Below are 56,213 nucleotides of genomic sequence, written 5' to 3'. Positions count from 1 at the left end.
GCGCGTAGAGCCCGAGCCCGATCACGACCGTCGCCGCGGAGAGGCCGGTGAACGGCACCAGCAGCGGCAGCAGCGCCAACGACGGCACGGTGTAGACACCGGTGCTGAAGCCGAGCACGAGGGACTCCAGCCGCGGGATCCGCCGGGCGAGCAGCGCCAGCGGGACCGCGATGACGATGCCGAGCACGAGGGCGGCCAGCGTGATGCCGATGTGCTCGACGAGGGCGTCGGTGATCTGCACGTGGCGGTCCTCGACGTACTGCCAGCAGAACCACTCGTTGACGAACCGGCTGTAGCAGGTCGGCCCGGAATCGGCTGCCCCCAGTATGGTCACCGCATGGACGCTACACGGGGCGACGAGCCGATGATCCGGCTCCAGGGCGTCGGCAAGACCTACCCCGACGGGACCGTTGCCGTCCACGAGCTGGACCTCGACGTCTCGCGCGGCGAGATGGTCTGCCTCGTCGGCCCGTCCGGGTGCGGCAAGTCGACGACGCTGAAGATGATCAACCGGCTGATCGAGCCGACCACCGGCCGGATCTGGCTCGACGGCCAGGACGTCACCGACGTCGACCCGGTCGAGCTGCGCCGCGGCATCGGCTACGTCATCCAGCAGATCGGGCTGTTCCCGCACCAGCGCATCGAGCAGAACGTGATGACGGTGCCGCTGCTCTACGGCGAGTCCAAGACCACCGCGCGCGAGCGGGCCCACGAGCTCCTCGAGACCGTGGGACTCGAGCCGGCGCAGTACGCCCGGAAGTACCCGCACGAGCTGTCCGGCGGTCAGCGGCAGCGCGTCGGCGTCGCTCGCGCGCTGGCGGCCAACCCCCCGGTGCTGCTGATGGACGAGCCCTTCGGTGCCGTCGACCCGGTCGTGCGCGGCCGCCTGCAGGACGAGTTCCGCCGGCTGCAGGACGAGCTCGGCAAGACCGTGGTGCTGGTGACCCACGACATCGACGAGGCGATCCGGATGGGCGACCGCGTCGCCGTCTTCGCCACGGGCGGCCGGCTCGCGCAGTACGCCACCCCCGGTGAGCTGCTCGCCCACCCCGCCGACGAGCAGGTGGCCGACTTCGTGGGCTCCGGCGGCCTCCGCACCCTCACCGTGACCCGGCTCCGCGAGGAGCACCTCGAGCCGCTCGACGGCGTCGCCACCGGCGACCTCGGCTCGGCGATCGACATCGACTCCTCGCTCGAGGACGCCCTCGCCGCGATGCTCCGCGACGACAAGCCGATGGTCGGCGTACGACGCGGGCCGACGTTCCTCGGCGTGCTCACGCCCGCCGGCGTGCACCGCGCGCTGCGGCGCTCGCTGAGCTGAGCCCTACGTGACCGTCACGTCCTTGTGCCAGGACTCCGTGACGTACTTCGTGCCCCAGCCCATCGCCGTGTAGAGGCCGTCCGCGCCGGTCGGTGAGTCGGCGTCCACCTCCAGGCCGACGCGGTCGCGACCACGGGACGCGGCGTCGGCGATGATCGTGCGGAGCAGGCCGGTGGCGACCCCGCGGCCGCGCGCGGACTCGAGCACGCCGAGGTAGGCGACGTACGACCCGTCGGGCCCGGTGCCGCTTTCGCTCACCGTGCCGACCAGGGCACCGGCCGGCTCCGGCTCGCCACCCTCACCGTCGACGATCTCGGCCAGCCACCAGTGGTCCCAGCGGTGGCCCGGGTCCTCGCGGAGCCGGTGGATGAACTCGTCGAAGGTCTCCTCCGTCGAGTTGAAGTGGTCGGTGAACGCACCCTCGAGCACGTCGTGCACCGCGCGCAGGTCGCCCTCGTCGGGCATGCCGTCGGAGTCCTGGCCGCCCTGCCGCTCGACGAGGCGGAAGACGACGCCCTTGCGCTCCCAGCGCGCCGGGTCGGGCACGAGCTCGGCCTCCGCGGCCTCCACCGAGCGGCTCATCTGCCACCAGGTCCGCACCCGCTCGAAGCCGGCGTCGGACAGCCAGCCGTGCTGCCGCTCGTCGTCGGCGAAGGAGCCGGTGTCGATCTGCTGCTCGGCCAGGCCGCGCGCCGCGCCGACCGCCCGCGCCTGCGCCTCGGCCCAGTCGAACAGCACCTCGCTGCAGCGGTCCGCCACCCGCTCGTCGACCTCGCGGCCGACGATGTGGACGAAGAGCATCCGGCCCTCGGCGCGGTCGTGGACGCTGCCCCAGGCCTGGATCCTGCCCTCGGGGTCGCGTACGACGAGGTTCTCGCGCATGGCCACGCCGCGCTCCGACACCTCGACCCGGACCTCGTCCTCGCCCGAGCCGGGCCAGCCGCGTCCGGCCCGCTCGTGGTCGCGCAGCAGCTCGGCCAGTCGCTCGACCGTCGCCGCGTCGTCACCGTCGGGCGTCTCGGCCACCCAGCCCGCTGGGAGTCCCGGGTCCTCGGGCAGCGCGTCGACGGGGTCGCTCTCGAACCGGTTGTCCTCGGGGATCACGAGCGGCCATTGTTCCGTACGCGCTCCCGGGCGGTGCGTCAGCCACCTTTCCGGCGTACGGAGGTGTCAGGAACGTGGCTGGGCCACCGCTCAGGTCGTGGAGCCTCAGGCGCTCCTGTGGTCGCGGCGCGCGGCGGCGGCGCGGAGGGAGTCGAGCTCCGCGCGGAGGACGTCGATCTCGGCCTCGAGCTCGGCGACGATCACGATCGCCTCGGCGGCACGGCCCTCGGCGTCGTCGCGGCCACTCTGCGCCTCGTCCCGGCCGCGCTCGGCGGCGTCGGCACGGCGGGCCTCCTGGCCACGCTTGAGGGTCTGCTCGGCCGCGTTCTTCTGGGCGTTGGAGAGGGCCCGCTCGAGGACGTCGATGGCCTCCTCGCGCTCGTTGATCTTGCGGCGCATGTCGGCGGCGAAGGCCGCGGACTCGGCCGTACGGCGCTCCGTCAGGGTGCGGTACTCCTGCGCCTGCACGGCGCGGTCGCGCGCGGCGTCGCGACGGGCCTGCATGAGCTCGGAGTGGGTGATGCGGGTGGCGGCTGCTCCGGCGAGCACGGCCACGACGGCAGCGACAGCGGTCAGTCCGGCCGACGAGGACGCGAGCGCGCCGATCACGAGCGCCGCGCCGACGGCGAGGAGCGTGACGGCCACGGCCAGGCGCGTGCTGCGCTGGCGGCGACGAGCAGGCGTACGAGACACCTGTGACTGCTGTGACTCCTGGGAAGGCATGGCGCCAGACTAGGCGCGCGGCAGCCCGCCGTCCGTGCGACACGCACGCTCCAGGGCCAGCGAGGCGAGGGTCACCCCCGCCGCACCGGCGGCGGCGACCAGCGAGCGGAGGATCCACCGGTCGGCGTAGTGCGACTCGTCGCCGAGCCAGCTGACGGCGTAGCCGACGTAGCCGGCGGTCACCGCGGCGCCGGCGAGGGCGCACGCCCGGGCCAGGACGAGGCGGTTGACCGCCTGGTGCGGCTCGAGCCGTTGACCCCTCACCTGAACGGTCTGCCACGTGTGCCAGGCGAGGAAGCCCATGATCGCGGCGACCATCACCAGCACGAGGGCCTGCGCCCACGACACCAGCGGTGGCCGGCCGGCCACGGAGGTCATCACGGGGTGGATCGCCCAGCCGATCGCCAGTCCGACGACGATGGACGCCGTCAGGGCGCGCGCAGAGGTGGGACGGAGCGTCCCGCGCGGCTCGTCAGGGTCCTCGTCGGGCGCGTCCGGGCCGGACTCGGTCACTCGGGGTCCCCGCGTCCTGTGGAGGAGCGCAGCGGAGCAGCAGGAGGTCGCGGGGTGGTCACTCGACCTCGAGGGTGAGGTCCTCACGCCTCTTCACACCCGAGGAGTCGGACGCGTCGAGCAGCTCGGCGATCGGGCCACGGTCGGGGAAGACCGCGTCGGGCTCGAGGTCGTGCCACGGCTGGAGGACGAAGGCGCGCTCGTGGGCGCGTGGGTGCGGCAGCCGCAGGAAGTCCTCGTTGGAGCGGCGGTCACCGACGACGATCAGGTCGACGTCGAGCGTGCGCGGGGCGTTGCGGATGTCGCTGCGCTCGCGGTCGAAGGCGTCCTCGATGGCCAGCGCACGCTCCATCAGCCGGGCGGCGGGGAGCGTGGTGTCGGCGAGCAGGACGGCGTTCAGGTAGGGGCGCGAGCCCTCCGGCGCGTCGACCGGCTCCGTCTCGTAGACCGGCGAGACGCCCGTGACGAAGAAGTCCGGGGTGTCCGCGAGCGCGTTGACCGCGCCCTGCAGGGAGCCCAGACGTTCGCCGAGGTTGGAGCCCAGGCCGAGCACCACCCGGCGGATCGGGTGCATCTCCCCCGTGAGGGAGTCGGCGTCCACGATGTGGGGGTTGGGAGTCTCAGTCATGAGCGTTGCCTCGCGTTCTGGTGATCGTCAGCGCGACGTCCGAGTACGTCGCGTCGATGGGCGCATCAGGTTTGTGGAGCGTGACTCGCGCCCATTCAACACGAGTGTCCAACAGGCACACGTCCGTGATGCGTTGAGCGACGGTTTCTATCAGGTCGACGGGGTCGCGCTCGACGGCAGCCTTCACGTCCGCCACCAGCGTGCCGTAGTTGACCGTGTCCACCAGGTCGTCGGAGGCAGCCGCAGGCCGGGTGTCGATGCCCAGCACGAGGTCGACGACGAAGACCTGGCCCTCGCGCCGCTCGAAGTCGAAGACACCGTGGTGGGCGAAGCACTCGATGCCCGTCACGGACAGCTCGTCGGTCATGCGGGGTCCCCTCGGCGTTGTTCGGGGGAGCGCGGCGGCGGAGAAGAACGTCGTGGGGTGCTCATGCCTTGCCTCCATCCATCGCTGCCACGACCGCGAGTGCGTCCCGCGTGGCTCGTACGTCGTGCACGCGCAGGAGGTCGACCCCGCGGACGGCCAGCAGGGCGACCAGGGCGGCGTGCGCGTGCTCGCGCTCGTCGACCGGCCGCGGCACGCCGTCGGCCGCCAGCAGGGAGCCGAGGAACGACTTGCGGCTGGCACCCACGAGCAGCGGGCAACCCAGCGCGCGCAGGCCGTCGAGCGCGGCGAGCAGCTCCCAGTTGTGGCCGGGCTTCTTGGCGAAGCCCAGCCCCGGGTCGAGGACGACCCGCTCACGCGGGACGCCGGCGGCGAGGACCGCGTCGAGCCGCTCGCCCAGCTCACGGCGTACGGACTCCACGACGCCGTCGGGCGAGTAGTCGGTGAAGTCGCGCATCCGGTCGGCGTGGGCGCGCCAGTGCATCGCGACGTAGGACGCGTCGCTGTCGGCGACGACGTCGAGGATCCGCGGGTCGGCGAGGCCGCCGGAGACGTCGTTGACGATCCCCGCGCCGGCATCGATGGCCGCCGCGGCCACCTCGGCGCGCATCGTGTCGACCGACACCACGACGCCGTCGGCCGCCAGCTCACGGATGACCGGGACGACGCGGCCGAGCTCCTCGGCGACCAGTGGGCGGGTCGCGCCCGGCCGGGTCGACTCACCCCCGATGTCGAGCACGTCGGCCCCCTGCACCACGAGGTGTCGGCCGTGGGCGACGGCTGCCTCGGTGGTGTCCCACCGGCCGCCGTCGGAGAACGAGTCGGGCGTGACGTTGACGATCCCCATCACCCGGGTCGACCGGTCAGCGGGGGACGCCCCCTCGCTCACCTGGTGCCTGAGTGGATGAGCGCCATCGCCTCGGCGCGAGTGGCCTGCTGGGTCAGGAACATGCCGCGCACCGCAGACGTGATCGTGCGGGCGCCGGCCTTCTTGACCCCGCGCATCGTCATGCAGAGGTGCTCGGCCTCGATGACCACGATGACGCCGCGCGCCTCGAGGATCTCCATCAGCGAGTCGGCGACCTGCGTGGTGAGCCGCTCCTGGACCTGCGGGCGCTTGGCGTAGACGTCGACGAGCCGCGCGAGCTTGGACAGGCCGGTGATCTTGCCGGTCTCGGCCGGGATGTAGCCGACGTGGGCCACCCCGGTGAATGGCACCAGATGGTGCTCGCACATCGACCAGAGCTCGATGTCACGCACCAGCACCATCTCCTCGTGACCGAGGTCGAAGGTGGTGGTCAGCACGTCCAGCGGGCTCTGGCGCAGGCCCTGGGTGAGCTCGGCGTAGGCGCGGGCGACCCGCGCCGGGGTCTCGTGCAGCCCCTCGCGCTCGGGGTCCTCGCCGATCGCGTAGAGCAGCTCGCGCACGGCGGCCTCGGCCCTGGCCTGGTCGAAGGCGGGCACGTCCTCCGGCGCGACCTGCGGCACGGTGACCGGGTCCGTCACGGCGCGTCCGGGCTGGGCGGGGTGGGGGTGTCCGGGTGGACGCCCGGGACGCCGTGGACGTCTCCACCCGCGCCGGGCGGCGTGAGGATCGCGCCGCTGGTCTCCGACTGCTGGGAGGCGATGTCGGCGTTGACCCGGTCACGGATCTCCTGCGGGATGTCGACCGGCGGGATCGTCGACGGCACGCGCTCGGGCGAGCCGGTCCACGCCGGACGCGTCGGCCGCCGGTTCAACGGCTCGAAGATCGCCGCGATCTCACCCTTGTCGAGGGTCTCCTTGTCGAGCAGCGCGAGCACCAGCGCGTCGAGGACGTCGCGGTTCTCGTGGAGGATCTCGAAGGCCTCCTGGTGGGCGTGGCCCAGCAGCGTCTTGATCTCCCCGTCCACCGCCGCGGCGGTCTCCTCGGAGTAGTTGCGCGTGTGGCCCATGTCGCGGCCCAGGAAGGGCTCGGAGTTGCTGTCGCCCAGCTTGACCGCACCGAGGCGCTCGGTCATGCCGTACTGGGTGACCATCGCCCGCGCGAGACCCGTCGCCTTCTCGATGTCGTTGCCGGCACCGGAGGTGACGTCGTGGAAGATCAGCGCCTCCGCGGCCATGCCGCCGAGCATGTAGGCGAGGGAGTCGAGCATCTCGCTGCGCGTCTGGGAGTACTTGTCACGGTCCGGCAGCACCATCGTGTACCCGAGCGCACGACCACGCGGCAGGATCGTCACCTTGTGCACCGGGTCGGTGCCGGGCAGGGCCGCGGCGACCAGGGCGTGGCCGCCCTCGTGGTAGGCGGTGATGAGCTTCTCGCGCTCGCTCATCAGGCGCGTACGACGCTGCGGACCGGCGATGACGCGATCGATCGCCTCGTCGAGGGACTCGTCGGTGATCATCTTGGCGTTGCTGCGCGCGGTCAGCAGCGCCGCCTCGTTGAGCACGTTGGCCAGGTCGGCACCGGTGAAGCCGGGCGTGCGGCGGGCGATGCTGAGCAGGTCGATGTCCTGCGCGATCGGCTTGCCGCGCGAGTGGACCTTCAGGATCTGGTGGCGGCCGTTGAGGTCGGGGGCGTCGACCTGCACCTGGCGGTCGAAGCGGCCCGGGCGCAGCAGCGCGGGGTCGAGCACGTCGGGACGGTTGGTGGCGGCGATGAGGATGACCCCACCACGCACGTCGAAGCCGTCCATCTCGACGAGCAGCTGGTTGAGCGTCTGCTCGCGCTCGTCGTGGCCGCCGCCCATCCCGGCGCCGCGGTGGCGGCCGACGGCGTCGATCTCGTCGATGAAGACGATGGCCGGCGGGTTCTCCTTGGCCTGCTCGAAGAGGTCGCGGACGCGGCTCGCGCCCACACCCACGAACATCTCGACGAAGTCGGAGCCGGAGATGGAGTAGAACGGCACGCCCGCCTCGCCCGCGACCGCGCGCGCGAGGAGGGTCTTGCCGGTTCCGGGCGGGCCGTAGAGCAGCACGCCCTTGGGGATCTTGGCACCGACGGCCTGGAACTTGGCCGGGTCGGTGAGGAACTCCTTGATCTCGCCGAGCTCCTCGATCGCCTCCTCGCAGCCGGCGACGTCGCTGAACGTCGTCTTCGGCATGTCCTTGGTGATCAGCTTGGCCTTGGACTTGCCGAACTGCATGACGCCACGTCCGCCGCCGCCCTGGGCCTGGTTCATCAGGAAGATGAACAGCAGGATGATCAGCGCGAAGGGCAGCAGGGTGGCGAGCAGCGAGCCGAGGAAGCTCGGCTGCGGGACGGTCGAGTTGGCCTTGTCGATCGTCCCCGCGGCGACCTGCTCGTCGACGGCCGCGAGCAAGGTCTCCTGCTGCCCGTCGATGTACTGCGCGACGACCTTGTCGCCGTCCTCGCGCGTGCCCTTGTCGAGCGTCGCCTGGATCTCGAAGTCGGCGCCGTTGAACTCGATCTCGTCGACCTTGCCGTCGTCGATGTAGGAGGCCAGGGTCGAGGTGTCGACCTCGTCGTAGCCGTCGCTGGGTGCGAGGAACTGGATCGCCAGGAGGACCGCGAAGGCGGACAGGACGATCCACAGCCAGGGACCCTTGAATATGCGCTTCACAGGCAACTTTCAGCGGTTTCGGAGGTGAGGAGGCGACGCTACACGCCGCCGGGGCCCTTATTCTTTCAGGCGGGGTGAAGCGGGGCGACCCGTTCGAGGTCAGTGGCGCGCCCGGGCACGCTCGCTCAGGAGTAGACGTGGGGCGCGAGGGTGCCGATGTCGCGCAGGTTGCGGTAGCGCTCGCGGTAGTCGAGGCCGTAGCCGACGACGAACTCGTTGGGGATGTCCCAGCCGATGTACTTCGGCTCCACGGGCATCGACAGCGCCTCGGGCTTGCGCAGGAGCGTGGCGATCTCGACGCTCGCGGGGCTGCGGCTCGAGAGGTTGTTGACCAGCCAGCTCAGGGTCAGGCCGGTGTCGATGATCTCGTCGACGATCAGCACGTGGCGGCCGCTGATGTCGGTGTCGAGGTCCTTGAGGATGCGGACCACGCCGCTGGACTTGGTGCCCGACCCGTAGGAGCTGACGGCCATCCAGTCCATCTCCAGGTGCCGCGGCATCGACCGCGCGAGGTCGGCCATCACCATCACCGCCCCCCGCAGGACGCCGACGACGAGCAGGTCGCGTCCCTCGTAGTCCTCGGTGATCTGGAGGGCCATCTCGGCCAGCCGCTGCTGGATCTGCTCCTCGGTGAAGAGGATGTTGACCAGGTCGTTCTCCACGTGGGACGAGTCCATGGGCGTCAGCCTAGGGGGCGACGGAGGACACCGTGCAGGCAGTTCGGCCCGGCGCCGGTCACAGGTGGGCGTGCCCGCGGTGGCTGGTGCCGCGAACTGCCGTCACGGTGCCTCGATGAGCAGGAGTCCGTCGCGGCGAAGGGCGCGGAGCGGGCCGGGCAGGTCGATCCACTTCTGGCCCCGCCACCCGACGAGCAGCTCGTCGACGGCGAGGACGTGGTCGCGGGTCAGCTCGGACGGCGGTGACCCGGCGTCGAGGGCGGCGCGGTGGAGGACGCGGTGCCGGATCGACGGCTGCTCGCCGGTCAGGGTCTCGACGTCGAGGCCGCCGTCGCGGCGGGCGCGGGCGAGCGCCCGGTCGGCGAGGTCGTCGAGCAGCGCGGTGTCCTCGCGCAGCTGGTCGGCGGTGCGGGCCAGGGCGGCGGCGATCCCGGGTCCGAGCTCGGCCTCGAGGACCGGCAGCACCCGGTCGCGTACGCGCACCCGGGTGTGGACCGGGTCGGAGTTGTGGGGGTCGTCCCAGGCCTCGAGCCGCTCCACCAGGCAGGCGGTGACGGTGTCGTCACGGCGTACGCCGAGCAGCGGGCGTGCGAACACCCCGAAGGACGGCCGCATGCCCTGCAGGGACCGGCCGCCCGAGCCACGGGTGAGGCCGAGCAGCACCGTCTCGGCCTGGTCGTCGAGGGTGTGGCCGAGCAGCACGAGCCGTGCCTCGAGGTGCTCGGCGACCTGCTCCAGGACGGCATACCTCGCCTCGCGCGCGGCGGCCTCCAGCCCCATCCCCGACGCGGCGTCGACATCCACGCGCGCGGTGAGCGTCTCGTCGACGCCCATCGCGGCGAGCTGGGCGACGACACGGTCGGCCTGCTCCGCGGAGCCGGCCTGCAGGCCGTGGTCGACGGTCACGCCGACCACGCGCAGCCCGAGCTTGTGTCCCTCGAAGACGACCGCCGAGGCGAGGGCGAGGGAGTCCGCACCGCCGCTGCACGCCACGGCGACGGTCGCGCGCCCACCGTCTCGAGCCTCGAGGCGGGACAGCATCCGGCGCACCGGCAGCCGGACCGCCGCGACCGAGGGGTGGAGCGTCACAGCACGCGGGCGATCCAGGCGTCGGGGTCGCTGATCTCGGCCTTGGAGGGCAGGGTCTCGGGGCCGGTCCACACCGCGTTGAACTCCTCCATGCCGACCTTGTCGACGACGTGGCGAACGAAGACGGCCCCGTCGCGGTACTGCGCCATCTTGGCGTCGAGGCCGAGCAGTCGCCGCAGCAGCTTGTCGACGCCGCCGACGCCCTTGCGACGCTGGTTGAACTTCCGGCGGATCTCCGCCACCGACGGGATGACGGTCGGGCCGACGCCGTCCATCACGACGTCGGCGTGGCCCTCGAGCAGCGACATCACGCCGGTGACCCGGTCGAGGATCTCCTTCTGCTCGGGCGAGGAGACGAGGTCGATGATGCTGCCGTTGCCGCCGCGGAGCACGTCGGCGCCGCGGCGGAGCCCGTCGAGCACCGCGCTCGGCTCGAGGGTGTCGGCGACCGCGTGCATCTGGGTCATCAGGTGCTGGCCGAGCCACGGGTTGGCCGTGAACTGCACCCGGTGGGTCTCCTCGTGCAGGCACACCCACAGCCGGAAGTCGGTCGGGTCGGCGCCGATCTCGCGCTCGACGTGGACGATGTTGGGGGCCACGAGCAGCAGCCGGCCGTACGGCTCGTGGAACGGGTCGAACTGCCCCAGCACCTTGCTGCTGAGGAAGCCGAGCATCAGGCCGACCTCGGCACCGGTGACCCGGGTGCCGACGGCCTCGGCGAACGCCGACGGGGGGCCCTTCTTCTCGATGAGCTTGTCCACGACCGGGCTCAGGAGCTTGGCGAAGCCGTCGGCGTTGGCCCGGAGCCAGCCGCTGCGGTCCACGACCAGCACCGGCGCGGTGCCGGCCTCGGTGTGCAGCCCGGTGAACTCACGGACCAGCGGGGTCGAGCGGGTCGCACCCTCGCGGAGCTCGACGACCGCGGCGGCCGCCTCGTCGGGCGACACGTCCGGCCCCGGCCCGGCCACCCGGGTTCCCACGCTGACGGCGAAGTCCCAGTCCACGAGGTTCATATCGTGACCCTAGCCGGGAGCGAAGAATGAGCCCCCGGCGTGGGGAAGGAGGTCGAGTGGCCCCACGACCGAGCCTGCGAGGTCGTGACGGGGCGTATCGAGACCCGTGGACGGTGTCCGGGCAACAAAGGGATGTGGGTCTCGATACGGACGCTCGCCGGGGCTCGCGACCTACTCGACCGACGAGGCGGCGGGCGAGCTGCATCTGCAGGAGGCGAGGGAGGCGGCCGCGCGGTCGAGGGCCTCCTGCGAGTCGTAGCGCTCGATCGGCGGGGACTTGTCCGCGCCGAAGACGAAGGCGAGCGGCTGCCCTTCGCGGTCGACGGCGATGCCGGCGAGGGCGTGCACGCCGGTGAGGGTGCCGGTCTTGGCGCGCACGAGGCCGCGGGCGACGGCGGGGCCCTCGGCGAAGCGGTAGGTGAGCGACCCGGTGAACCCGGCGACGGGCATGCCGGTGACCAGGCTGCGCATGCCTTCGCCGTCCGGGCCGGCGGCGTGCTGGATCAGGTCGATGAGCAGGGAGGTCGAGACCCGGTTGCGCCGCGACAGGCCGGAGCCGTCGTACACCTCGGCGCCGGCGACGTCGATCCCGAGCCCGCCGAGGGTGTCGAGCACGCCGGCCGCGCCCGCCTCGAACGACCCGGTGCCGGAGGTGGCGAGGCCGACCTGGTGGCCCACCACCTCGGCGCCCTCGTTGTCGCTGACGTCGAGGATCCTCTCCGCGACCTGCGACAGCGGCGCGCTCTCGACGGAGGCGAGCTCCTCTGCGCCGGCGGACGCGACGACCCGCTGCGGCTGCCCGTTCACGCGCAGCCCCGCGGCGCGGAGGCCGTCGGCGAAGACCTGGGCGGCCGCCAGCGACGGCTCGTCGGACTTGAGGTCGCTGTCGGGCTCGTCGCCCCCGTCGACCATGAGCGCGGTGATCGGGCTGACGATGTCGTCGGGGACGTAGTCGCGGCGCCAGGCCGGGTTGTCGGTCGGGCCGGTGAACAGGCTGTCGTCGAAGCGGACCCGGACGCGTCCCTGGCCGCCGAGCGCCTCCGCGACCTGCAGGGCGAGGGTCGTCACGTCGGCGCGGGCGGGGTACGTCGACTCGGCCTCGGCGACCGTGAGCGACCTGCTGGCCAGCAGCGGGTCTCCCCCGCCGACCAGCACGACGTCGCGCGGACCGGCGCCGCGCACGACCCGCGTGGTGAAGGTGTGGTCAGGCCCGAGCACGTCCAGTGCGGCCCCCAGCGTGAGCAGCTTCGTGGTCGAGGCCGGCAGGTAACGCCCGTCCCCGGTGGTCCACTCGGCCGAGCCGGGGGCCAGGGGCGCGACCGCCCCCACGACGTGCTTGCCCAGGTCGGGGTCGGAGAGGTCGTCGGAGACGGCCGTGGCGACCCGGTCCGGGTCGAGGGCACCCGCGGTGTCGAGGGCGACGGCGTCGTCGGCCGGCGGCGTCCACTCGGGCAGGTCGAGGCCGGCGGGCGCGAGCACCTGCTCCGGCTCGGTCTGCGGGTCGGCGGCCAGTCCCGGCAGGTAGCGCTGGCCCCACTCGAAGCGGTAGGCGCCCACTCCGGCCGCCAGCAGGGCGAGGACGAGGACCGTCGGCAGCCAGTGCCACACCGACCACCGGCGTCGCCGCGGGCCCGAGTGGCGTAGGTCACGTCCCACCCTTTTCGACCCTCTCGCTTCGCGCATCGGGGCCATTGTGCGCGACACTGCCCCCGTACCCATGCGTCGGGCCGTGCCCGGCGCAGCTGAGCGGCCCGATGGCGTGCCGGAGAAGGTGAGGAAGACGTGCTCGAGTTCGACGTGCTGGTGGAGATCCCCAAGGGTGAGCGCAACAAGTACGAGGTCGACCACGAGAGCGGGCGCCTGCGCCTCGACCGGATGCTCTTCACCTCGACCGCCTACCCGGCGGACTACGGCTTCATCGAGAACACCCTCGGCCAGGACGGCGACCCGCTCGACGCACTCGTGATCCTGCAGGCGCCGACGTTCCCGGGCTGCCTCATCGCCTGCCGCGCGATCGGCATGTTCCGGATGACCGACGAGGCCGGCGGCGACGACAAGGTGCTGTGCGTGCCTGCGCACGACCCGCGCCTGGAGCACCTGCGCGACATCAACCACGTCTCCAAGTACGACCGGCTCGAGATCCAGCACTTCTTCGAGGTCTACAAGGACCTCGAGCCCGGCAAGTCCGTCGAGGGCGCTGACTGGGTCGGCCGCGTCGAGGCCGAGGCCGAGGTCCAGGCCTCGTTCGAGCGCTTCAAGACCGAGGGCCACGGCAACGACCTCGACAACATCGCCGACGAGAGCCTGGGCGAGGACGCCTGAGGCTGTCGCCGGCGTTGCAGCTGCTCAGGCGGCCGCGTCCGTCGCGCCGAGCGACGAGGCCACAGGCTCGAGGGCCTCGGCCAGGATCTCGGTCACCCGCCCGACCGGACGCACGTCGAGCTCGCTGAGCAGCTCGGCGGGTACGTCGTCGAGGTCGGCGCGGTTGCGCTCCGGGACGTAGACCGTCGCCAGACCGGCCCGCTGGGCGGCGAGCAGCTTCTGCTTCACGCCACCGATCGGCAGCACCCGCCCCGAGAGCGTGACCTCGCCGGTCATGCCGACGTCGGAGCGGACGGGTCGTCCGGTGAGCAGCGAGACGAGGGCGGTCACCATCGTCACGCCTGCGGACGGGCCGTCCTTGGGGATCGAGCCGGCCGGGAAGTGCACGTGGATCGACTGCTCGAACACGTCCGGGTCGATCCCGAGCTCGTCCGCGTGCGCGCGCACCCAGGACAGCGCGATCGAGGCCGACTCCTTCATCACGTCGCCGAGCTGGCCGGTGACGGTGAGCCCCGCCTTGCCGGCTGACACGGACGTCTCGACGTAGAGCACGTCGCCGCCGAGGCCGGTCACGGCGAGGCCGGTGGCGACACCGGGCACGTCGGTCCGCTCGTGGCTGTCGGGCGTGAAGCGCGGCCGCCCGACCAGGTCCACGAGCTCGTCGCGGTCGATGTCGAGCCGCTCGACGTCGCCGGTCGCGAGCCGGGTGGCGGCCTTGCGGAACGCCTTGGCCAGCAGCCGCTCGAGCTGGCGTACGCCGGCCTCGCGGGTGTAGTTGGCCGCGAGCTCGCCGAGGGCGTCGTCGGAGACGGTGACCTCGTCGGGGGTCAGCGCCGCCCGCTCCAGCTGGCGCGGGATCAGGAAGTCGCGCGCGATGGCGACCTTGTCGTCCTCGGTGTAGCCGTCGATGGTGACGAGCTCCATGCGGTCCAGCAGGGCCGACGGGATCTGCTCGACCACGTTGGCGGTGGCGATGAAGAGCACGTCGGACAGGTCGAGGTCGAGCTCGAGGTAGTGGTCGCGGAACGTGTGGTTCTGCGCCGGGTCGAGCACCTCGAGCAGCGCCGCGGCGGGGTCGCCGCGGTAGTCCGCGCCGACCTTATCGACCTCGTCGAGCAGGACGACCGGGTTCATCGAGCCGGCCTCCTTGATCGCCCGCACGATGCGGCCGGGCAGGGCGCCGACGTACGTGCGCCGGTGGCCGCGGATCTCGGCCTCGTCACGCACGCCGCCGAGGGCGACGCGGACGAAGGTGCGGCCCAGTGCCCGGGCGACGGACTCGCCGAGCGAGGTCTTGCCGACACCGGGAGGACCGGCGAGCAGCACCACGGCGCCGGAGCCGCGACCGCCGATCACCTCGAGGCCGCGCTCGGCGCGACGAGCACGCACGGCGAGGTACTCGGTGATGCGGTCCTTGACCTCGTCGAGGCCGTGGTGGTCGGCGTCGAGCACCGCTCGGGCGGCTGCGACGTCTGCACTGTCCTCGGTGCGCTCGTTCCACGGCAGCTCGAGGACCGTGTCGAGCCAGGTGCGGATCCAGCCGGCCTCCGGGGCCTGCTCGCTGGAGCGCTCGAGCTTGTCGACCTCGCGCAGCGCGGCCTCGCGGACCGCGTCGGGCAGGTCGGCTGCCTCGACCCGGGCGCGGTAGTCGTCCGAGCCGTCGGGCTCGCCCTCGCCGAGCTCCTTGCGGATGGCGGCGAGCTGCTGGCGCAGCAGGAACTCGCGCTGGTTCTTCTCCAGGCCCTCGCGGACGTCCTGGCTGATCTTGTCGTTGACCTCGTCCTCGGCGTCGTAGGCCCGCGTCCACTCGATGAGCAGGCGCAGCCGGTCGCCCAGGTCGGGGGTCTCCAGCACCTGGCGCTTCTGGTCGTCGGAGAGGTACGGCGCGTAGCCGGAGGTGTCGGCGAGCGCGTCGGGGTCGGCGAGGTGTCGTACGGTCTCGATCACCTGCCACGCCTCGCGGCGCTCCAGGATCGAGACGACGAGGGTGCGGTAGTCCTCGGCGAGCGTGCGGAGCTCGTCGGTGACGACTGCCTCGGGCACGGGCTCGGCCTCGACCCAGAGGGCCGCACCGGGCCCGGTCACGCCGGCGCCGATGGCGACGCGGCGCTCGGCACGCAGCACCGCGGCGGGCCTGCCGCCGGCGAAGCGGCCGACCCGGTCGACCACGGCCACCACGCCGTGGGTGGCGTAGCGGTCCTCGAGCCGCGGGGCGACGAGGACGCGGGTGGGCTCGTTGTCGGCGGTGTCCGACTTCTGGGAGGCGTCGTGGGCGAGGCGGGCGGCGTCGATGGCCGCGCGGGCCTGGTCGTCGAGCTCGATGGGCACGACCATGCCGGGAAGCACGACCGTGTCGTGGAGGAACACCACCGGGAGGGAGATGGGAAGCGAAACGTTCTGCGTCATGTCCCTCCCAACGCACGGGATCGCGAGGTCGATGCCCGGACGGGTTTCGCCCACCGCGAACGGCCGGCGGCCGCTGTCACGAGCGGGAGAGCGGCACCTCGCCGGCCACCGAGCCGAGCTTGTCGGGGTTGCGGACCAGGAACAGCTGCGTCACCACGCCGTCCTCGACGAGCATCGTGCCGACGCCGTCGCGGTGCCCGGCGACCACGAACTGGATCGCCGGCGACCCGTTGAGCCAGACCGGCTCGAGCTCGAGCGCCTCCGGGGCGACGGCGGTGAGGAAGCGGAAGACCTTCTCGCGCCCGAAGATGGGGTTGAGCGCCGCCTTCACCTTGCCGCCGCCGTCGGTCATCAGCACGACGTCGGGGGCGAGCACGTCCATCAGGCCCTGCAGGTCGCCCGTCTCGGTGGCCGCACGGAACCGCTCGATCACCGCGTCGCGCTCGGCCGCGCTGACGGACGCGCGCGGGCGCTTGTCGGCGACGTGGGCCCGCGCGCGGCTGGCGATCTGACGCACCGCGGGCTCGGACTTCTCGACCGCCTCCGCGATCTCGGCGTACGGCACGTCGAAGACCTCGCGCAGCACGAAGACCGCCCGCTCGGTGGGCGGCAGCGTCTCCAGCACGAGCAGCATCGCGGTCGAGACGCTGTCGGCGAGCTCCACGTCCTGCGCCACGTCGGGCGCGGTGAGCACCGGCTCGGGCAGCCAGGTGCCGACGTAGTCCTCGCGACGCCGGGCGAGGGTCCGCAGCCGGTTGAGCGAGAGCCGGGTGGTCATTCGCACCAGGTAGGCCCGCGGGTCGCGCACCTCCTCAACCACGACGTCCGCCCAGCGCAGCCAGACCTCCTGCAGCACGTCCTCGGCGTCGGTGGCCGAGCCGAGCATCTCGTAGGAGACGGTGAAGAGCAGGTTGCGGTGGGCGGTGAAGTGATCGGTCGCGCTCACCTGCTGATCGTCCCAGCCTCCGCGAGCGGCAGCTCGCAGACGTCGCTGAAGCCCTGCGAGGCCAGGCCCATCGCCGAGTTGAAGCGCGAGCGCTGGTTCTCCACGGCGACCATCATCGTCAGCTCGACCATGGCGGCGTGGCCGAGCTGCCGGTCCAGGTCGGTGACCATCTCGTCGGTGACCTCCGGCGGCGTCACGGTCATCGCCTCGGCGTACGCCATCACGTCGCGCTCGAGGTCGGTGAAGACGTCCGACTCGCGCCAGCGCGGCACCTCGCGCACCTTGGCCTCGTCGAGGCCGTTGGTGTGGGCGAGGAAGTAGCCGAAGTCCAGGCACCACGAGCAACCGATCACTCCGGCGCTGGCCATCTCGGCGTACGTCTTGAGGTGGGGGTCCAGCGCGGACCACGTGCCGACCTTCTGCTCGAAGCCGAAGACCGCCTTGAGGACCGGCTTGTTGTGCCAGAGCACGTAGGCGTTGTCGGGGACCTTGCCCCACATGCGGCGGGCGACGCGGGTCATGATCGCGCCGTAGGCGCCGTCGATGGTCGCCTTCGGCAGTCTCATTCTCTGGGGCGGGAACTGGCTGGGCATGTCATCACTCCGTCTGGTGGGGGTCTCGATGACATGGAGACACCGGCCGGTTCAGGCCTGTGACACGTCCCCCGGGAGGTCGGTCAGGAAGGCCTCGACCGCTCGCGCGACCTCGAGGTGGATCTCGGCGGTGCGGACCACGTCGGCGGTGCCCATGCTGTGGTCGGCGTCCGCCACCTCCAGCACCTCGCAGCCGGCGTCGGCGAGCTCGCGCGCGACGGAGACGTCCCACAGCTCGTCGGCGACACCGCCGACCAGCAGCTGCCGCCCCGGGTTGGCGGCGATCCCCTCGGCGACGACCGGGTCGACGAGGAGCGGCGTGAACCAGATCGCGTCGAGACCGCGCTCGGCGGCGTACGACGCTGCGCGGGTGCCGAGCGACTTGCCGACGACGAGCACGTGGTCGGCGTCCTCGCTGGCGTGCGCTGCGGCCACGTGACGGCGTACCCACGCCTCGGGGTCCTCGTCGCCGCGGGCGGTCGAGTCCCACCAGATCTGCTGGACGGTGACGTCGTGCTGCAGGAGCGCGAGCCGGGCGAGCTCGAGCAGCGGCGCGGCCGGCGAGTACGCGCGGCCGGGAGCAACGAGCGCGACGCCGCGGCTGCGGCCCGCCGGCTCGAAGCGGGTGGGCAGTCCTCCGAAGGTCATCCGCGGTCCTCCTGCTTGGTCGCGTGGAAGTAGCCGAGCCCGCCGTGGAGGGTGAGCTCGACGTCGCGGCAGCCGTAGTCCCGCAGCCAGGTGACCGCCTCGGTCGAGGTGCACATCGGCCCGAGGATGCCGGCCCGCGTGCCGACGCGGCGCAGCAGCTCGTAGCGCGGGCCGGTGTCGGTGAACAGCGAGCTCCCCGTCAGCGCGGCGCCGGGGGCGAGCACGCGCACCATCTCGGCGATGGCACGGCGCGGGTCGGGGAAGCAGTGGATGCCGGTCAGGGAGATGACCAGGTCGAACGACGCATCGGCGAACGGGAGGGCGCCCACGTCGGCCGGGACGGTGGTGACCTGGTCGGTGACGCCGAGCCGGGTCGCGGCCGCGCGCGCCCGGCCGAGCATCGTCGGCGAGATGTCGGCGGCGACGTAGTCGATCCCCTGACCGGGACGCAGGCCGCGGAGGGCGACACCCGACCCGGTCGGCACGTCGAGGACCCGGGCACCGCGCGGGAGGGTGCCGATCTCGTCGGCCGTCTCGCGCAGGAGGGCCAGGTCGCTGCCGGTGCCGGCCCGCCAGGCCGCGCCGCCGACGCGGTCGTGCTCCACGAGCCACGGGTAGACGTAGGACCACAGCGGGTCCTCGTGCCAGCCTCCCAGCCCGGGGAGCCGCACGTCAGTCGTCCGATCCGATGGGCCAGCCGAGGAGCTCGGGGCTGCGCAGCATCTGCTCCGGCACGCCGAACGCGTCGACGAGGTCCACCGCGAGCGGCCTGACCTTGCGGCACAGCGCGTTGATCTCGCGGCTGATCGCCTTGGAGCGGGCGCTGGAGAGTCGGCCGTGCTCCATGAACCAGGCCCGGTCGGCCTCGATCGTGGCGAGGGCGTGGAGGTCGCACAGCAGGTTGAGGGYGACCTTGAGGTCACCGTCGGGCAGGGCCGCGGTCTTCGAGACGAACGCCTCGAGCACGAGCCGCTCGGTGTGGGCGCGGGCGGCGGCGATGACGTGGTCCTGCACGCGGGAGAAGACGGCCCCGGGGTTCGCCCCCTGGTCGATGCCGCGCTTGAGCCGGCGCGCGACGCCGCCGATCATGTGCTCCTCGCGGAAGCGCAGCATCGCGAGCTGGTAGTTCGGGTCGAGCAGCCCGGCCTCCTGGTCCCAGGTGTCGCCGCCGGGCAGCAGGTCGCGCACCGACTGCACGAGCTTGTGCACCGCCGTCCGCTCGACGACGGTCTCGACCGCCAGGCCGGCGACGAAGCGGGCCATGCCGAGCTGGTCCATCTCCTCGAACTCGCCGGCGTAGTCGGTGAGCAGCCCCTTGGCGACCAGCTGGAGCAGGACGTGGTTGTCGCCCTCGAAGGTGGTGAAGACGTCGGTGTCGGCCTTCAGCGCGGCGAACCGGTTTTCGCTGAGGTATCCCGCACCGCCGCACGCCTCGCGGCACTCCTGGATGGTGCGGGTGGCGTGCCAGGTGCCGAGGGCCTTGGTGCCGGCGGCGCGCGACTCCAGCATCCGCCGGGCGTGCTCGTCGCTGCCCCCCTCGATCGGCCCGGGGCCGGAGAACACCTCGTGCAGCTGCCCGGCGACGACCTCCTGCGCGAAGTGGAGGGCGTACGTCCGCGCGATGAGCGGCAGCAGGCGGCGCTGGTGCATGCCGTAGTCGAGGAGCACCTGCTCCTCGTCGGGGTCGCTCGCCTCGAACTGGCGGCGGCGCACGGAGTAGCGGGTGGCGATGGCGAGCGCGACCTTCGACGCGTTGATGCCCGCGCCGCCGACGCAGACGCGGCCCTGGACGAGGGTGCCGAGCATCGTGAAGAAGCGCTTGTTGGGGTTGTCGATCGGTGACAGGTAGCGACCCTCGGGCGTCACCTCGGCGAACTGGTTCAGCAGTGCGGTGCGCGGCACCCGGACCCCGTCGAACCAGATGCGTCCGTTGTCGACGCCGTTGAGGCCCATCTTGGGGCCGCAGTCCTCGATGCGGACGCCGTCGAGCACCCGGCCGTCCTCGCGGACCGGGACGACGAAGGCGTGCACGCCGTGCCGCTCGCCGCCGACCTCGAGCTGGGCGAACACGACGGCCAGCTCGGCGTGGGCCGCCGCGTTGCCGATGTAGTCCTTGCGGCTGGTGTCGTCGGGCGTCGTGATCACGAACTCCTGCGCCTCGGCGTCGTACGTCGCCACGGTGCCCAGCGCCTGCACGTTGGAGCCGTGACCGCTCTCGGTCATCGCGAAGCAGCCCATCGTGCGGCCGCTCACGAGGTCGGCGAGGTAGGCGTCGTGGTGGTGCTTCGTGCCCAGCTGCAGGATGGCGCCGCCGAAGAGGCCGAACTGCACGCCGACCTTCACCAGCACCGACAGGTCGCCGAGGGCGAGGGTCTCGAAGGCGGCGATCGAGGCGCCGATGTCGCCGCCCCCGCCGTACTCCTCCGGGAAGCCCATGCCGGTCTGGCCGGTCTCGGCCATCAACACCACGACGTCCCGGACGCGCTCGCGGAAGTCGGCGGTGGTCATCTGCTCCTGGTCGAGCAGGATCTGCGCGTGCTCGGTGAGGTTGTCGCGCACGAGGTCGCGGACCTCGCCGTAGCGGCCGTCGAGCAGCCTGCGCATCGCGTCGACGTCGACCTCCGGCTGCCGGTAGCCCGAGTCGTCGGCGTGGACGCCGTCGTCCTCGACGCGGGCCGGAGCCGTCTCCGGCAGAGGCGTGGGCAGCTCGTCGGCAATGGGCGGGACCTGGTCGGTGGCCATGTCGCCAACGGTAGCCATCCCTGTAGGTTCACCGCGATGAACGTGTCGGATGCCACCCCTCAGGGCGAGACGTTGGGGTCGATGCCCTACAACTTCGCCGTCGTGGGCGTGCAGAAGGGCGGCACGTCGACGCTGGCGGTCACGCTGAACCAGCACCGGCTCGTGTGCCAGGCGCCCGACAAGGAGCGCCACTACTTCGACGACGAGACCGTCGACTGGTCGGCCCCGGACTACGACCGCGACTACACCGCGCCGCGTCGCGCCCGCGTGCACCGGCTGCTCGGCGACGCCTCGCCCACCTACCTCTACTGGCCGCACGCGTTGGAGCGGATGCGCGCCTACAAGCCGGACATGCCGCTCGTCGCGGTGTTCCGCGACCCTCTCGAGCGGCTGTTCTCCCACTGGGTGATGCTGCGCTCGCGCAACCTCGCGTGGCCCGACTGGCCGGACTTCCTCACCGAGTGGCCGCACACCTCGCTGCCCGACGAGGTGCCCGACGACGTACGCACCATGCGGTGGCGACACATGACCGGCCTGGCGCGCGGGTTCTACGGCGAGCAGCTGCAGCGCGGCTTCGAGCTCTTCGACCGGCGGCAGTGGCTGCTGATCGAGCTGCGCGCGATGCTCGGCGACTTCTCCGCCACGGTCGACCGCACCACCGACTTCCTCGACCTGCCCCGCTTCGAGCAGGTGCCGCCGCTCCAGAACTGGCACGCCGGCGCCGAGCAGGTGCCCGGCACCGCTCCCACCGGGGACGACCTCGCGCACGTCGCCGAGGTCTACGCCAAGGACCTCGCGCTCTTCGAGGAGCTGTCGGGCATCGACACGTCAGCCTGGCCGACCCGTCTCATCCTCGACGGGCAGCTGGACCCCGGCGAGCTGGCCGCGCGGCTGGCACGCAAGGTCCGCTGACGCGATCCCCGGATATCCGGGGAACTTCCCGCTTGTCGGCCGAAACTTCGGACGCCAAGCGGGAGCTTCGGACGACAAGTCCGACGATCAAGGGCGGGCGAAGAAGTTCGGCGCCCGCCAGTAGTACATCGACTCCTGGCTCACCGGCCGGCCCGTGCGCGGGGCGTGGATGATCTGGCCGTCGCCGATGTAGAGGGCGACGTGGTAGATCGAGCCCGGGCTGCTCGAGGCCCCCCAGAAGACCAGGTCTCCCGGTGCGAGCTGACCGGCGGTGATCTTCGTCGACTGGGTGTACTGCGCGACCGAGTAGTGCGGCAGCGCCTTGCCGGCAGCCGCCCACGCGCCCGCGGTGAGGCCCGAGCAGTCCCAGGCGTTCGGGCCCGAGGCGCCCCACTTGTACGGGTCGCCGATCTGTGCGGCGGCGAAGGCGATCGCTGCCGAGGCGCCGGTCGACACCGGCGGCGGCGGGGTGGGCGGCGTGGTGGGCAGCGTGGTGGGAGTCGGTACCGGGGTCGGAGCCGGTACCGGGGTCGGTGTTGGGGTCGGGGTCTCTGTCGGCGTTGGGGTCGGCGTTGCGGTCGCCGTCGGCGTCTCGGTCGGCGTCGGCGTAGGCGTAGGCGTCGCGGACGGCGTGGGTGTGGGTGTGGGCGTGGGCTTCGTGGTCGGCGTGCTGGTCGGAGTCGGTGCGGGCGTCGGCGTGGACTGCTGCTCCTGCTCCGCCTGGGCCTGCGCCTGGGCCTGGGCGTCCGCCTGGGCCTGCGCCTGGGCCTGCGCCTCTGCTGCGGCCTGGGCTGCGGCCTCGGCCTGCGCCTGCGCTGCGGCCGCTGCCGCCTCGGCGGCTTCCCGCTCGAGCGCGGACTGCCGCTTCTCGGCCAGGCGGACGCTGATCCCCTCGAGCTCGGCGAGCTCGGCGATCAGGTCGGCCTTGGTGGCGGACACCGACTGCGCCTCGGCGCCGGCGGCGGCCTCGGCAGCCCCGGCGGCGGCGTACGCCTCCTCGGCCTCCGCCTCGGCGACCTCGGCCCGCTCGGAGGCCTGGGTGGCGGTCGAGGCGGTGACGTCGGCGACGGCCGACGAGGCGAGGAAGGAGTCGTACTGGTGGTTGAGCGCGTCGGAGGTGTTGCCCATCGTGACCGTGCGGTCGATCAGCGACTCGACCCCGTCGGCCTCGACGATCGCCGAGAGTCCCTGTACCTGGGTGCCGTCCTCGTAGGACTGCACGACCGTCGCGGCGTAGAGCTCGCGCTGCGACTCGACGTCCTCGCGCGCTGCCTCGGCGGCGTCCTCGGCCTCGTCGGCGTCGGCCCGCGCCTGCTCGGCACGCCAGCGGGCGCCGTTCCACGCCTCGGCGGCCTGGGCGGCGCGGTCACCGGCGGTCTCGAGCGCGAGGTTGGCGCGGATCAGGTCGGCCTGCACGGTGGCGACGTCGCGCCCCTTGGCGTCGGCCCGGCCCTTCGCGGCCGCGACGTCGGACTCGCTGGGCGTCGGGTCGTCGTCGGCGTACGCCGCGTGCCCGCCGCCGACGGCCAAACCCGCGACGAGGACGACCGCGCTCGCCCAGCGCGACGTCGTACGCCGTCGTGGCTCGTGGTCGTGCGGTGCTGCGACGGGCACGGGGCTCCCTGGGTGGTCTCGGGCCCGTGCGACTTCCCCTTCGCACGGGCAACTCGAGGCACGTTAGTGAACTTTCGTCACACTGGGAACAGTTTCCTCAACTTTTTCACCTTCGCACGGCGTGTCGGCTTGCGAACTACATTGATGTAGTTCTATGGCCCGCTGGGTGGGTTCCCCGGATATCCGGGGATCGCGGGGGCAACGAGGGACGAGGGCGTACGCCGGTCACTCGGCGTCGACGGGAACCTGGCTGGTCGTCGAGGTCGGATGGCTCGCCAAGCCATGTCGATCGAACTTCTGCCCGCTCGCGAGCCCGCCGAGCCAGAAGGAGAAGAGGGCGATCACAACGCCGGCGAGGTCGTCGGCGATGTAGTGCCAGCCGAAGTAGAGGGTCGCCACGACGGTGATGGCGAAGTTGGTCCAGAACACGATGTGCAGGACCTTGTTGCGGAGCGTGTACTGCACCATCAGCGCGACGAGCAGGGTGATCGCGACGTGGAGCGAGGCGAAGCCGGCCACGGATTGCACGGCTCCTTCCGCGCCGTCGCGGATCACCCCCTTGCGTCCGTAGAACAGGGACTCCATCAACGCGCTCGACCCGGTGTCGGGGAGGTCTGCGTAGAGGTAGCTGTACTGGAAGCCGGGACCGAGGGTCGGCAGCGCGAAGTAGGACGCGGTGCCGAGCGACCAGGCCAGGCACTGCGAGGTGGCGAACCAGTAGCCGAAGGTGATGTTGCGCGACCACACCAGCCAGGCGGCGAGCGCCAGCGGCACGAGCGGCAGGAACCACAGGTAGATCGTGGACAGGATGTGGGCGGAGAACCCGGTGCCGAAGACCGTGTGCAGGATCGTCGCCGGCTCGTGGCCGAACATCAGCGCCCGGTCGACCAGGTGCAGCTCGCGGTCGTACTTGTCCTCGCCCATGATGAAGGGGAGGAACGACTTGAGGTTCCGGTAGCAGACGTAGGTGATGTAGAAGGACACGAGCCCGAGCACCACCAGAGTGATGCGCTCGCGGTCCCAGTGCTCGCGGATCCGCGTGCGCGCGATGTCGCGCATCAGCGCCGGGTTCATCCGCGAGTACCACAGCGTCCGGGGCAGGATGTCGAGCAGGAACGCGCCGAGGATCAGCAGCGGCAGCCGCAGCCACGACGGACCGAGGAAGCCCTCCGGGTCGACCAGAGGGCGGTCGAGCACGAGCGCGGCCGTGACAGCCAGCGCGCCCATGGTGGCGGCGACTCCCACGAGCAGGGCATAGGCCGGTCTGTACACGCACGTCAGTGTAGGGACGCGCCACCGTCACCGGGTGATCGGCAGCACAGCGAGACGCGTCACGTCGACGCGCAGCGACACCTCGTCGCCGGGGGCCACCCGGCCGCCGAGCGGAGCGACGGCGTCCACGATGCCGACGCCCTCGACGCGGACGACCAGCCGGACCAGCTCCGGCGTCACGCGTGCGGACTCCACGACGGCGTGCAGGGAACCGGCGTCGTCGACGACCAGGGCGGAGCGGCGGAGCGCGACGGCGTACGCCGGCGGCAGCGCGGCGGCGGCCAGCACACGGTGGGCAGCATCGTCGCGCACCACCCGCGCGTAGCCGAGGAACAGGGCGGTCTCCTCGTCGACCGGCTCGCGCCACACCTCGTCGATCGCGCCGTGCTGCACGACGCGCCCGCCACGCATCACGGCCAGCCGGTCGGCCAGCGCGAAGGCCTCCTCGTGGTCGTGGGTGACCAGCAGGGCGGTCGTCCCCGCCGCGTGCAGGATCGACCGCAGGTCGCCGGCCAGGCGCTCGCGCAGGGAGGCGTCGAGCGCCGACAGCGGCTCGTCGAGCAGGATCAGCCGCGGCTCGACGGCCAGCGCCCGGGCGAGGGCGACCCGCTGCCGCTCTCCCCCGGACAGCGTGCCGGGAAGCCGGTCGTCGTACCCCGACAGCCCGACGAGGTCGAGCAGCTCGCGCACCCGCGCGGCGACGCGCGCCGACGGCGTACGACGGAGCCGGAGCGCGTAGGCGACGTTGCGGGCGACGGTCAGGTGGGCGAAGAGCTGGCCGTCCTGGAACATCAGCGCGAAGCCGCGCTTGTGGGTGGGCGTGCCGGCCAGGTCGGCGCCGTCCCACGCGATCGAGCCGGACGCGAGCGGCTCGAGGCCCGCGACGGCGCGCAGCAGGGTGGACTTCCCGCAGCCCGAGGGGCCGAGCACGGCGAGCACCTGTCCCGATGCGAGCTCGAGCGACACGTCGTCGACGGCCGCGGTGTCGCCGTAGCGCACGGTCACGTCCCGCAGTGCCAGCACCTCAGAACGCTCCCACACCCGGCACGCGCAGGCGCTCGACGGCCAGGACCACGACGGCCGTGACGACGGCGAGCACGACCGAGGCGGCCAGGGCCATGCCGTAGTTCATCTCCCCGGGATGCCCGATCAGCCGGAAGATCACGATAGGCAGGGTCGGGTTGGTGTCGCGGGCCAGGAAGGACGTCGCGCCGAACTCCCCCAGCGACACCGCGAAGGCGAAGCCGCACGCGGCGAGCATCGGCTTCCAGACCACCGGCAGGTCGACGGTGAGCAGCGTCCGCCACGGGGAGGCGCCCAGCGAGGCGGCGGCCTGGCGCTGTCGGTCGTCGATCCCGCCCAGCACGGGGGCGAGGGTGCGCACGACGAGCGGCAGGGCGACCAGCGCCTGGGCCATCGGCACGAGCAGCGGCGAGTCGCGGAGGTCGAGCGGCGGTTCGTCGAGGGTGATCAACCAGCCGAAGCCGAGCGTCACCGCGCTCACGCCCAGGGGAAGCATGAAGAAGCCGTCGAGGGTCGAGCGCACCCGCCGCTCGCCGACCGAGTGCGAGCGGCGCGTCACGATCAGCGACACCACGCCACCGACGAGGAGCGCCATCCACATGGCGTCGACCGCGGTGCGCAGGCTCGTCGCGAGTGCGGCGGTGACCGGCACGAGGAGGACCTGGTCGTCGCCGGCGGTGGTGAGCGCACGGTAGTTGTCCAGGCCCCAGCCGTCGCCGACGCTCAGTGACCCGAGCACGAGCGTGAGGATCGGCACGAGCATCGCCGCCAGCACCAGCAGCGTCGCGACGACGACGGGCGCGTCGGAGCGGCGTACGGCCCGCACGGGCGTCACCACGCGCTGGGCCGTCGGGTCCGGGGTCGCCCGCAGCCGTGCGGACAGGGCGAGCAGGCCGACGACGACCACGATCTGCAGCACGGACAGCGCGGCCGCGGCCTGCAGGTCGAAGACGGTGGTGGTGAGCAGGTAGATCTCGGTCTCGACCGTCGAGTAGCGGACCCCGCCGAGGGTGAGCACGATGCCGAAGGCGGTCGCGCAGAAGAGGAAGACGATGCTCGCGGAGCCGACGATGGCGGGCCGCAGAGCCGGCAGGGTCACGGTGCGCAGCACCTGCCACGGCGAGGCACCCAGCGCAGCCGCGGCCTGCCCGGGCCGCGGGTCGAGCGACTCCCACGCGACCCCGACGGTGCGCACCACGACGGCGACGTTGAAGAAGACCAGCCCGCAGACGATGGCGATCGGCGTGCCGTCGAGGCCGAGGAACCCCAGCGGGCCGCCCTCCCCCAGCAGCTGGCGGAAGGCGACACCGACGACGACCGTCGGGAGCACGAACGGCACCAGCAGCGCCGCGCGCACCGCCGTGCGGCCCGGCAGCGCGAGCCGGTGCAGGGCGTACGCCGCCGGCAGCCCGACGGCGACCGCGAGCAGCGTCGCGAGCCCGGAGGTCCACACGGTGAACCAGGCGACCCGGTGCACGCGAGGCCGCGCCAGGACGTCGAGCACCGCGCCCGGCGCGAAGCGCCCGTCCACCACGAACCCCTCGGCCACCATGCCGGCCACCGGCAGGACGAAGAGCACGCCCAGCACCAGGACCGGCGCGGCCGCGAGGGCGAGCAGGCCGGCGATCCGGCGCAAAGCCCTCGGTGGTCGAGTGGCCGGGCGAGGAACGAACCCGGACGTGGCGGGACTCACCGGGAGATGACGTCCGTCCAGTCGGTCAGCCACTGCTCGCGGTTCGCGTCGATCTCGGCGGGGTCCACCTCGAAGGGGTCAATCGGCTGCGGCGCGAACTCGGCCCAGTCCTCGGGGACGGTGGCGCCCGGCATCACCGGGAAGACGTACATCGACTCCGGCAGCGCGCTCTGCACCTCGTCGGTGAGCATCCAGTCGACCAGGGCCGCGGCGCCGTCGGGGTTGTCGGCACCCTCCAGCACACCGGCGTACTCCACCTGCCGGAAGCACGTGTCGAGCAGCGCCGCCGTCGTGGTCCTGCCGCCGCTCACGGTGAAGGCCGGGGAGGAGTCGTAGGACACGACGATCGGGCGGGTGCCGTTGTCGGCGGCGGCGGTGAAGTCGCCGTAGTAGGCGTCCTCCCACCCGTCGACGACCTTGGTGCCGTTGTCGAGCAGCTCGGTCCAGTAGTCGGGCCACGAGTCGCCGAAGGCGGCGACCGTCGCCAGGAAGAAGGCCATCCCGGGGCTGCTGGTCGAGGCGCCCGGCGTCACGAAGAGGTCGCGGTAGCGGTCGTCTGTGAGGTCCTCGAGGGTGCGCGGCGGCTCGAGGCCCTCCTGCTCGAACCACGCGGTGTCGACGTTGACGCACACGTTGGCCGAGTCGATCGGCACCAGCCGGTCGCCGCCCTCGGGCAGGGCGTACTCCGCCGGCGGGGTCGCCGTGGTCGTGACCTCGGCGAACGCGCCCTCGCCGAGCGGGCGGGACGCGAAGGTGTTGTCGATGCCGAACGCCGCGTCGGCGACCGGGTTGTCGGCGGTGAGGCTGAGCTTGGTGGCCAGCGTGCCGGCGTCGCCCGCGGCGCGGACCTCGAGGTCGTAGCCGGTCTCGGTCTCGAACGCCTTCACCAGCTTCTTGGGCAGGTGGAAGGACTCGTGGGTGGCCAGGACGACGGTGCCGCCGCCCTGCTCGGCCCCCGCGGAGGAGGCCGACGGCTCGGTGGCGGTCGACCCGTCACCGCCACCCCCGGCGAGGCTGCAGCCCACCAGGGACAGCGCCGCCACGGAGGCGAGGCTCGAGGCCGTGAGGGCAGCGCGGACGCGTACGTGCAACATGTGTGACTCCCTTGCGCCGGTGCTAACCGGATCAGGTTCGGAGGGTCTGCGGCTGGTCCGCACTCTCAGCACGCCTGCACGTGCTCCCCTGTCTTCGTGGTCCAACCCTAGCCTCCCCCTACGCTGCCTCCCATGCCGAGCCGCCGCCACGACCTCCTCGCCCGCCTGGTGCCCGCGCTGCGCCGCTCGCGCGAGCTCGACGACGAGCCGACCGAGCGGGCACGCGTCGAGGCCTGGCACGCCACCCTCGACCGGACGCTGCCGACCCGCGCGGTCCCTCGCTTCGCGAAGCGGTGGGAGGCCACGGTCACCGACATCGGCTTCCCGTGCCACCTCCTCACCCCACGCGGCCGGGCGGTGACGCGGACGCTCTACTACGTGCACGGCGGCGGCTACATGGCGCCGATCGACCCCTTCCACGTCCGCTACGCCACCCGCCTGGCCGACGCGATCGGCGCCCGGGTGGTGATGCCCGACTACCCGCTCGCGCCCGAGCACACGTGGAAGGACTCCCACGACGCACTCGTCGACGACGCCGCGCGGTGGGCGGGCTCGGAGGGCGGCGCGGTGCTCGCCGGCGACTCCGCCGGCGGTGGGCTCGCGCTGTCGATGGCGCTGTCGATGCGCGACCGCGGACTGGCGCAGGCGTCGTCGCTCGTGATGCACGCGCCGTGGGTGGACCTCACCACCTCGACGCCGGAGACCTTCGCCGCCGACGCGCTCGACCCGTGGCTGTTCATCGGCAAGGTGCAGGCGTACGCCGCGTGGTGGGCGGGGTCGGCCGACGGCCTCGACCGTCCCGAGGTGTCGCCCGCGCTCGGCGACCTCACCGGGCTGCCGCGGGCCCTGATGCTCTACGGTACCCGCGACCTGCTCGCCCCCGGCTGCCGCCTGCTGGCGCGTCGGGGCGCGGATGCCGGCTGGGACCTCACCGCGATCGAGGAGCCGGACCTGATCCACGTCTACGGCCTGCTCCCCTTCGTCCCCGAGAGCGCCCGCGCCTTCCGCCAGGTGACGGAGTTCCTCCGGTGAGGGTGCTGGTCGCCGGCTTCGACGAGCTGCCAGTGCGCACGGCGTACGACGTGTGGCGGCTGCGCCAGCAGGTCTTCGTCGTGGAGCAGGACTGCCCCTACCCCGACCTCGACGGCCGTGACCTCGAGGACCCGACCCGCCACCTGGTGCTCCTCGACGACGAGGACGCGGTGATCGGCACCCTGCGCGTGCTCGACGACGGCGGGTGGTCGCGGATCGGCCGCGTGGTGGTCGCCCCCGCCGCCCGGGGGCGTGGCCTGGCGGCCGTGATGATGGACGAGGCGATGGCCCTCTGCGGCAACCGCGAGGTGCGCCTCGACGCCCAGACCGGGCTCACCGCCTTCTACGAGGGCTACGGCTTCGCGGTGACGGGTCCGGAGTTCGACGAGGACGGCGTCATGCACGTGCCGATGGCCCGCGAGGGGCGTCCCTCCACCTTGTGATCGGTGCCGGGCGAGCGAGACTGGAGGGACACGGCTCTTCGAAGGAGATGATCGCCGTGATCACCCTCGCCCACGACCTCGCCACGACCCACCACGACCTCCAGTACCGCCTCGACCTGGCCAGCAGCGCGCGCGGCGACCGGCGTCACCCCCGCGACCACTACACCGCGATCGACACCTTCCTCGCCATCGCCAGCCGCCACAACGCGGCGATGGTCGACGCGATCGCCCCCCTCGTGCGCCACCTCCCCGGGGGCCACGACCTCGCCCACGAGTACCTCGCCGCGAGCCGCACCTACGAGGAGGCCCTCGGCCAGGTGAAGGCCCGGCTCTACGGCTCGTTCTATGCCGTCAGCCGGCCGTGGCCCGAGATCTGGGCGGAGGTGCGCCGCGAGCTCGGCACGGTGTGCGCGCTCGAGCTCCGGCTCGCCGAGGCGCTGCTCGACGAGGACCACGGCACCGAGGATCTCGGCACCCGTCTCCACCACGCCGAGCTCGCCTCGCCCACCCGCCCGCACCCGTGGATCCCGCACCAGGGCGTCGCGGGTCACCTCGCCCGGGCGGTGGCGCGGCGCATCGACCGCTTCTGGGACGCCGCGGAGGGTCGCATGGTCCCCGAGCCCGCACGCCACCACGACCGCACCCACCAGGGAAAGCTCACCCAGTACCTGCTCGCCGACCCGCACCTCGACGAGGAGGAGTGAGCGCCGCGCCCGCGGGTCAGCCCGCCGGGACCACCATCAGCACCGGGCCGAGCACCTCCTCGCGGACCAGCCGCGATCCGGGGGCGACACCGCCGACGACCGTCGGCGCGAACCACCAACCGGGCCGGTCGAGCGGCTGACCGCCGAGGGCGACGTCGCCGCCCTCCGCACGACCGAGGTCGACGTAGCGGCGCACCCGGTCGCGGGCGACGACCGAGCGCAGCGGCCCGCACCGGGTGGCGGGGTCGGTCGGGTCACCGACCGCGACGTCCTCCATGGCGGCGACGGCGGCCTGCAGCGCCTCGGCGTGCCGGTGCACGGGCACGACGACGCTCGTCGGGAGCCCGCAGCCCTGTCCGGCGTTGGCTGCGACGTCGTACGCCGCCGCGGAGACGACCGCCGCGAGGTCGGCGTCGTCGGCCACCCGGACCGTGCGCGGCCCGCCGACGTCGAGGCGGACGCGCTTGCCGGCCCGCTCACCGGCGACCTGCATCCGCTCGGCCACGAAGGGCGACCCGGTGAGGGAGACCGCGTCGACGCGCTCGTCGAGGCTGAGCCCGATGGCGACGTCGACGTCGCGGGTGGTGACGACGTTGAGCACGCCTCGCGGCAGCACGTCGAGAGCGATCCGGCCGAGCTCGAGCGCGGCGGTCGCGGCCTCCGGCGCGGGCTTCAGCACGACGGTCCCGCCGTCGGCGAGCACGCGACCGATCTCCGCGAGCGCGACGGACAGGGGTGAGGTGGCGGGCGTGACGACGACCGTGACGCCGGCCGGTCCTCGCCGCGGGTCGGACGCCGTCCCGGACGCCATCGCGGCGACCGCGTCGTCGAGATGGGCTGACCGCAGCGCGACCGGCACCCCGGTCTCGGCCGCCATCAGCGCGACCAGGTCGTCGGCGTGCTCGGCGACCGCGGCGGCGAGACGTCGTACGGCGTCGGCGCGCAGGTCGGCGTCGGTGCTCCACTGCGTCGCGTTGAAGGCGCGGCGCGCGGCGGTGACCGCGTCGCGGGCGTCGGCGGGCCCGGCGTCGGGCACGTCCCACAGCGGCTCCGCCGTCGCGGGGTTGCGCGCCGGGAAGGTCCAGCCGTCGGCCGTGGGCCGCTCCACGCCGTCCACCGGCAGCCCCCGGGGACGGGCGTGCTTGCTCATGGGACAACTCCACCACGCCGACCACCCGGCGCTCCTCACCCGGTGGTGCGAACCCCACCGTGCGACGGGGGTGGCTAGCCTCGGGCACATGCGCGACGACCTCGGGGCCGACGTACCGCTGCCGGTGCCGGCGACGCGGGTGGTCTCGCTCGTGCCGTCGCTGACCGAGGCGCTCGCGGTCACGGCACCCGACCGGCTCGTCGGTGCGACCGACTGGTGCACCCACCCCGCGGACCTCGACGTCGCCCGCGTGCGCGGCACCAAGAACCCCGACCTCGCGGCGATCCGGGCCCTCTCCCCCGACCTCGTCGTGGCCAACAAGGAGGAGAACCGCGAGCTCGACGTACGTCGACTCCGCGACGCCGGTGTCGCGGTGTGGGTGACGCGGATCGAGACCGTCGAGGAGTCGCTCGACTCGATGTCGCGGCTGCTCCACGAGGCCCTCGGGCTGCCGGACCCCACGTGGCTGGTCGATGCCCGCGCCCTGTGGTCCGCCCCCGCCGCCCCGCGCCTCCGCGTCGCCGTGCCGATCTGGCGCGACCCGTGGATGGTCGTCGGGTCGCAGACCTACACCGACGACCTCCTCACCCGGGCCGGGCTGACGAACGTGCTGGCCCACGGTCCGGCAGCGAGGGAGGGGCGCTACCCGACGGTGACCCCGGACGACATCGACGGCGTCGGCGCGGACGTCGTGCTGCTCCCGGACGAGCCCTACGTCTTCACCGCCGACGACGGCCCCGAGGCGCTTCGCACGCCGACGCGGCTGGTGTCGGGGCGGCTGCTCACGTGGTACGGCCCGGCGATGGTCGAGGCGCACGCCGTGCTGACCGGCCTGGCTGGGTAGCCTCCCGTCCCATGACGCGCGACCCGATCAGCGAGGCCCACCGGCAGTGGGTGGCCCACGGCTGGGCCGATGCCGCCGACGGAATGGCGATGGTGACCTCGGTCGTGCGCGCCCAGCAGCTGCTGATGGAACGCATCGACGCCGTGCTGCGCCCGCGCGGGTTGACGTTCGCCCGCTACGAGGTGCTGCGGCTGCTGTCCTTCAGCCGCGGCGCCGCGATGCCGATGTCGCGGCTCGGGTCGCTGCTGCAGGTGCACCCGACCAGCGTCACCAGCGCGGTCGACCGCCTGGTGACCCAGGGCTACGTCGAGCGCGTGCGCAGCGACGAGGACAAGCGTGTCGTGCGGGCGGTGCTGACGGACGCCGGCCGCGACGCGGTCGAGGAGGCCACGCACGCCCTCAACCGCAAGGTCTTCGAGACCCCCGGGCTGCCCGAGGGCGACGTACGCGAGCTCACCGACCGGCTGACCGGCCTGCGGTCGGGGCTGGGCGACGTCTGAGCTGGCGCGGGGAACTTCCCCGGATATCCGGTGATGTTCCCGCTTGTCGGCTGAAGTTTCGGCCGACAAGTGTGAAGTTCCCCGGATATCCGGGGATCGCGCCGGGGACAACCTGGTGACTCGCGAGTATTAGTTGGAAGTCCTACTATCGGCTCATGGCCGACCTTCACACCCCCACGCACCCGATCCGCCTCGTCACGGCGTCCGCGCTGTTCGACGGCCACGACGCCTCGATCAACATCATGCGGCGGATCTTCATGAGCCAGGGCTGCGAGGTCATCCACCTCGGCCACAACCGCTCGGTGCAGGAGGTCGTCGACGCCGCACTGGAGGAGGACGTCCAGGGCGTCGCGGTGTCGTCCTACCAGGGCGGCCACGTGGAGTACTTCGAGTACCTCGTCGAATCGCTGCGCGCCGCGGGCGCGGGCCACGTGCGCGTGGTGGGCGGTGGTGGCGGCGTCATCGTGCCGAAGGAGATCCAGCGGCTGCGCGACTCCGGCGTCACGATCTTCTCCCCCGAGGACGGCCAGAAGATGGGCCTCGTCGGGATGATCAACTCCGTCGTCGCCGACTGCGACGTCGATCTGTGGGCCGACCGCCAGGTCACGGTCGAGCAGGTGCTCTCGGGCGACCGGTTCGCCGTCGCCCGCGCGATCACCGGCGCCGAGGGCGGCCGCCTCGACGAGTCGCTGATCGGGGACGTACGCCGCGCGGCCGCGAGCCGCGTCGTACCCGTGCTCGGGATCACCGGCACCGGCGGCTCGGGCAAGTCGAGCCTCACCGACGAGATCGTCCGCCGCTTCCGCACCGACCAGCAGGACAAGCTCCGCATCGCGGTCATCGCGGTCGACCCGACCCGGCGCAAGGGCGGCGGCGCGCTGCTCGGCGACCGGATCCGCGCCAACTCCCTCGACGGCGACCGCGTGTTCTTCCGCTCGCTGGCCACGCGCGGCGCGCACGAGGTTCCCGAGCACCTCGCCGACGTGATCGCGGTGATGAAGGCCGCCGGCAACGACCTCGTCATCGTCGAGACCCCCGGCATCGGGCAGGGCGACGCCGGCATCGTGCCGCTGGTCGACCACTCCCTCTACGTCATGACGCCGGAGTTCGGCGCCGCCTCGCAGCTCGAGAAGATCGACATGCTCGACTTCGCCGACAGTGTGGCGATCAACAAGTTCGAGCGCCGCGGCGCCAAGGACGCGCTGCGCGACGTCGGCCGCCAGCTCGTCCGCAACCGCGGTGCCTTCGGCAAGCAGCCGCACGACATGCCGGTCTTCGGCACCAGCGCCGCGACCTTCAACGACGACGGCGTCACCGCGCTCTACCAGCACCTGCGCGCCGAGCTCGCCGGCGCCGGGCTCGAGGTGACCGACGGCACGCTCCCCCACGTCGACGTCCGCCACTCCTCCGGCATCCGCCAGGTCGTGCCCGCCGACCGCGTCCGCTACCTCTCGGAGATCACCGAGACCGTCCGCGGCTACCACGGTCGTACGACAGAGCTGGCCGAGGCGGCGCGCAACCTCCAGCGCGTGCAGTACGTCGCCGACCAGCTGGCCGACGGCGACGCGGGCGGCGTGGCCGCCCTCCTCGAGCAGGCGCGCAAGGCCGTCCCGCACGAGGTGGCCGACCAGGTCGAGCGCTGGCCCGCCGTCGTGGAGTCCTACTCCGGCGACGAGCAGGTCGTGGTAGTGCGCGACCGCGAGATCACCACCAAGCTGACCCGGGAGTCGCTGAGCGGCAACAAGATCCCGCGCGTCGCGCTCCCCCGCTTCACCGACCACGGCGAGCTCGTGCGCTTCTGGCGCAACGAGAACCTGCCCGGCTACTTCCCCTTCACCGCCGGCGTCTTCCCCTTCAAGCGCGACAACGAGGACCCGGCGCGGATGTTCGCCGGCGAGGGCGATCCCGCGCGCACCAACCGCCGCTTCAAGATCCTCTCCGAGGGCACCGACGCGACCCGCCTGTCGACGGCGTTCGACTCGGTGACGCTCTACGGCCGCGACCCCGACCCGCGCCCCGACGTCTACGGCAAGGTCGGCACGTCCGGCGTCAGCGTGGCGACGCTCGACGACATGAAGGAGCTCTTCGACGGCTTCGACCTCGTCGCCCCGACGACGTCGGTGTCCCTCACCATCAACGGCCCCGCCCCCACCGTCCTGGCGTTCTTCCTCAACACCGCCATCGACCAGCAGGTCGAGGCGTTCCGCGAGCGGGAGGGCCGCGAGCCGTCGGCCGAGGAGCGCGCGAGCGTGGCGGCGTACGCCCTCGCCAACGTCCGCGGCACCGTGCAGGCCGACATCCTCAAGGAGGACCAGGGCCAGAACACGGCGCTGTTCTCCACGGAGTTCTGTCTGCGGATGATGGCGGACATCCAGGAGTGGTTCATCGAGCAGCAGGTGCGCAACTTCTACTCGGTGTCGATCTCCGGCTACCACATCGCCGAGGCCGGGGCGAACCCCATCAGCCAGCTCGCCTTCACCCTCGCCAACGGCTTCACCTACGTCGAGGCCTACCTCGCACGCGGCATGAAGATCGACGACTTCGCGCCCAACCTGTCGTTCTTCTTCTCCAACGGAATGGACCCGGAGTACAGCGTCCTCGGCCGCGTCGCCCGCCGCATCTGGGCGGTCACGATGAAGGAGAAGTACGGCGCCTCGGAGCGCTCGCAGAAGCTGAAGTACCACGTCCAGACGAGCGGTCGGTCGCTGCACGCGCAGGAGATGGACTTCAACGACATCCGCACCACGCTGCAGGCGCTCATCGCGATCTACGACAACGCCAACAGCCTCCACACCAACGCGTACGACGAGGCGGTGACGACCCCGACCGAGGAGTCGGTGCGCCGCGCGCTGGCGATCCAGCTGATCATCAACCGCGAGTGGGGCCTGGCGATGAACGAGAACCCGCTCCAGGGCTCCTACGTCATCGACGACCTCACCGACCTCGTCGAGGCGGCCGTGCTGGCCGAGTTCGACTCGATCAACGAGCGCGGCGGCGTGCTCGGCGCGATGGAGACGGGCTACCAGCGCGGCCGGATCCAGGACGAGTCGATGCTCTACGAGCACCGCAAGCACGACGGCTCGCTGCCGATCATCGGCGTGAACACCTTCGTCAAGGAGTCGGCCGCCGACGCGCAGCCCAAGGAGGTCGAGCTGGCCCGGGCGACCGAGTCCGAGAAGGAGTCGCAGCTCGCCCGCGTGCGCGGCTTCCAGGCCGAGCACGGCGCCGAGGCGCAGGAGGCGCTCGCCCGGCTCAAGGACGCCGCCATCTCGGGCGACAACGTCTTCGCCGTGCTGATGGACGCCGCTCGCGTCTGCTCGCTCCAGCAGGTCACCGAGGCGTTCTTCGAGGTCGGGGGCCAGTACCGCCGCAACGTGTGAGGCGGTGGCGGCTCAGCCGGGCGTGACGCCCCGGAAGCCGACGGCCACGTGGTCGTCGGTCCGTGCGTAGTCGTGCGAGGTCGTCGTGAGCAGCTCCGACGCCGCCGAGATCGCGCTGGCGCCCGTGCCCAGGCTGCTCGCGGCAGCACCCAGCAGGCCCTCGACCGTCGCGGCGAGCGTGGCGGCGCGTGGCACCTCGCCGAGCGCCCCGGCCGGGACCCGCAGGCTGCGGACCTCGTCGGCCGCGGCCTTCACGGGCCCGACGAGGGCAGAGAGCTCGGCGGCCGCACCCAGCAGGGTGCCGGGCTCCACGTCGACGTCCTCCGAAAGACCCAGCTCGGACAGCGGGGTGCGGGTCATGTGGGGGTTGGCCCAGAGGTCGCCGTAGTCGTCGCGCAGCCACCACCAGCCAGAGGTCCCAGTGATCGCGTGGTCGAACTCCTCGGCTCCCGACTCGTAGGTCACCACGAGCTGTCCGTCGACCTCGACCACGCCCTGCGACATGCTCGGCAGGTCGTAGGGCTCGCTGCGGTTGCCGTCGAGGTCCTGCACGTAGAGCTGGCTGTGGTCCTCGTGGCGGCCCGAGGAGGCGCTGAAGACGTACTCCCCGTCGCGGACCAGGACGCCCTGGCAGTGGGGCGGCGTGTCGACGGTGTCGACCTTCACCCACTGCCCGGAGGAGTCCTGCTCGTAGACGTGGAGCTCGTCCTTCTCGTGGTCACCGAGGTAGAGCCTCCCGCCCTTGACCGCTGAGTACGACCCGCCGTCGAGGCCGGTCTGCGGGGGCGCCTTCTGCGGGACGGTCTCGCCGTGCGACGCGGCCTGCAGGGCCGCCAGGGAGTAGGTGTAGACCTCGCCGTTGTCGACGACGTAGACGTCGTCGCCGCGCACGCTGACACCGCCGGCGTGCGTGGGCTTGCCGCCGCTGACGGGGTTGCCGTCCGCATCGAGATGGGTGTCGCCGAGGGTCACCTCGCCGACCTCTGCGCCGGTCGCCTCGTCGATCAGGGCGAGGTAGGACGCATCGCCGTGCCCCTCACCGTCCTTCGTGTAGTAGGACTGGAGCAGCGTCCCGGTCGCCGGGTCGTAGCCCAGGCCCTGCGGGATCCAACCCCTGCCGTCGCCGGTGGCCGCGGTGTTGGGGATGATCGGCCCGAGCTCGCTGGCGTTGCCCTCGAGCCACCCCTCGTTCTTCGCCATCCCCTCCTCGACCCACTTGCGGGTCTCGTCGTCGAGGTCGTCGAGGTCGACGTCCTCGCCGCGCAGGACCGCCTCTACTCCGGCGAGCTGCTGGTTGTAGGAGGAGCCGACCGACAGCAGGCGGGCGTTGACCACGCGGGCGAAGATCTCCTCGATCGCCGGCGGCAGCCCCGAGGGCCGGTTTCGCCAGAAGGAGATGTAGTGATCGGCCGGTCCTCGGCGGACTCGTAGGCCGCGGCGGCCGTCTCGAGGGCTCCGCGCCCGCGCACCAGCGTCGCGCGGGTCACGCCCAGTCCCTGCCGCAGGCCCGCGGCCCGGACGGCGAACGCCATCGCGGCCAGTCCCGACCAGACCGGGACCTCCGCAGCGGCGGCGAGGTCCTGCCGCACGCCGACCATCGTGTGCAGGACGCCGTCGAGGGCGTCGACCACCCCACGCACGGCGGCTGCGTCGCCCGACACCAGCCGCCGGTGCTCGATCTCCGGATCGGTCATCGCCTCTCACCCCCCGCCCTGGAGCATGATCGCGGCCACGGAGGACCGCAGCGGGAACAGCACGGTCTCGCCGGCCGAGCCCTCGTGAACCGTGCACTCACCGGTGGCGACCGCGCACGACAGGAGGGTGACCGTGTCGCCCTCGGTGGTCTTCTTGCCGGTGCCCGGTCCGGTGATCACGGTGCCGGCCACGGTGTCGGCGTCGGCCCACCAGGACAGGTTCCACCGCTCCTGCGGGACCTGGAGGTCGACGGCCCGTCCGTCGGCGTCGACGACGCGGTCGGGGCCCGAGTCGGGCTTCTCGATGCGCCATGTCCCGTCGGGGCTGGTCAGCGCGTCACGCACGAGCGGAGGCTCGTCGTCGCTCGCAGGCGCACCCTCTCCGGTGCGGAGGTCGTAGACCTCCTCGCCCTCGATGACGCGGGCGCGCACGCGCTCGTCGTCGACGGCGAGGATCTCCACCTCCGCCTCCAGCAGGTGGTCGACCGGGTCGTCGATGCCGGAGGTGTCCATCCCGTCCTCGGACGTGGTCTCCTCGCCGGACGACAGGTCGAGGAACCGCATCACTGCGGTGCCCTCGTCGTGGTCCGCGTCGAGCACCACGAGGCGTGACCCGTCGGGAGTGCGCGCAAGGCCCGTCCCGGCGACCTCGAGCCCGGTCGACCCGGGGTCCGCTCCCGGGCGCACGAACCACAGGTCCGCGCCGGTGAACGCCGAGTCGCCGGCGGATGCGTCGTCGTCGGCCGGCACGAAGTACACCCCGTCACCCGCGACGACGTAGGCCCGCGGCGGGCGGCCCGTGTCCACGGTGGTGCCGTCCGCGAGGTGGACCGTCGAGCCGACGGCCCAGGACAGGCCCGACGCGTCGACCGGCGCCGTGCTGGTGCGCCATGACCCGTCGTCCACCCGGCCCGCGGGCCCGGCGGACCCGTCCGCGTCGTCGGTGCACCCGGTCACCAGCGCGCCGAGCAGCAGCACGCCGCAGACCGCCGCCCCCGAAGACCTCACGGTGAGATGGTGCCACGGGAGCGAGCGGTCGAACCTCCCGCCTCGGACGGGCCGGCGGGGTCGGTCAGCCGGGGGTCGGACCGCCGAGGGCGGGCTCGGCCGCCGGCAGGTCGAACCGGAAGACCGTCCCGCTCCCCGGCGGGGTCGTGAGGCACTCGATGGTGCCGCCGTGGCGCTGCACGATGGTCTGGCAGATCGAGAGCCCCATCCCGGTCCCCCGGAAGTGCGCGCGTACGGCGCCGCTGCGGTGGAAGCGCTGGAAGATCAGCGACCGCTCGGAGTCCTCGACCCCAACGCCGCGGTCCTCGATCTCGACCACGACGCGCGATCCCTTGCGCCGCGCACGGACGGCGATGGTCGCGGGCTCGCCGGGCCGGGCGTACTTCACCGCGTTGCCGACCAGGTTGCCGAACAGCTGCCGCACCGCCACCGGGTCGGCGCGCACCGACGGCAGGTCGGGATCAGCGGTGAGCACGTCGTCGGGGCCGAGCAGCCCGGAGACCTGGTCCAGCACCCCGTCGGGGCCGGTCAGGGGCACCTCGCGGGCGGCGAGCTCACCCGACTCCGCGAGGGCGTGCTCGAGCAGGTCGCCGATGAGCTCCCCCATCTGCTTCGACGCCCGTTCGGCGCGGCGCAGCGGCTCCGCGGCCGGGGAGTCGGGCTCGAGGTCGTCGGCTGCGAGGCCGACCCAGGAGCGGATCGCCGAGAGCGGACCGCGCAGGTCGTGGGCGGCCGTCGACGCGAAGCCCGCGAGCGGCCGCAGGCCGGAGCGGTGCTCGGTCACCTCGCGCAGCACGAGCAGGACGCCGGGGCGACCGTTCGCACGGGAGAGCGTCGCGCGGGAGACGGCGAGGACGACCTCCTCACCGCTGCTCAACGAGATGACGACGTCGCCGACGCCCAGCTCGGCACGCATCGCGCCGGTGGCGGACGGGTCGGGGTCCAGCAGCAGGCCGACCAGCTCGGCCAGCGCCTCGGCGTCGGTGGTCGCCAGGCTCACCCGGTGCGCCAGCCGCCGGCTGGCGCCGTTGCTGCGCTCGACCCCGCCGTCGGTGTCGAGCACGACGAGCCCCTCGTCCATGCTCTCGGTCATCTCGGCGAGCAGCTCGGCCTGCTCGGTCGACTCTGCGCGGGCCGCGGTCGCGGCGGCGTACGACTCGTCGACCCGGTCACCGAGCGCGCCCACCGCCAGCCCGGTGAGCAGCACGGCGACCATGAAGAGCTGCGAGACCAGCACCTCGGCCACCGGGTCCTTGATCGCGTCGAACGGGCCGTGCCCGGTGAGGCTCAGCCAGAGCGCGATGCCGCCGAGGACCAGGCAGTGCAGCGCGGCGGGGAACGTCGGGAACCGGGCGGCCGACCACACCGCGAAGCCGATGATGAGGAAGACGACCGGGTAGGGCTGCACGAACAGCAGGACCGTCGCGGTGACCGAGACGACCCAGAGCACCACCCACTCGGTGCGCGAGCCACCGTGGACACGGTCCGGGATCGTCTGGGTGCGCCACTCCCAGGCCAGGTGACCGACGGCCCCGACGGTGAGGACGCCGGCGATGTGCCGGGCGAACCAGGCAATGGGGGTCAGGACCGTCACCGGCGCGTCGTCGAGCCACACCCCGAGCGTCCCGATCGCCGCACCCAGGGCGCAGCCGATGGCCGCTGCCCCCGCCATGGCCGCCAGGTTGCGCGGCGAGCGGATGCTGGCGGTACCACCGGCGCCGAGCATCGTCGGGCACCAGCGCCGCAGCAGGAGTCCGGTGACGGCGGTCTGCAGCGTCACCGACGCAGCCCCGAAGAAGCCGAGGAGCGGCGACACCCCGGTCGCGAGGACCACGCCGAAGTGGATGGCCATCAGCGGGACGAGCACGCGCAGGACGTGGCGCGGCGACTCGGCGAGCAGCCAGAGGAGGGCGACACCCGAGCCCGGCCAGATGAGGCTGACGACCTGACCCTCTGTGGCAGTGGCCCGCCCGATGAGGGTCAGCAGGGCGTACGCCGTGGCGAAGGCTGCGGCCCGCGCCGGCGACAGGGCCCTCGTCATGCGCAAAGACTAAGGCCGCTCACAGTCCCCCGAGCGAGGTTCGGCGCACCCCACACCGCACGATCCGCTCACATCCGCCCCAGAATCGCGCCACGGCAGGACACCAGCACCCCCGGGGGTCCACACTCGGTCCCATGGCCCTGCGCAGCCTCGTCGCGGACGACGAGCCGGACATCCGCGACTTCATCGGCCACGTGCTTGAGCGCGCCGGTCACGTCGTGACCACCGCCGGGGACGGCGCCGAGGTCCTCGCGCACACGGCGACGGAGAGATTCGACCTCGTCGTCATCGACCACCACATGCCGCGGATGACCGGCCTCGCGGTCGCCGACGAGCTGCGCCGCACCAGCCCGTCCACCAAGGTGCTCATCATGTCGGGCGACCTCGACGTCGGTGACGAGCACCGACACTTCCTGCCGAAGCCGTTCAACCGGGGCGAGTTCCTCACCGCCGTCGACACCCTGCTCGCCCTGCCCGGCATGGGGAGCGGGGCGGGCTGAGCGGAGGTCCGTGCGGTCGGCTACCGCCCCGTGGTGGAGAGCGCCAGCCCGGTGCCGGCGTCGAAGATGTGGGCGCGGTCGAGGTCGACCGTGACCGACACCCGCTCCCCCGGCGTACCGGTCACGGTGGGTCTGGCCTTCACCTTCACCGTCTCCGAGCCGACCTTGACGTCGACGACGGTGCGGTCGCCGAGCGGCTCGAGGCCGTAGAGCTCGCCGGCCAGCGCCGTCTCACCACGCTTCTCGACCGACACGTCCTCGGCACGCAGGCCGAGGAGCAGCGGCCGTCCGTCCTCGGCGGTGGTCCACCGCGGTCGCGGCAGGGACCAGCCCTCCGCCCCGACCAGCCGGTCGCCCTCGGCCCGGCAGGCGAGCAGGCTGATGCGGGGGCTGCCGACGAAACCGGCGACCCACTTGTTGGCGGGCCGCTCGTAGACCTCGGTCGGCGTGCCGACCTGCTGCACCCTCCCGTCGCGGAGCACCGCGATGTGGTCGGCCATCGACAGCGCCTCGACCTGGTCGTTGGTCACGTAGAGGAAGGTCCCGCCGAGGGTCCGGTGGATCCGGGTGAGCTCGGTGCGCATCTCCACCCGCAGCTTGAGGTCGAGGTTGGTGAGCGGCTCGTCCATGAGGAACGCCCGCGGGCGACGGACCAGGGCCCGCGCCAGCGCGACGCGCTGCATCTCACCGCCCGACATCTGCGCGGGACGGCGCTGCAGCAGTCGCTCGATGTGCAGCAGGGCCGAGACCTGCTGGACCGCGGCCGCGATGTCGCTCGAGGAGGTCTTGCGGGCCCGCAGCGGCGAGGCGATGTTGTCGTACGCCGTTCGCCGCGGGTAGAGCGCGTAGCTCTGGAAGACCATCGCGAGGTCGCGGGCGGCCGGGGTGTCGGCGGTCGCGTCCCGGCCGTCGAGGTGCACCGATCCGCCGTCGAGCTTCTCGAGGCCGGCGATCGCGCGCAGGGTCGTCGTCTTGCCGGCCCCGGACGGGCCGAGCACCACGAAGAACGATCCGTCCGGCACGTCGAGGTCGACCCCGTCGAGGGCCTGGACGTCGCCGAACGACTTGCGCAGCCCGTGCGCTTCCACGGTTCCCATCAGGCCACCAGCTCTTCCGTGCTCGTGTCGTAGACCGGCGGGGTCCCGCCGGCGTGGCGCAGCCCGACCCGGTCCTCGGCAGCGAAGCGCACCGTCGGTGGCATCCGGACCCGGACGTCGGCAGCGCCGCCGTGGTCGACGACGTAGATGATCTCGTCGCCCAGCGCCTCGGCGGAGACGACCCGCGCCGGCACCGTGTGCTCCGCGCCGGGTGCGGTCACCTCGAGCGCCTCCGGTCGTACGCCGGCGACGAGCGAGCGGTCGCGCGGCAGGCCCTCCGGCGGCGTGAGCACGAGCCCGCCGGGCCCGTGCAGCGCACCCTCCTCCACCTGCACCTCGATGAGGTTCATCGGCGGCGAGCCGATGAAGGCGGCGCAGAACAGGCTCGCCGGGCGGTCGTAGACCTCGAGGGGCGTGCCGACCTGCTCGACGCGGCCCTTGTTGAGGATCGCGATTCGGTGCCCGAGCGACATGGCCTCCACCTGGTCGTGGGTGACGTAGACCATCGTCGTCCCGAGCTCGGCCTGCAGGTGCTTGATCTCGGTGCGCACGTCCGCACGCAGCTCCGCGTCGAGGTTCGTCAGCGGCTCGTCCATCAAGAAGGCCCGCGGCCGGCGGACGAGGGCGCGGGCCAGGGCGACGCGCTGCTGCTCGCCGCCCGAGAGGCGCTGCGGCTTGCGGTCGAGCAGTCGCTCGAGCTGCATCATCCGCGCCACCTCGGCGACCCGCTCCCTGACCTCCTTCTCGGGCTTGCCCTCGGCTCGGAGCGGGAAGGCGAGGTTGTCGCGGGTCTTGAGGTGCGGGTAGAGCGCGTAGAACTGGAAGACCATGGCGATGTCGCGCTCCGCCGGCGGCAGGTCGTTGACGAGCGTCCGGCCGATGCGGATGTCGCCGGAGGTCTGCCGCTCCAGGCCGGCCATCGCACGCAGGGTCGTCGTCTTGCCGCATCCGGACGGGCCGAGCATCACGAACAGCTCGCCGTCACCGATCGACAGGTCCACGTGCTCCACCGCGACGGTGCCGTCGGGGTAGCGCTTGTGCAGTGAGGTCACCTCGATGCCGGCCATCAGCGTCGCACCGCCCCGAGGGTCACGCCCGCGACGAGGTGCTTGCGCACGAGGTAGGCGAACACCAGCACCGGCAGCGCGAACACCACCGCCGACGCCGCGACCAGGCCCCAGTCCACGGTGGTGCCGCCGATCAGGCCGGCGATGGCGGGTGGTGCCGTGCGCACCTCCTGGCTGGAGGTGAGGAAGATGGCGAAGACGAACTCGTTCCACGAGAAGATCAGGGCGAAGACCGCCGTCGCAGCGATGCCCGGCACGAGCAGCKGCAGCGTGACGCGCCAGAACGCCTGCAGACGGGTGTAGCCGTCGAGCATCGCCGCGTCCTCGTACTCCGCGGGGACCTCGTCGACGAACCCCTTCATCATCCAGATCGTGAACGGCACGTTGAACGCGGCGTAGATGAGGACGAGGCCGAGCTTGCTGTCGATGAGCCCGAGCTCGCGGTACATGAGGAAGATCGGGATCACCACGACCACGGGCGGCATGAAGCGGGTCGACAGGATGAAGAACAGCTGGTCCTTCTTCGCCTTCAGGGTGAACCGCGAGTAGGCCCACGCCGCGGGGACTCCCAGCACGGTGGCCAGCACGGTCGACGCGCCGGCCACGATCACCGAGTTGAGGAACGACCCGGACAGGTCCGACTGGCCGCCGCCCCGCGCGACGAACACGTCCTTGTAGTGGTCCAGGGTGATGTCGAAGCCGAAGAACTTCGCGGGCACGGCGTAGACGTCGCGGTTCTCCTTGATGGACGTCTCGAGCATCCACAGCACCGGGAAGAGCATGGCCACCGCCAGCGCGGTGAGGAGCAGGACCTCGACCACCATCCGGCCCCGACCGCCGCGGCGACGCTCCGCCGGCGCGTCGTCCGTGGCGGGGCCGGGCACGGCCTCGTCGATGGAGATGGCCATCACCCCTCCTTGAGCTTGTTCAGGTAGCGCAGGTAGAGCTGCGCCAGGACGATGACGACGAGGACCATGAGGATCCCGTACGCCGACGCGAGCCCGGTGTTGAAGCCGAGGAACGCGACCTTGTAGACGTGGAACGACAACGTCTCGGTGGAGACCCCGGGGCCTCCGCTGGTGAGGATGTAGACGAGGTCGAACAGCCGGAATGCCTCGATGGCACGGAACATGACCGCGATGAGCAGCAGCGGCCACACCATGGGCAGGGTGATGTGGCGGAAGCGGAACCACTCCGACGCGCGGTCGATGGACGCGGCCTCGTAGAGGTACTTCGGGACCGCGGTGAGGCCGGCGAGCGCGATGAGCATGATGAACGGCGTCCACTGCCACGTGTCGACCACGATCAGCGAGAACAACGCCGTCCTCTGCCGGGTGAGCCACTCCACCTGCCCGAAGCCGAGCGAGCCGAGCATGGAGTTGATCACCCCGAACTGGGCGTCGAGCATGAACTTCCAGAACAGGCCCACCACGACCGGCGACAGCATCATCGGGACGAGGAACAGGGTGGTCAGCACCCCTCGACCGCGGGTCCGCCGCGAGATCAGGTAGGCGATGCCGAAGCCCAGCACGGTCTGCAGCGCCACGGCGCCGGTGACGTAGACCAGTGTCGTGAGGGCCCGTTGCCAGACCTCCGGGGACGTGAGGATGGTGGTGTAGTTCTCGAACCCGACGAAGTCGGCCGGCGCGTCGCGCGTGGCGGAGTAGTCGGTGAAGGACAGGTAGAGCGCCCACAGCAGCGGGAACACCGACATCGTCAGCAGCAGCAGCATGGCCGGTGAGATGAACACCAGCGCCAGCCGGCGGTCGGTGAGGCGGGGGGACCGTCCCGGTGCAGGCGGCGACGCCGCGGACGCCTCCTGCACCGGGTGGTCGGTCGTGGTGGTCATCGGGGTCGGCTCACAGCCCGCCACCGCTGGAGTCGAGCACCTGCTGCTGCTGCTCGGCGATGTCGTCGAGCGCCTCCTCGGGGTCCTTGGCCCCGTTGAGCGCGGCGTTGACGTTGGTGTTCTCGATGTCGATCAGGCGGGCGTACTCCGGCACGTTCCACATGTCGCGCATGCGGGACACCGAGTCGGCGTACACCTGGTTGAACGGTCCGGCCTCGAGGAACTCCGGGGACTCGAGCGCGTCTGTGCGCGCCGGCACGCCGCCGGCCGCGGCCCACTTCTTCTGGATGTCCTCCTGCTCGAACCACTTCATGAAGTTGAGCGCCTCGGCCTGCCGATCGGCAGGCGCGTAGGCGGAGACGTGCATGCCCATCCCGCCGAGCGGCACGACGTCGGCCTCCTGGGTCGGCAGGGTGGCGAAGCCGAGCTTGTCGAGGATCTCGTCCTCGGTCGTGCCGAGCGTCGACTGTGCCGGGTCGACCAGGCCCCCGGCGGCGGCGATCCACTGGAACGCGATGCAGGCCTTGCCCTGCGCGACCGCGGCGTTGACCTCGTCGATGAACCAGTTGCCCGAGCCCTTCGCGGTCAGCGGCTTCATCTCGTTGACGAGGACGTCCATGGCCTTCTGGCCGGCCTCGTCGTTGATGACGCCCTCGATCGTCTTGTCCTCGGCGTTCCAGAGGTTGCCGCCGTAGACACCGTTGACCGTGTTGTAGGTGACGGCTGCGGCGTCGGAGCCGTTGGCCTGGTGGAAGGCGAGCCCGCTGACGCCCGGGTTCTCGTCCTGGCACGTCCTGGCGGCGTCGATCATCTCGTCCCACGTCTTCGGGGGCTCGTCGCCGATGAGGTCCTTGCGGTAGATCATCGTCCACGTGTCGCCGAGCAGCGGCAGGCCGTAGAGGCTCGCGTCCTCGTCGCGCTGGCCCGTCTCGGCCTGCGGGTACTGGCCGTACGCCGCCAGCAGGTAGGGGTCGTAGGCGTCGACCTCGATGTTCTCGTCGACGAAGTCGGTGAGGTCGAGGATGTTGCCGTTGGTGACGGCCTCACCGATGTGCTGGGAGTCCAGGATCGGGATGTCGAAGTCGGTCTGCCGCGCGGCGAACTGCGTGAACATCGCGTCGTGCCAGTTGGCGTTGGGCACCGTGTTGACCTCGATGGTCACGTTGGGCCGCTCCTTGGTGTACTCCGCGTTGGCGAAGTCCTCCAGCGCCTGGGCCGGCGGCCACTCGAACCAGATGAAGCTGAGCGTGAGGGGGTCGTCGGTGAGCTCGGGGATCGTGGCCGGCGCCTTGGCGCCGCTCGCTGCCTCGGCACTGCCGCCACCGTCGCCGTCACCGCCGCCGCAGGCCGCGAGGGCCGTCGCCATCAGGATGGCCGCCGTGGCCAGGCGTGCCTGCCGGCCGGGGAGGGACCTGCGTCCCGCTCGCTGTAGGTACCGCATCTGCTTCCTGCTTCCTGCTCGGGGTGGGTTATCGGGTGGTGCTGGGCTGGTGCCGAGACGGTCGACGCTGCTGAAGAAGTGGTGGGCTACCAGGACGTGGCGACGTACTGGGCCTCCATGAACTCGAGCAGTCCCTCGGTGCTGCCCTCGCGGCCGAGTCCGCTCTGCTTGGTGCCGCCGAAGGGGGCGGCGGGGTCCGAGACGAGCCCGCGGTTGAGCCCGACCATCCCGCTCTCGAGGCGCTCCGCGAGGTGGAGCCCACGGGCGAGGTCGCGGGTGTAGAGGTAGCTGACGAGGCCGAGGTCGGTGTCGTTGACCAGGGGCAGCAGGTCCTCCTCGCGGTCGAAGCGGACGACGGGCGCGACCGGCCCGAAGACCTCCTCGTGCAGGACCTGCGCGTCGAGGGGTACGTCGACCAGCACGGTGGGCGGGTAGAACGAACCAGGTCCGTCCGGGGCGCGGCCGCCGATCATGGCGCGGGCGCCGCGCCGGACGGCGTCGCGGACCAGGAGGTCGACCTTGCGGACGGCGTGGTCGTTGATCAGGGGACCGCACTGGGTGGCCTCGTCCGTGCCGGGGCCGACCCGGATCGCGGCCATCCGGGCGATGAGGCCCTCGACGAAGGCGTCGTGGACCGAGTCGTGCACGTAGAAGCGGTTGGCGGCGGTGCAGGCCTGGCCGCCGTTGCGCATCTTGGCGACCATCGCCCCGTCGAGCGCCGCGTCGACGTCGGCGTCGGCCAGCACCACGAAGGGGGCGTTGCCGCCGAGCTCCATCGCGCACTTGAGGACGTGGTCGGCCGCGGTGCGGAGCAGCACCCGGCCGACCTCGGTGGAGCCGGTGAACGACACCATGCGCGTGCGCCGGTCCGTCAACATGGTCTCCACGACCGGGCCCGGGCGCGACGTCGTGACGACGTTCAGCACGCCGGCGGGCAGCCCGACCTCCTCCAGGAGCGCGGCCACGGCCAGTGCGGTCAGGGGTGTCTCCGCCGCCGGCTTGAGGACCGTCGTGCACCCCGCCGCGAGGGCCGGCGCGATCTTGCGCGTGGCCATCGCCGCGGGGAAGTTCCAGGGCGTGACGAGCACGCTGACGCCGACCGGCTGGTAGGTCACCATCAGCCGGTTGGCCCCGCTGGGCGCGTGGCCGACCTGCCCCCGCAGCCGCACGCCCTCCTCGGCGTACCAGCGGAAGAACTCCGCCGCGTAGGCCACCTCGCCGCGGGCGTCGGCCAACGACTTGCCGTTCTCGAGGGAGATCAGCAGCGCGAGCTCCTCGCTCCGCTCCTGCATCAGGTGGAACGCGCGCATCAGGAGGTCCGCGCGCGAGCGGGGCGACGTCGCCGCCCAGTCGGCGGCCGCCGCGGCGGCGGCGTCGACGGCCGCGGTCGCGTCGTCGGTGTCCGCGTCCGCCACCGTGGCGAGCACCGAGCCCGTGGCCGGGTCGGCCACCTCCAGTCGACGGCCGGCGGCGGCGGGACGCCAGGTGCCCGCCACGAACAGGTCCGTCGGTACGTCGATCACGTCGGCGACCGGGCGCAGCACCTCGTCCACGACCGTCATCACGCACCTCCCGTCGCAGCGAGCCCGGCAGGTGTCGGCACGGCCTCGCGCAGCGCCGCGCGGTCGCCGGCGTGGGCGGCGCGCACGATGTGCTCGAGCGCGTCGACGTCGAGCGGCCGCGGGTTGTTGGCGACCAGCCGTTCGGCGCCTGCCGCCTGCTCGGCCGTCCACCGCAGCTGGTCGGCCGGCAGCCCGAGCTCGGCCAGGGTGGCGGGGATCCCCACCGAGGCCAGCAGGGCGGTCACCCGGTCGATCGCCTCGTCGGCGAGGTCCTCGGCCGACCAGTCGGGCGAGGCGCCCATCGCGACGGCCACGGCCGCCAGCTCGGGGACCCGGGCCGGTCGGTTGAACTCCATGACGTAGGGCAGGAGGGCGCCGACCCCCACGCCGTGCGGGGTGTGGGTGAGGGCTCCGACCGGGTACTGGATGGCGTGCGCCGCCGCCGTACCGGCCGTGCCGAGGGCGAACCCGCCGGCGGTCGCACCGAGCATCATCGCCTCGCGGGCCTCGACGTCGTCGGGGGCGGACCACGCGCGGTGCAGGCTCCCGGCGATCAGGCGCACACCGAGCAGCGCGTACGTGTCGGTCAGCTCGTTCTTGCCGACGAAGACCCGCTCGGTGGCGAGCTCGGACGTCACCGGCCGGCGGATCGCGGTGAAGGCCTCGACGACGTGGGAGAGGGCGTCCGCACCCGCGCTCGCCGTGAGCGGGGCCGGGCAGCCGACCGTGAGCTCCGGGTCGCAGACGGCGGCGTGCGGGATCAGGTAGGGACTGGAGATCCCCACCTTGCTGATCCGGTCGGGGTCGGTGAGCACCGCCACCGGCGTCACCTCCGACCCCGTGCCCGCCGTGGTGGGCAGCGCGACGACCGGCACCACCGGCCCGGGCACCCGGAGCTCGCCGTAGTAGTCGGCGGGCGTCCCGCCGTGGGTGAGCAGCACGGCCACGGCCTTGGCCAGGTCGAGGCAGCTGCCCCCTCCCATCCCGACGACGACGTCGGGGTCGGCTGCCGCGGCGAGCTCGGCGCACCGGACGACCTGGTGCACCGGGACGTCCGGCTCCACCTCGGTGTACGACGTCACCTGCACGCCGGCGTCCTCGAGCAGCCGGACGAGCTGGGCGAACTCCGGGGTCGCTCCGAACCGGGCGTCGGTGCAGACCAGGGCGCGCGAGCCCAGTGCCGAGACGACCGTCCCGAGCGCATGGCGCTGCCCGGCTCCGAACAGGACCTGGCGGGGACCGCGCAGGACGCCGAGCAAGCTCATGGGTGCTCCGAGGGGAGGAGGGATGGGGATCGGGACCGGGTGGAAGGTGGTGGGCGGCTGACCAGTGGCCTTGCCAGCGGACCCATTTCCTATACGATCCGATTGGTGCGAGAGCATGAGCCACGGCACCGGCCGCTGTCAACAGGTCCGGGCTCGACACGCGGGAGAAGGGACCAGGACATGGACGGGGACATGAGCGAGGCGACGACGGGCCAGGCCGGCGGGCCGTGGGCCCCGGCCACCGGCGACGGGCTCCGCGTGGACCGCACGCGCGGCCGCCTGGCCGACGAGGTCTACGACACCCTCCTGGGGCAGCTGATGTCGCTGCGCATCGAGCCGGGATCGCGGGTGACGATCGACGCGCTGGCGCGCGAGCTGCGCGTCTCCCAGACACCGATCCGCGACGCGCTCAACCGGATGGAGGCCGACGGCCTCGTCGTCCGCGTGCCGCACGCCGGCTACCGGATCCCGCCGCAGATCACGCGCGAACGCTTCGAGGACATGGTGGAGATCCGCCTCCTCCTCGAGCCTGCCGCCGCGCGCCACGCGGCCGAACGCGCCTCGTCCGAGCAGGTCAGCGGCCTGCGGCTGATGCTCGACGAGATGGCCGAGCTGGGCGAGGGGGACCGGCACGTCGCCTACGGCGCCTTCGGCCTGCGCGACGCCGCCTTCCACGACCTCGTCGCCGACAGCGCCGGCAACCAGGTGGTCCGCGAGGCGCTGGCGCGGCTGCACACGCACGTGCACCTCTTCCGGCTGCTCTACGACGCCGAGGTGACCTTCCTGGCGATGGGCGAGCACGAGGAGGTCCTCAGCGCCATCGCCGCGCGCGACCCCGACGCGGCGGCGTACGCCATGCGGCGCCACATCCTGCTGTCGCGCGACCGCTTCCGGCGGCTGTTCGACGAGTCCGAGGAGGCGGGCCGGTCCGGACAGGGTCTTGACGGCAGCCCGCGGTCGGCGGAATCCTAGGCCACCCGATCCAATCCGATCCGATGGGATCAGCCGTCAGCCCACCCGCTGCAGAGTGCGAGGAGATCCAGGTGCCCAGAGCACTGCTCATGACCGGCGACGCCGCCGAAGAGCTCGACACCATGTACCCCTACTACCGCGTGCAGGAGGGCGGGTGGGACGTCGACGTCGCCTCGTTGACGACGCGCGACATCCAGCTCGTGATCCACGAGTTCGACCCCAACTGCGACGCCTACGTCGAGAAGAACGGCCGCAAGCTGCCGGTCGACCTCACCTGGGCCGAGGTCGACGTGGAGCGCTACGACGCYCTGATCATCCCGGGCGGCCGAGCCCCCGAGTGGATCCGCGTCGACGCCGACGTGCGCCGCATCACCGAGCACTTCTTCGCCCGCGACCTGCCCATCGCGCTGGTCTGCCACGGCGCGCAGGTCCCCGCCGTCTACGGCCTGCTCAAGGGGCGCCGGACCGCGTGCTTCCCGCCCATCACCGGCGACATGGAGAACGCCGGCGCGACGGTCGTCGACGCCCCGGACTGCGTGGACGGCAACCTCGTCTCCTGCCGCGGTTGGCCCGACATGCCGCAGTTCGGCCGGGCCATGATGGAGGTCTTCGACAAGTCCATCGGCGACGCGTCGGCATGACCGCCTCCACCCGGGCGTCCTCGACGGCGCGGTGACGGGCCACCGCACCGTCGAGGTCGCCGGCTCGCCCGTGCAGGTGCTCGATGCCGGAGCCGGGCCCGCCGTGCTGATGCTGCACGGGTCGGGGCCCGGCACCACGGGTGCCGGCGCGTGGGCGGCGACCGCCGCGGCCCTCGCCGAATCGCACCGCGTGGTGGCCCCCGACCAGGCCGGTTTCGGCAGCACGCCGCTGCCTCCCGGGACGTCGGGGGGCATGCGGGCCTGGACGGACCAGGCGGCCGGCCTCATGGATGCCCTCGGCGAGACGTCGTACGCCGTCGTGGGCCACTCCATGGGCGGCGCCGTCGCGCTCGCCCTGGCGGCCGCCCGTCCACGCCAGGTCACCCGCGTCGTCGCCGTCGCCACCATGGGCGCTCCCGGCGCGCCGCTGTCCGCCGACCTCAACGCCGTGTGGGCAGCCGCTCCCGGCCGCGCCGGCGCCCGCGACATGCTGGGCCGCCTCGTCCTCGACCAGTCACTCGTCACCGAGGAGGCGGTCGCCGGGCGGGCGGACGCGATGGAAGCCGGTGCGGAGTCGTTCGCGGTGTTGTTCCCCCCGCCCCGCACCCGCTGGGTCGACGACCTCACCCTGTCCGCCACCACCCTGTCCGCCGTGCGCGCACCGGTGCTGCTGGTCCACGGGGCGCAGGACCGGCTGACGCCGCTGCGGACAGCCGCGCTGCCGCTCCTCGACCACCTCGCCGACGTACGACTCCACGTCCTCGGCCGCTGTGGTCACGCACCGCCGCTGGAGCAGCCGTCGGCGTTCCGGGAGCTCCTGGCGGGCTTCCTCGGCAGGGGGTCGATCAGAGGTTGATCAGAGGTTGATGGTGATGTCCGCGTCCTTGCGGAGGTCCTTCACCAGCGCCGTCGCGACCTTGCCGGTCTCCTGGCTCGACGCCTGCTCCGCGAGCTGGTCACGCACCTGGGCGAACGGCGGGATCTCCTGGCCGCCACCGCCCGAGGCCGCCTGCTGCTTCTTGACCTGGTCGTAGAGCTTGCGCAGCTCCTTGTCGGTCGGCTCGATGGGGCCGTTCTCGTCCTCGACGAGCTGCTCGACCATCGCCTGAGTCTCGACCTGCTCGCGCGCCTGGTCGGCGCTGACGCCCTGCGCCTCGACCGCCTTGAGCAGCTCGTCGGCCGTCTTCATGCCGTTCTGCTCGGCCAGACTGGTGAGCTCGGCCTCGACGGCCTCGTCGGAGACCTCGAGCCCGCGGGACTCGGCCTCCTGGAGCAGCAGCTCGGTGTCGACGAGGTTGTCGGCGGTCTCCTTGCGGAGCGCCTCCTCGTCGGGGTCCTCGCCACCCATCTGGGCCTGGGCGGCCGCCTGCTGGAAGGCCGCCTCGTAGATCGGGACGAACTCCTCCTTGGTCACCTCCTCGCCGTTGACCTCGGCCACGACGTCGGGAATGGCGTCGAGGTCAGGCTGGGGGCCCTCGGCGGCGCCGTCCGAGGCACCGGCCGACGGCGACGCGCTCGACGAGGCGTCCTTGGAGGCGTCCTTGCCGGCGTCTGAGTCGGAGGAGTCCGAGCCGCCGCAGGCGGAGAGGGTGAGGACGGCGGCGACCGAGAGGGCGCCGAGGGCCGTGCGCGCGCGCGTGCTGAACAGGGAAGTCATCGTGGAAGTCATCGCACCCGACGGTACGCACCCAACCTGAGCGCCGTCCTCAGGGTTCTCAGGGCGTGGTCCCCGTCACAGGCCGTCGAGCGAGTCGGGCACGATGAGCGCGTCGGGGTCCTGGCGCACCGGGAGCTGCGCGAGCGCCGTGCGCACGAGCGTGAGACGGGCGGCCACCGTGACCTTCTGGCGCAGCCGGCCCACCCCGGTCTCGCCGAGCGTCTGCTCCACCGCCTCCCCGATCTGGGCGTCGGTGAAGGTGGGGCGGGTGCCGGAGGCCACCTCCACGTCGGGCAGCGCGAGCAGCACGGGCAGCACCTGGCTGCCCACCGCCTCGAGGAGGTGGTAGCGGTCGATCTTGCTCATCGACTCCCACGCCTCCTCCCCCTTGGCGCGGCGGCCGACCTTGCCGCCGGCCACGATCTTGGCGGCGGCGGTGACGGCGACGGTCAGCTCGTGCTCGGTGAAGCGCATGGGTCCCAGTCTGCCCCGACCGCCTCTGGTCTTCGCCATACGTGAGCCAATCGGCAGCCCGACGGTTCCCCGGAGCCGCGCGTCCACGGTGGACGCGAACCTCCTCAGCCCGGTTGGGGAACGAGATGCATGCCGATCGGGCCAGTGGGCCGGCATCTGGTTCCCCACATGTTGACATCGACCCCGCGCGTCCACGGTGGCGCCCACCGTCCCCATGCAGGTGGAGCCAGAGCTCGGGGAGGTTCCACCTTCACATGACAGGCGACCGCGGACGGCCCGCCCGCGGAGGCCCGACGCAAGAAGTCCGCACATCCGCGTGACGATCGGGCTCGACGGCACGACCAACGAGGGACAACACCGATCGAAGGAGGCCCTCATGGGTATCGCCGACAAGGCCAGGAACGCTGCTCAGGACATCGCCGGCAAGGCCAAGGAGGTCGCGGGCGAGGCCACGAACGACGACAAGCTGAAGGCCGAGGGCAAGAAGGACCAGTCCGCTGCCGACCTCAAGCAGGCCGGCGAGAACGTCAAGGACGCCTTCAAGAAGTGACGCGCACCTGACTCCGTGCCGGGGGCGGCCGGCGCCACCCCCGGTACGGTCGCGCACGACGGCACCCACCCCACCAGCAGGAGACCGCGTGCGCCTGCCCGACCTGACCCCCGCCGAGCTGGGCGACGCGCAGCGTGCGCTGCGCGAGCAGATCCTCGGCGGACCGCGCGGGAACGGCCCGCAGCACTTCCCGCTCGTCCAGGAGGACGGCTCGCTGACCGGCCCGTTCGGGGTGATGCTGCACGAGCCGGCGCTCGGCGCCCCGCTGCAGGAGCTCGGATCCGCGATCCGTTACGCCACCGGCCTCAGCGCCCGCACGCGCGAGATCGCGATCCTGGCCGTCGCGAGCGCGACCGGCAGCGAGTTCGAGGCGTACGCCCACGAGCGCGTCGGGCGGGCGGCCGGGCTCGCCGAGGACGAGCTGGCCGCTCTCGCYGACGGCTCCTTCACCTCGGCGGACCCCCACGAGCACGCCGCGCACGAGCTCTGTCGGCGACTGGTGGCCGACGCCGGCACGGGCGCCCGGATGGACGACCAGACCTACGGTGCGTACGCCGCCGCGCTGGGCACGACGACCCTCACCGAGCTGGTCGTGCTCGTCGGCTACTACCGCACGCTCGCGCAGCTGCTCGACGTGTTCGACGTGGGCGTGCCGGAGGAGTAGCCGCCGGGGCTGCAGCAGGCCGTCAGTAGTGCGCCGTCATCACGTGCTTGATGCGCGTGTAGTCGTCGAAGCCGTAGCCCGACAGGTCCTTGCCGTAGCCGGAGGCGCCGAAGCCGCCGTGCGGCATCTCCGAGACGAACGGGATGTGGGTGTTGACCCACACGCATCCGAAGTCGAGCTCGCGGGTGAGCCGGTCGGCGACGCCGACGTCGCGGGTCCACACGCTGGCAGCGAGCCCGTAGGGGACGCCGTTGGCCATCGCGACCGCGTCGGCCTCGTCGTCGAAGGACTGCACGGTGAGCACCGGTCCGAAGACCTCCTCCTGCACGATGCGGTCGTCCTGGCGTACGCCGGTGACGACGGTGGGGGCGAAGAAGAACCCCGCCTCGCCGTGCCGGCTCCCCCCGGTGCGGACGGTCGCGTGGTCGGGCAGCTCGGCGAGGAACGCCTCGACCTTCGCGAGGTGGCCGGCGTTGTTGAGCGGCCCGTACTCCGCCTCCTCGTCCGACGGCGCGCCGGGGGTCGTGCCCTCCGCCGCCTTCACGAGCAGGTCGGCCAGCTCGTCGTGGACGCTGCTGTGCGCGATGACGCGGGTGGCGGCGGTGCAGTCCTGGCCGGCGTTGAAGTAGGCCGCCGCGGCGATCATCTCCGCGGCGCGAGGAAGGTCGGCGTCCGGCATCACGACGACGGGCGCCTTGCCGCCGAGCTCGAGGTGCACGCGCTTGAGGGACTTCGCCGCCGACAGCGCGACCTCGGTGCCGGCCCGCACTGAGCCGGTGATGGCGACCAGTCCGGGCGTCGGGTGCTCGACGAGGTAGCGACCGGTCGAGGCGTCGCCGTTGACGACGTTGAGCACCCCGGGAGGCAGCACGCCGCCGGCGATCTCGGCGAGCAGCACGGTGGACCGGGGCGTGGTGTCGCTGGGCTTGAGCACGACCGTGTTGCCGGCGGCGAGGGCGGGCGCGACCTTCCAGATCGCCATCGCGAACGGGTAGTTCCACGGCGTCACCTGTCCGACGACGCCGATGGGCTCACGGCGGATCGCCGAGGTGTGGCCCTCGAGGTACTCCCCTKACGACTTCCCCTCCAGCAGCCTCGCCGCGCCGGCGAAGAACCGCAGCTGGTCGACCCCCTGGTCGACCTCCTCGCTGGCGATGTAGCGCACCGGCTGGCCGGTGTCGCGGGCCTGCACCGCGCTGATCTCGTCGCGTCGCCCGGCGATCGCGGTGGCGAGGTCGAGGAGGTACGCCTGTCGCGCCCCGGGGGTGAGCCGCTTCCACGTGGTCGACGCGCGCTCGGCAGCGGCGTACGCCCGGTCGACCTCCTCGTGCGTCGAGATCGGTGAGCGACCGTCGGGCTCGCCGGTCACCGGGTCGACGAGGTCGATGAAGTCGGTG

At 72.3% G+C, this 56,213-nt stretch carries 54 protein-coding genes and 1 riboswitch (2 of these 55 running past the window's edge); of the genes, 15 read left to right on the top strand and 39 right to left on the bottom strand.

What is annotated here, in order from left to right:
• Positions 1–334, bottom strand: the beginning of a protein-coding gene (locus ACXJKB_RS11760; RefSeq protein ID WP_457188511.1) for an ABC transporter permease. Its footprint begins 365 nt before the window's first position; the window shows 334 of its 699 coding nt (coding positions 1–334); it begins with the start codon at positions 332–334; the stop codon falls past the left edge of the window.
• A 3-nt stretch (positions 335–337) separates the two neighbouring features.
• On the opposite strand from ACXJKB_RS11760, the gene ACXJKB_RS11755 reads away from it, so the two are divergent.
• On the top strand, positions 338–1,321 hold the full coding sequence (locus ACXJKB_RS11755) for an ABC transporter ATP-binding protein (RefSeq protein ID WP_457188509.1): 984 nt from the start codon (positions 338–340) through the stop codon (positions 1,319–1,321).
• 3 nt (positions 1,322–1,324) lie between these two features.
• Here ACXJKB_RS11755 and ACXJKB_RS11750 read toward each other — a convergent pair whose 3' ends face one another.
• The 12 genes from ACXJKB_RS11750 to dacB all read right to left on the bottom strand — a co-directional run bounded on the left by ACXJKB_RS11750 (position 1,325) and on the right by dacB (position 12,672).
• On the bottom strand, positions 1,325–2,425 hold the full coding sequence (locus tag ACXJKB_RS11750; RefSeq protein WP_457188507.1) for a GNAT family N-acetyltransferase: 1,101 nt from the start codon (positions 2,423–2,425) through the stop codon (positions 1,325–1,327).
• A gap of 105 nt (positions 2,426–2,530) precedes the next feature.
• Entirely contained in the window at positions 2,531–3,148 is a 618-nt protein-coding gene (locus ACXJKB_RS11745; protein WP_457188505.1) for a hypothetical protein, read from the bottom strand.
• Between the two features lie 9 nt (positions 3,149–3,157).
• On the bottom strand, positions 3,158–3,661 hold the full coding sequence (locus ACXJKB_RS11740) for a DUF3180 domain-containing protein (protein WP_457188503.1): 504 nt from the start codon (positions 3,659–3,661) through the stop codon (positions 3,158–3,160).
• A 58-nt stretch (positions 3,662–3,719) separates the two neighbouring features.
• Positions 3,720–4,289 (bottom strand): 2-amino-4-hydroxy-6-hydroxymethyldihydropteridine diphosphokinase, encoded by a 570-nt coding sequence (gene folK, locus ACXJKB_RS11735; protein WP_191194337.1) that lies wholly within the window; start codon positions 4,287–4,289, stop codon positions 3,720–3,722.
• Positions 4,282–4,656: a dihydroneopterin aldolase gene (folB, locus tag ACXJKB_RS11730; RefSeq protein WP_191194336.1), complete on the bottom strand. Its 375-nt coding sequence runs from the start codon at positions 4,654–4,656 to the stop codon at positions 4,282–4,284. Before folB ends, folK begins: the two co-directional genes overlap by 8 nt.
• Before the next feature lie 61 nt (positions 4,657–4,717).
• On the bottom strand, positions 4,718–5,521 hold the full coding sequence (folP, locus tag ACXJKB_RS11725) for a dihydropteroate synthase (protein ID WP_457188559.1): 804 nt from the start codon (positions 5,519–5,521) through the stop codon (positions 4,718–4,720).
• A gap of 38 nt (positions 5,522–5,559) precedes the next feature.
• Complete coding sequence (gene folE, locus ACXJKB_RS11720; protein ID WP_457188500.1) at positions 5,560–6,180, bottom strand: GTP cyclohydrolase I FolE; 621 nt, start codon at positions 6,178–6,180, stop codon at positions 5,560–5,562.
• A complete protein-coding gene (gene ftsH, locus ACXJKB_RS11715; RefSeq protein ID WP_457188498.1) occupies positions 6,177–8,237 on the bottom strand; it encodes an ATP-dependent zinc metalloprotease FtsH in 2,061 nt (686 codons plus the stop codon). Before ftsH ends, folE begins: the two co-directional genes overlap by 4 nt.
• Positions 8,238–8,362: 125 nt before the next feature.
• Positions 8,363–8,914, bottom strand: coding sequence for a hypoxanthine phosphoribosyltransferase (gene hpt / locus ACXJKB_RS11710; protein WP_457188496.1), 552 nt, complete (start codon positions 8,912–8,914; stop codon positions 8,363–8,365).
• A 102-nt stretch (positions 8,915–9,016) separates the two neighbouring features.
• Positions 9,017–10,003, bottom strand: a complete 987-nt coding sequence (gene tilS / locus ACXJKB_RS11705) for a tRNA lysidine(34) synthetase TilS (protein ID WP_457188495.1) — start codon at positions 10,001–10,003, stop codon at positions 9,017–9,019.
• Positions 10,000–11,016 carry a zinc-dependent metalloprotease gene (locus ACXJKB_RS11700; RefSeq protein ID WP_457188493.1) on the bottom strand — a complete coding sequence of 339 codons (1,017 nt, stop codon included), beginning with the start codon at positions 11,014–11,016 and terminating at the stop codon, positions 10,000–10,002. The genes tilS and ACXJKB_RS11700 overlap by 4 nt, the downstream gene beginning before the upstream one ends.
• A gap of 171 nt (positions 11,017–11,187) precedes the next feature.
• Positions 11,188–12,672 carry a D-alanyl-D-alanine carboxypeptidase/D-alanyl-D-alanine endopeptidase gene (gene dacB, locus ACXJKB_RS11695; protein WP_457188491.1) on the bottom strand — a complete coding sequence of 495 codons (1,485 nt, stop codon included), beginning with the start codon at positions 12,670–12,672 and terminating at the stop codon, positions 11,188–11,190.
• A 126-nt stretch (positions 12,673–12,798) separates the two neighbouring features.
• Here dacB and ACXJKB_RS11690 point away from each other — a divergent pair, with 126 nt between their 5' ends.
• The gene (locus ACXJKB_RS11690) at positions 12,799–13,338 is read left to right on the top strand and encodes an inorganic diphosphatase (RefSeq protein ID WP_457188489.1); all 540 of its coding nucleotides are present in this window, start codon (positions 12,799–12,801) and stop codon (positions 13,336–13,338) included.
• 24 nt (positions 13,339–13,362) lie between these two features.
• Here ACXJKB_RS11690 and lon read toward each other — a convergent pair whose 3' ends face one another.
• The 6 genes from lon to ACXJKB_RS11660 form a co-directional block, all read right to left on the bottom strand.
• Positions 13,363–15,744, bottom strand: coding sequence for an endopeptidase La (gene lon, locus ACXJKB_RS11685; RefSeq protein ID WP_457188487.1), 2,382 nt, complete (start codon positions 15,742–15,744; stop codon positions 13,363–13,365).
• A 76-nt stretch (positions 15,745–15,820) separates the two neighbouring features.
• Positions 15,821–16,630: an RNA polymerase sigma-70 factor gene (locus ACXJKB_RS11680; RefSeq protein WP_457188557.1), complete on the bottom strand. Its 810-nt coding sequence runs from the start codon at positions 16,628–16,630 to the stop codon at positions 15,821–15,823.
• Between the two features lie 56 nt (positions 16,631–16,686).
• Positions 16,687–17,256, bottom strand: coding sequence for a carboxymuconolactone decarboxylase family protein (locus ACXJKB_RS11675; RefSeq protein WP_457188485.1), 570 nt, complete (start codon positions 17,254–17,256; stop codon positions 16,687–16,689).
• Between the two features lie 78 nt (positions 17,257–17,334).
• A complete protein-coding gene (locus ACXJKB_RS11670; protein WP_457188483.1) occupies positions 17,335–17,931 on the bottom strand; it encodes a hypothetical protein in 597 nt (198 codons plus the stop codon).
• On the bottom strand, positions 17,928–18,602 hold the full coding sequence (locus ACXJKB_RS11665; protein ID WP_457188481.1) for a class I SAM-dependent methyltransferase: 675 nt from the start codon (positions 18,600–18,602) through the stop codon (positions 17,928–17,930). The genes ACXJKB_RS11670 and ACXJKB_RS11665 overlap by 4 nt, the downstream gene beginning before the upstream one ends.
• A gap of 1 nt (position 18,603) precedes the next feature.
• Positions 18,604–20,673 (bottom strand): acyl-CoA dehydrogenase family protein, encoded by a 2,070-nt coding sequence (locus ACXJKB_RS11660; protein WP_457188479.1) that lies wholly within the window; start codon positions 20,671–20,673, stop codon positions 18,604–18,606.
• Between the two features lie 36 nt (positions 20,674–20,709).
• Between ACXJKB_RS11660 and ACXJKB_RS11655 the strand changes: the two genes are divergently transcribed.
• Positions 20,710–21,585: a sulfotransferase domain-containing protein gene (locus ACXJKB_RS11655; RefSeq protein ID WP_457188477.1), complete on the top strand. Its 876-nt coding sequence runs from the start codon at positions 20,710–20,712 to the stop codon at positions 21,583–21,585.
• Positions 21,586–21,672: 87 nt separating this feature from the next.
• Here ACXJKB_RS11655 and ACXJKB_RS11650 read toward each other — a convergent pair whose 3' ends face one another.
• The 5 genes from ACXJKB_RS11650 to ACXJKB_RS11630 all read right to left on the bottom strand — a co-directional run bounded on the left by ACXJKB_RS11650 (position 21,673) and on the right by ACXJKB_RS11630 (position 28,281).
• Positions 21,673–23,199, bottom strand: a complete 1,527-nt coding sequence (locus ACXJKB_RS11650; protein ID WP_457188475.1) for a C40 family peptidase — start codon at positions 23,197–23,199, stop codon at positions 21,673–21,675.
• 225 nt (positions 23,200–23,424) lie between these two features.
• Positions 23,425–24,471 (bottom strand): phosphatase PAP2 family protein, encoded by a 1,047-nt coding sequence (locus tag ACXJKB_RS11645; RefSeq protein ID WP_457188473.1) that lies wholly within the window; start codon positions 24,469–24,471, stop codon positions 23,425–23,427.
• 27 nt (positions 24,472–24,498) lie between these two features.
• The gene (locus ACXJKB_RS11640; RefSeq protein WP_457188471.1) at positions 24,499–25,494 is read right to left on the bottom strand and encodes an ABC transporter ATP-binding protein; all 996 of its coding nucleotides are present in this window, start codon (positions 25,492–25,494) and stop codon (positions 24,499–24,501) included.
• A 1-nt stretch (position 25,495) separates the two neighbouring features.
• On the bottom strand, positions 25,496–27,130 hold the full coding sequence (locus tag ACXJKB_RS11635) for an ABC transporter permease (RefSeq protein ID WP_457188469.1): 1,635 nt from the start codon (positions 27,128–27,130) through the stop codon (positions 25,496–25,498).
• 53 nt (positions 27,131–27,183) lie between these two features.
• Complete coding sequence (locus tag ACXJKB_RS11630) at positions 27,184–28,281, bottom strand: thiamine ABC transporter substrate-binding protein (RefSeq protein ID WP_457188467.1); 1,098 nt, start codon at positions 28,279–28,281, stop codon at positions 27,184–27,186.
• Positions 28,272–28,381: riboswitch (TPP riboswitch) on the bottom strand. Its footprint overlaps the gene before it by 10 nt.
• Positions 28,382–28,413: 32 nt before the next feature.
• On the opposite strand from ACXJKB_RS11630, the gene ACXJKB_RS11625 reads away from it, so the two are divergent.
• From ACXJKB_RS11625 to ACXJKB_RS11615, 3 genes are read left to right on the top strand one after another with little or no spacing between them, the layout of a single operon-like run.
• Positions 28,414–29,313, top strand: coding sequence for an alpha/beta hydrolase (locus tag ACXJKB_RS11625; RefSeq protein WP_457188465.1), 900 nt, complete (start codon positions 28,414–28,416; stop codon positions 29,311–29,313).
• Positions 29,310–29,756: a GNAT family N-acetyltransferase gene (locus tag ACXJKB_RS11620; RefSeq protein WP_457188463.1), complete on the top strand. Its 447-nt coding sequence runs from the start codon at positions 29,310–29,312 to the stop codon at positions 29,754–29,756. The genes ACXJKB_RS11625 and ACXJKB_RS11620 overlap by 4 nt, the downstream gene beginning before the upstream one ends.
• 56 nt (positions 29,757–29,812) lie before the next feature.
• Positions 29,813–30,460 carry a hypothetical protein gene (locus tag ACXJKB_RS11615; RefSeq protein ID WP_457188461.1) on the top strand — a complete coding sequence of 216 codons (648 nt, stop codon included), beginning with the start codon at positions 29,813–29,815 and terminating at the stop codon, positions 30,458–30,460.
• Positions 30,461–30,476: 16 nt separating this feature from the next.
• Here the strand turns inward: ACXJKB_RS11615 and ACXJKB_RS11610 are convergent, their stop codons facing one another.
• The gene (locus ACXJKB_RS11610; RefSeq protein ID WP_457188459.1) at positions 30,477–31,610 is read right to left on the bottom strand and encodes an aldehyde dehydrogenase family protein; all 1,134 of its coding nucleotides are present in this window, start codon (positions 31,608–31,610) and stop codon (positions 30,477–30,479) included.
• Between the two features lie 88 nt (positions 31,611–31,698).
• Here ACXJKB_RS11610 and ACXJKB_RS11605 point away from each other — a divergent pair, with 88 nt between their 5' ends.
• From ACXJKB_RS11605 to icmF, 3 genes are all read left to right on the top strand, one after another.
• The gene (locus tag ACXJKB_RS11605) at positions 31,699–32,454 is read left to right on the top strand and encodes a helical backbone metal receptor (protein ID WP_457188457.1); all 756 of its coding nucleotides are present in this window, start codon (positions 31,699–31,701) and stop codon (positions 32,452–32,454) included.
• 11 nt (positions 32,455–32,465) lie between these two features.
• The gene (locus ACXJKB_RS11600; RefSeq protein ID WP_457188455.1) at positions 32,466–32,954 is read left to right on the top strand and encodes a MarR family winged helix-turn-helix transcriptional regulator; all 489 of its coding nucleotides are present in this window, start codon (positions 32,466–32,468) and stop codon (positions 32,952–32,954) included.
• Between the two features lie 155 nt (positions 32,955–33,109).
• The gene (gene icmF, locus ACXJKB_RS11595) at positions 33,110–36,334 is read left to right on the top strand and encodes a fused isobutyryl-CoA mutase/GTPase IcmF (RefSeq protein ID WP_457188453.1); all 3,225 of its coding nucleotides are present in this window, start codon (positions 33,110–33,112) and stop codon (positions 36,332–36,334) included.
• Between the two features lie 12 nt (positions 36,335–36,346).
• Here icmF and ACXJKB_RS11590 read toward each other — a convergent pair whose 3' ends face one another.
• The 4 genes from ACXJKB_RS11590 to ACXJKB_RS11575 all read right to left on the bottom strand — a co-directional run bounded on the left by ACXJKB_RS11590 (position 36,347) and on the right by ACXJKB_RS11575 (position 41,077).
• Positions 36,347–37,669, bottom strand: coding sequence for a hypothetical protein (locus ACXJKB_RS11590; RefSeq protein WP_457188450.1), 1,323 nt, complete (start codon positions 37,667–37,669; stop codon positions 36,347–36,349).
• Entirely contained in the window at positions 37,609–38,028 is a 420-nt protein-coding gene (locus ACXJKB_RS11585; RefSeq protein ID WP_457188449.1) for a hypothetical protein, read from the bottom strand. Before ACXJKB_RS11585 ends, ACXJKB_RS11590 begins: the two co-directional genes overlap by 61 nt.
• A gap of 6 nt (positions 38,029–38,034) precedes the next feature.
• On the bottom strand, positions 38,035–39,036 hold the full coding sequence (locus ACXJKB_RS11580) for a hypothetical protein (RefSeq protein ID WP_457188447.1): 1,002 nt from the start codon (positions 39,034–39,036) through the stop codon (positions 38,035–38,037).
• A 64-nt stretch (positions 39,037–39,100) separates the two neighbouring features.
• Positions 39,101–41,077: an ATP-binding protein gene (locus ACXJKB_RS11575; protein WP_457188445.1), complete on the bottom strand. Its 1,977-nt coding sequence runs from the start codon at positions 41,075–41,077 to the stop codon at positions 39,101–39,103.
• A gap of 134 nt (positions 41,078–41,211) precedes the next feature.
• Between ACXJKB_RS11575 and ACXJKB_RS11570 the strand changes: the two genes are divergently transcribed.
• Positions 41,212–41,577: a response regulator gene (locus ACXJKB_RS11570; protein ID WP_457188443.1), complete on the top strand. Its 366-nt coding sequence runs from the start codon at positions 41,212–41,214 to the stop codon at positions 41,575–41,577.
• Between the two features lie 20 nt (positions 41,578–41,597).
• On the opposite strand, the gene ACXJKB_RS11565 is transcribed toward ACXJKB_RS11570, so the two are convergent.
• From ACXJKB_RS11565 to ACXJKB_RS11535, 7 genes are all read right to left on the bottom strand, one after another.
• Positions 41,598–42,674, bottom strand: coding sequence for an ABC transporter ATP-binding protein (locus ACXJKB_RS11565; protein ID WP_457188441.1), 1,077 nt, complete (start codon positions 42,672–42,674; stop codon positions 41,598–41,600).
• Positions 42,674–43,741, bottom strand: a complete 1,068-nt coding sequence (locus tag ACXJKB_RS11560) for an ABC transporter ATP-binding protein (RefSeq protein ID WP_457188439.1) — start codon at positions 43,739–43,741, stop codon at positions 42,674–42,676. Before ACXJKB_RS11560 ends, ACXJKB_RS11565 begins: the two co-directional genes overlap by 1 nt.
• The gene (locus ACXJKB_RS11555) at positions 43,741–44,649 is read right to left on the bottom strand and encodes a carbohydrate ABC transporter permease (protein ID WP_457188437.1); all 909 of its coding nucleotides are present in this window, start codon (positions 44,647–44,649) and stop codon (positions 43,741–43,743) included. Before ACXJKB_RS11555 ends, ACXJKB_RS11560 begins: the two co-directional genes overlap by 1 nt.
• Positions 44,649–45,590: a carbohydrate ABC transporter permease gene (locus ACXJKB_RS11550; RefSeq protein WP_300049177.1), complete on the bottom strand. Its 942-nt coding sequence runs from the start codon at positions 45,588–45,590 to the stop codon at positions 44,649–44,651. The genes ACXJKB_RS11555 and ACXJKB_RS11550 overlap by 1 nt, the downstream gene beginning before the upstream one ends.
• 10 nt (positions 45,591–45,600) lie before the next feature.
• Positions 45,601–47,031 carry an extracellular solute-binding protein gene (locus tag ACXJKB_RS11545; protein WP_457188434.1) on the bottom strand — a complete coding sequence of 477 codons (1,431 nt, stop codon included), beginning with the start codon at positions 47,029–47,031 and terminating at the stop codon, positions 45,601–45,603.
• An 86-nt stretch (positions 47,032–47,117) separates the two neighbouring features.
• A complete protein-coding gene (locus tag ACXJKB_RS11540; RefSeq protein WP_457188433.1) occupies positions 47,118–48,593 on the bottom strand; it encodes an NAD-dependent succinate-semialdehyde dehydrogenase in 1,476 nt (491 codons plus the stop codon).
• Complete coding sequence (locus tag ACXJKB_RS11535) at positions 48,593–49,858, bottom strand: iron-containing alcohol dehydrogenase (protein WP_457188431.1); 1,266 nt, start codon at positions 49,856–49,858, stop codon at positions 48,593–48,595. The genes ACXJKB_RS11540 and ACXJKB_RS11535 overlap by 1 nt, the downstream gene beginning before the upstream one ends.
• A gap of 180 nt (positions 49,859–50,038) precedes the next feature.
• Between ACXJKB_RS11535 and ACXJKB_RS11530 the strand changes: the two genes are divergently transcribed.
• From ACXJKB_RS11530 to ACXJKB_RS11520, 3 genes are all read left to right on the top strand, one after another.
• A complete protein-coding gene (locus tag ACXJKB_RS11530) occupies positions 50,039–50,830 on the top strand; it encodes a GntR family transcriptional regulator (protein WP_457188429.1) in 792 nt (263 codons plus the stop codon).
• Between the two features lie 71 nt (positions 50,831–50,901).
• Positions 50,902–51,471: a DJ-1/PfpI family protein gene (locus tag ACXJKB_RS11525; RefSeq protein ID WP_300049167.1), complete on the top strand. Its 570-nt coding sequence runs from the start codon at positions 50,902–50,904 to the stop codon at positions 51,469–51,471.
• Positions 51,472–51,502: 31 nt separating this feature from the next.
• Positions 51,503–52,327 carry an alpha/beta fold hydrolase gene (locus ACXJKB_RS11520; RefSeq protein ID WP_457188426.1) on the top strand — a complete coding sequence of 275 codons (825 nt, stop codon included), beginning with the start codon at positions 51,503–51,505 and terminating at the stop codon, positions 52,325–52,327.
• Here ACXJKB_RS11520 and ACXJKB_RS11515 read toward each other — a convergent pair whose 3' ends face one another.
• Positions 52,328–53,140, bottom strand: coding sequence for a SurA N-terminal domain-containing protein (locus tag ACXJKB_RS11515; RefSeq protein WP_457188424.1), 813 nt, complete (start codon positions 53,138–53,140; stop codon positions 52,328–52,330).
• A gap of 63 nt (positions 53,141–53,203) precedes the next feature.
• Complete coding sequence (locus ACXJKB_RS11510) at positions 53,204–53,602, bottom strand: hypothetical protein (RefSeq protein ID WP_300049161.1); 399 nt, start codon at positions 53,600–53,602, stop codon at positions 53,204–53,206.
• Between the two features lie 376 nt (positions 53,603–53,978).
• Here ACXJKB_RS11510 and ACXJKB_RS11505 point away from each other — a divergent pair, with 376 nt between their 5' ends.
• Together ACXJKB_RS11505 and ACXJKB_RS11500 are read left to right on the top strand one after the other, a co-directional pair.
• On the top strand, positions 53,979–54,152 hold the full coding sequence (locus ACXJKB_RS11505) for a CsbD family protein (protein ID WP_457188422.1): 174 nt from the start codon (positions 53,979–53,981) through the stop codon (positions 54,150–54,152).
• Positions 54,153–54,240: 88 nt separating this feature from the next.
• The gene (locus ACXJKB_RS11500; protein ID WP_457188420.1) at positions 54,241–54,816 is read left to right on the top strand and encodes a carboxymuconolactone decarboxylase family protein; all 576 of its coding nucleotides are present in this window, start codon (positions 54,241–54,243) and stop codon (positions 54,814–54,816) included.
• A gap of 22 nt (positions 54,817–54,838) precedes the next feature.
• Here the strand turns inward: ACXJKB_RS11500 and ACXJKB_RS11495 are convergent, their stop codons facing one another.
• Positions 54,839–56,213, bottom strand: partial view of a gamma-aminobutyraldehyde dehydrogenase gene (locus tag ACXJKB_RS11495; protein WP_457188418.1) — the 3' portion only. Its footprint extends 65 nt past the window's final position; the window shows 1,375 of its 1,440 coding nt (coding positions 66–1,440); its start codon lies off the right edge, out of view; the stop codon is at positions 54,839–54,841.

Source organism: Nocardioides sp. P5_E3, assembly GCF_054049275.1.
Note: the sequence above shows the minus strand (reverse complement) of the source record. Positions and strands in the feature narration are given on the sequence as shown.

What these genes read in the sequence shown, in the direction of transcription:
- ACXJKB_RS11505 (WP_457188422.1), top strand. Translation starts at nt 53,979, where the DNA reads ATGGGTATCGCCGACAAGGCCAGGAACGCTGCTCAGGACATCGCCGGC.
- ACXJKB_RS11630 (WP_457188467.1), bottom strand. Translation starts at nt 28,281, where the DNA reads ATGTTGCACGTACGCGTCCGCGCTGCCCTCACGGCCTCGAGCCTCGCC.
- ACXJKB_RS11600 (WP_457188455.1), top strand. Translation starts at nt 32,466, where the DNA reads ATGACGCGCGACCCGATCAGCGAGGCCCACCGGCAGTGGGTGGCCCAC.
- ACXJKB_RS11610 (WP_457188459.1), bottom strand. Translation starts at nt 31,610, where the DNA reads ATGAGCAAGCACGCCCGTCCCCGGGGGCTGCCGGTGGACGGCGTGGAG.
- ACXJKB_RS11510 (WP_300049161.1), bottom strand. Translation starts at nt 53,602, where the DNA reads ATGCGCTTCACCGAGCACGAGCTGACCGTCGCCGTCACCGCCGCCGCC.
- ACXJKB_RS11565 (WP_457188441.1), bottom strand. Translation starts at nt 42,674, where the DNA reads ATGGGAACCGTGGAAGCGCACGGGCTGCGCAAGTCGTTCGGCGACGTC.
- ACXJKB_RS11680 (WP_457188557.1), bottom strand. Translation starts at nt 16,630, where the DNA reads ATGCTCGGCTCGGCCACCGACGCCGAGGACGTGCTGCAGGAGGTCTGG.
- lon (WP_457188487.1), bottom strand. Translation starts at nt 15,744, where the DNA reads ATGACGCAGAACGTTTCGCTTCCCATCTCCCTCCCGGTGGTGTTCCTC.
- ACXJKB_RS11535 (WP_457188431.1), bottom strand. Translation starts at nt 49,858, where the DNA reads ATGAGCTTGCTCGGCGTCCTGCGCGGTCCCCGCCAGGTCCTGTTCGGA.
- ACXJKB_RS11625 (WP_457188465.1), top strand. Translation starts at nt 28,414, where the DNA reads ATGCCGAGCCGCCGCCACGACCTCCTCGCCCGCCTGGTGCCCGCGCTG.
- ACXJKB_RS11700 (WP_457188493.1), bottom strand. Translation starts at nt 11,016, where the DNA reads ATGAACCTCGTGGACTGGGACTTCGCCGTCAGCGTGGGAACCCGGGTG.
- icmF (WP_457188453.1), top strand. Translation starts at nt 33,110, where the DNA reads ATGGCCGACCTTCACACCCCCACGCACCCGATCCGCCTCGTCACGGCG.
- ACXJKB_RS11675 (WP_457188485.1), bottom strand. Translation starts at nt 17,256, where the DNA reads ATGAGACTGCCGAAGGCGACCATCGACGGCGCCTACGGCGCGATCATG.
- ACXJKB_RS11560 (WP_457188439.1), bottom strand. Translation starts at nt 43,741, where the DNA reads ATGGCCGGCATCGAGGTGACCTCACTGCACAAGCGCTACCCCGACGGC.
- ACXJKB_RS11755 (WP_457188509.1), top strand. Translation starts at nt 338, where the DNA reads ATGGACGCTACACGGGGCGACGAGCCGATGATCCGGCTCCAGGGCGTC.
- ACXJKB_RS11670 (WP_457188483.1), bottom strand. Translation starts at nt 17,931, where the DNA reads ATGACCTTCGGAGGACTGCCCACCCGCTTCGAGCCGGCGGGCCGCAGC.
- ACXJKB_RS11515 (WP_457188424.1), bottom strand. Translation starts at nt 53,140, where the DNA reads ATGACTTCCACGATGACTTCCCTGTTCAGCACGCGCGCGCGCACGGCC.
- ACXJKB_RS11745 (WP_457188505.1), bottom strand. Translation starts at nt 3,148, where the DNA reads ATGCCTTCCCAGGAGTCACAGCAGTCACAGGTGTCTCGTACGCCTGCT.
- ACXJKB_RS11550 (WP_300049177.1), bottom strand. Translation starts at nt 45,590, where the DNA reads ATGACCACCACGACCGACCACCCGGTGCAGGAGGCGTCCGCGGCGTCG.
- ACXJKB_RS11540 (WP_457188433.1), bottom strand. Translation starts at nt 48,593, where the DNA reads ATGACGGTCGTGGACGAGGTGCTGCGCCCGGTCGCCGACGTGATCGAC.
- ACXJKB_RS11575 (WP_457188445.1), bottom strand. Translation starts at nt 41,077, where the DNA reads ATGACGAGGGCCCTGTCGCCGGCGCGGGCCGCAGCCTTCGCCACGGCG.
- folK (WP_191194337.1), bottom strand. Translation starts at nt 4,289, where the DNA reads ATGACTGAGACTCCCAACCCCCACATCGTGGACGCCGACTCCCTCACG.
- ACXJKB_RS11585 (WP_457188449.1), bottom strand. Translation starts at nt 38,028, where the DNA reads ATGACCGATCCGGAGATCGAGCACCGGCGGCTGGTGTCGGGCGACGCA.
- ACXJKB_RS11530 (WP_457188429.1), top strand. Translation starts at nt 50,039, where the DNA reads ATGGACGGGGACATGAGCGAGGCGACGACGGGCCAGGCCGGCGGGCCG.
- folB (WP_191194336.1), bottom strand. Translation starts at nt 4,656, where the DNA reads ATGACCGACGAGCTGTCCGTGACGGGCATCGAGTGCTTCGCCCACCAC.
- ACXJKB_RS11605 (WP_457188457.1), top strand. Translation starts at nt 31,699, where the DNA reads ATGCGCGACGACCTCGGGGCCGACGTACCGCTGCCGGTGCCGGCGACG.
- ACXJKB_RS11570 (WP_457188443.1), top strand. Translation starts at nt 41,212, where the DNA reads ATGGCCCTGCGCAGCCTCGTCGCGGACGACGAGCCGGACATCCGCGAC.
- ACXJKB_RS11545 (WP_457188434.1), bottom strand. Translation starts at nt 47,031, where the DNA reads ATGCGGTACCTACAGCGAGCGGGACGCAGGTCCCTCCCCGGCCGGCAG.
- hpt (WP_457188496.1), bottom strand. Translation starts at nt 8,914, where the DNA reads ATGGACTCGTCCCACGTGGAGAACGACCTGGTCAACATCCTCTTCACC.
- folP (WP_457188559.1), bottom strand. Translation starts at nt 5,521, where the DNA reads ATGGGGATCGTCAACGTCACGCCCGACTCGTTCTCCGACGGCGGCCGG.
- ACXJKB_RS11655 (WP_457188477.1), top strand. Translation starts at nt 20,710, where the DNA reads ATGAACGTGTCGGATGCCACCCCTCAGGGCGAGACGTTGGGGTCGATG.